The organism is Paenibacillus sp. P22, from assembly GCF_000469945.2.
GTDB classification, from domain to species: Bacteria; Bacillota; Bacilli; order Paenibacillales; family Paenibacillaceae; genus Paenibacillus_O; species Paenibacillus_O humicus.
The window spans coordinates 1-56,866 of sequence record NZ_CBRA020000078.1 but is presented as its reverse complement, the minus strand read 5'-3'; the positions used below and the strand labels follow the sequence as shown (position 1 = coordinate 56,866).

At 59.0% G+C, this 56,866-nt stretch carries 52 protein-coding genes, 5 tRNA genes and 6 pseudogenes (1 of these 63 cut by a window edge); 9 read left to right on the top strand and 54 right to left on the bottom strand.

The features are described from left to right. From cdaA to BN871_RS26855, 22 genes and pseudogenes are all read right to left on the bottom strand, one after another. Positions 1-420, bottom strand: partial view of a diadenylate cyclase CdaA gene (gene cdaA, locus BN871_RS12535; RefSeq protein WP_048746329.1) — the 5' portion only. The gene continues 423 nt to the left of window position 1, outside the view; only the first 420 of its 843 coding nucleotides appear in the window; it begins with the start codon at positions 418-420; its stop codon lies off the left edge, out of view. 164 nt (positions 421-584) lie between these two features. After that, positions 585-1,211: a zf-HC2 domain-containing protein gene (locus BN871_RS12530; RefSeq protein ID WP_048746328.1), complete on the bottom strand. Its 627-nt coding sequence runs from the start codon at positions 1,209-1,211 to the stop codon at positions 585-587. A gap of 144 nt (positions 1,212-1,355) precedes the next feature. Beyond that, positions 1,356-1,931 carry an RNA polymerase sigma factor SigW gene (gene sigW, locus BN871_RS12525; protein WP_021879271.1) on the bottom strand — a complete coding sequence of 192 codons (576 nt, stop codon included), beginning with the start codon at positions 1,929-1,931 and terminating at the stop codon, positions 1,356-1,358. Further along, positions 1,928-2,860 (bottom strand): DMT family transporter, encoded by a 933-nt coding sequence (locus BN871_RS12520; RefSeq protein WP_048746327.1) that lies wholly within the window; start codon positions 2,858-2,860, stop codon positions 1,928-1,930. The genes sigW and BN871_RS12520 overlap by 4 nt, the downstream gene beginning before the upstream one ends. A gap of 142 nt (positions 2,861-3,002) precedes the next feature. Further along, the gene (gene ppc / locus BN871_RS12515) at positions 3,003-5,798 is read right to left on the bottom strand and encodes a phosphoenolpyruvate carboxylase (RefSeq protein ID WP_021879272.1); all 2,796 of its coding nucleotides are present in this window, start codon (positions 5,796-5,798) and stop codon (positions 3,003-3,005) included. 389 nt (positions 5,799-6,187) lie between these two features. Continuing rightward, positions 6,188-6,961, bottom strand: a complete 774-nt coding sequence (locus BN871_RS12510) for a polysaccharide deacetylase family protein (protein WP_048746325.1) — start codon at positions 6,959-6,961, stop codon at positions 6,188-6,190. Between the two features lie 143 nt (positions 6,962-7,104). Next, positions 7,105-7,178, bottom strand: a tRNA-Gly gene (locus tag BN871_RS12505). Positions 7,179-7,186: 8 nt separating this feature from the next. Then, positions 7,187-7,263: transfer RNA gene (locus tag BN871_RS12500), tRNA-Pro, on the bottom strand. A gap of 9 nt (positions 7,264-7,272) precedes the next feature. Continuing rightward, positions 7,273-7,349, bottom strand: a tRNA-Arg gene (locus BN871_RS12495). A gap of 6 nt (positions 7,350-7,355) precedes the next feature. Continuing rightward, positions 7,356-7,430: transfer RNA gene (locus BN871_RS12490), tRNA-Gly, on the bottom strand. 94 nt (positions 7,431-7,524) lie between these two features. Next, positions 7,525-8,319, bottom strand: coding sequence for a (2Fe-2S)-binding protein (locus tag BN871_RS12485; RefSeq protein WP_021881594.1), 795 nt, complete (start codon positions 8,317-8,319; stop codon positions 7,525-7,527). A 38-nt stretch (positions 8,320-8,357) separates the two neighbouring features. After that, complete coding sequence (locus tag BN871_RS12480; RefSeq protein ID WP_048746324.1) at positions 8,358-9,221, bottom strand: ABC transporter ATP-binding protein; 864 nt, start codon at positions 9,219-9,221, stop codon at positions 8,358-8,360. 189 nt (positions 9,222-9,410) lie between these two features. Further along, positions 9,411-9,491, bottom strand: a tRNA-Leu gene (locus BN871_RS12475). 775 nt (positions 9,492-10,266) lie between these two features. Next, on the bottom strand, positions 10,267-10,734 hold the full coding sequence (locus BN871_RS12470) for a phBC6A51 family helix-turn-helix protein (RefSeq protein WP_021881596.1): 468 nt from the start codon (positions 10,732-10,734) through the stop codon (positions 10,267-10,269). A gap of 1 nt (position 10,735) precedes the next feature. Then, entirely contained in the window at positions 10,736-11,332 is a 597-nt protein-coding gene (locus BN871_RS12465) for a hypothetical protein (RefSeq protein ID WP_021881597.1), read from the bottom strand. Positions 11,333-11,348: 16 nt separating this feature from the next. Further along, complete coding sequence (locus tag BN871_RS12460) at positions 11,349-11,681, bottom strand: DUF2577 domain-containing protein (protein WP_021881598.1); 333 nt, start codon at positions 11,679-11,681, stop codon at positions 11,349-11,351. After that, a complete protein-coding gene (locus BN871_RS26210; protein ID WP_021881599.1) occupies positions 11,681-13,333 on the bottom strand; it encodes a tape measure protein in 1,653 nt (550 codons plus the stop codon). Before BN871_RS26210 ends, BN871_RS12460 begins: the two co-directional genes overlap by 1 nt. Beyond that, the gene (locus tag BN871_RS12450) at positions 13,320-13,676 is read right to left on the bottom strand and encodes a hypothetical protein (RefSeq protein ID WP_048746323.1); all 357 of its coding nucleotides are present in this window, start codon (positions 13,674-13,676) and stop codon (positions 13,320-13,322) included. The genes BN871_RS26210 and BN871_RS12450 overlap by 14 nt, the downstream gene beginning before the upstream one ends. Before the next feature lie 177 nt (positions 13,677-13,853). After that, a complete protein-coding gene (locus tag BN871_RS26860; RefSeq protein WP_232313000.1) occupies positions 13,854-14,099 on the bottom strand; it encodes a phage tail assembly chaperone in 246 nt (81 codons plus the stop codon). Positions 14,100-14,137: 38 nt separating this feature from the next. Continuing rightward, on the bottom strand, positions 14,138-14,311 hold the full coding sequence (locus tag BN871_RS29910) for an NAD(P)H-hydrate dehydratase (RefSeq protein WP_332310216.1): 174 nt from the start codon (positions 14,309-14,311) through the stop codon (positions 14,138-14,140). A gap of 31 nt (positions 14,312-14,342) precedes the next feature. Next, positions 14,343-15,713 (bottom strand): annotated as a pseudogene (locus tag BN871_RS12445) (NAD(P)H-hydrate epimerase); the annotation flags it as partial. A gap of 239 nt (positions 15,714-15,952) precedes the next feature. Next, the gene (locus tag BN871_RS26855) at positions 15,953-16,117 is read right to left on the bottom strand and encodes a DUF1328 domain-containing protein (RefSeq protein WP_048746322.1); all 165 of its coding nucleotides are present in this window, start codon (positions 16,115-16,117) and stop codon (positions 15,953-15,955) included. Positions 16,118-16,409: 292 nt separating this feature from the next. Between BN871_RS26855 and BN871_RS12435 the strand changes: the two genes are divergently transcribed. Further along, positions 16,410-17,486 carry an MFS transporter gene (locus tag BN871_RS12435; protein WP_053086977.1) on the top strand — a complete coding sequence of 359 codons (1,077 nt, stop codon included), beginning with the start codon at positions 16,410-16,412 and terminating at the stop codon, positions 17,484-17,486. Between the two features lie 677 nt (positions 17,487-18,163). Here BN871_RS12435 and BN871_RS12430 read toward each other — a convergent pair. Together BN871_RS12430 and BN871_RS12425 are read right to left on the bottom strand one after the other, a co-directional pair. Next, positions 18,164-19,078 carry an NAD(P)/FAD-dependent oxidoreductase gene (locus BN871_RS12430; RefSeq protein WP_021881330.1) on the bottom strand — a complete coding sequence of 305 codons (915 nt, stop codon included), beginning with the start codon at positions 19,076-19,078 and terminating at the stop codon, positions 18,164-18,166. Positions 19,079-19,241: 163 nt separating this feature from the next. Beyond that, the gene (locus BN871_RS12425) at positions 19,242-20,171 is read right to left on the bottom strand and encodes a M15 family metallopeptidase (protein WP_048746338.1); all 930 of its coding nucleotides are present in this window, start codon (positions 20,169-20,171) and stop codon (positions 19,242-19,244) included. Positions 20,172-20,442: 271 nt separating this feature from the next. On the opposite strand from BN871_RS12425, the gene BN871_RS12420 reads away from it, so the two are divergent. After that, a complete protein-coding gene (locus BN871_RS12420; RefSeq protein WP_048746320.1) occupies positions 20,443-21,279 on the top strand; it encodes a S9 family peptidase in 837 nt (278 codons plus the stop codon). Positions 21,280-21,401: 122 nt separating this feature from the next. Then, positions 21,402-22,712 (top strand): peptidylprolyl isomerase, encoded by a 1,311-nt coding sequence (locus BN871_RS12415; RefSeq protein ID WP_049868330.1) that lies wholly within the window; start codon positions 21,402-21,404, stop codon positions 22,710-22,712. A 188-nt stretch (positions 22,713-22,900) separates the two neighbouring features. On the opposite strand, the gene BN871_RS12410 is transcribed toward BN871_RS12415, so the two are convergent. The 10 genes from BN871_RS12410 to BN871_RS12370 all read right to left on the bottom strand — a co-directional run bounded on the left by BN871_RS12410 (position 22,901) and on the right by BN871_RS12370 (position 33,263). Further along, positions 22,901-24,187 carry a PDZ domain-containing protein gene (locus BN871_RS12410; protein ID WP_048746318.1) on the bottom strand — a complete coding sequence of 429 codons (1,287 nt, stop codon included), beginning with the start codon at positions 24,185-24,187 and terminating at the stop codon, positions 22,901-22,903. A 166-nt stretch (positions 24,188-24,353) separates the two neighbouring features. Beyond that, complete coding sequence (locus tag BN871_RS27680; protein WP_157060282.1) at positions 24,354-24,668, bottom strand: peptidoglycan-binding protein; 315 nt, start codon at positions 24,666-24,668, stop codon at positions 24,354-24,356. 20 nt (positions 24,669-24,688) lie between these two features. Further along, positions 24,689-25,831, bottom strand: coding sequence for a S41 family peptidase (locus tag BN871_RS12405; RefSeq protein WP_198158041.1), 1,143 nt, complete (start codon positions 25,829-25,831; stop codon positions 24,689-24,691). A 357-nt stretch (positions 25,832-26,188) separates the two neighbouring features. Next, positions 26,189-27,364 carry a murein hydrolase activator EnvC gene (locus tag BN871_RS12400; RefSeq protein WP_048746312.1) on the bottom strand — a complete coding sequence of 392 codons (1,176 nt, stop codon included), beginning with the start codon at positions 27,362-27,364 and terminating at the stop codon, positions 26,189-26,191. 16 nt (positions 27,365-27,380) lie between these two features. Continuing rightward, a complete protein-coding gene (gene ftsX, locus BN871_RS12395; protein WP_048746310.1) occupies positions 27,381-28,298 on the bottom strand; it encodes a permease-like cell division protein FtsX in 918 nt (305 codons plus the stop codon). After that, positions 28,288-28,974: a cell division ATP-binding protein FtsE gene (gene ftsE, locus BN871_RS12390; RefSeq protein ID WP_048746308.1), complete on the bottom strand. Its 687-nt coding sequence runs from the start codon at positions 28,972-28,974 to the stop codon at positions 28,288-28,290. The genes ftsX and ftsE overlap by 11 nt, the downstream gene beginning before the upstream one ends. Positions 28,975-29,291: 317 nt before the next feature. Next, positions 29,292-30,662 (bottom strand): DUF4179 domain-containing protein, encoded by a 1,371-nt coding sequence (locus BN871_RS12385; RefSeq protein WP_021881346.1) that lies wholly within the window; start codon positions 30,660-30,662, stop codon positions 29,292-29,294. Further along, on the bottom strand, positions 30,652-30,777 hold the full coding sequence (locus BN871_RS29025; protein ID WP_021881345.1) for an RNA polymerase sigma factor: 126 nt from the start codon (positions 30,775-30,777) through the stop codon (positions 30,652-30,654). Before BN871_RS29025 ends, BN871_RS12385 begins: the two co-directional genes overlap by 11 nt. A 9-nt stretch (positions 30,778-30,786) precedes the next feature. Continuing rightward, positions 30,787-31,233: a sigma-70 family RNA polymerase sigma factor gene (locus BN871_RS29020; RefSeq protein WP_021881344.1), complete on the bottom strand. Its 447-nt coding sequence runs from the start codon at positions 31,231-31,233 to the stop codon at positions 30,787-30,789. A gap of 467 nt (positions 31,234-31,700) precedes the next feature. Beyond that, positions 31,701-33,263 (bottom strand): FAD-dependent oxidoreductase, encoded by a 1,563-nt coding sequence (locus BN871_RS12370; protein ID WP_048746304.1) that lies wholly within the window; start codon positions 33,261-33,263, stop codon positions 31,701-31,703. A 101-nt stretch (positions 33,264-33,364) separates the two neighbouring features. Between BN871_RS12370 and BN871_RS12365 the strand changes: the two genes are divergently transcribed. Beyond that, a complete protein-coding gene (locus tag BN871_RS12365) occupies positions 33,365-34,165 on the top strand; it encodes an AraC family transcriptional regulator (protein WP_048746303.1) in 801 nt (266 codons plus the stop codon). Positions 34,166-34,255: 90 nt separating this feature from the next. Then, positions 34,256-35,218: a proline dehydrogenase family protein gene (locus BN871_RS12360; RefSeq protein ID WP_048746302.1), complete on the top strand. Its 963-nt coding sequence runs from the start codon at positions 34,256-34,258 to the stop codon at positions 35,216-35,218. A 135-nt stretch (positions 35,219-35,353) separates the two neighbouring features. Here BN871_RS12360 and BN871_RS12355 read toward each other — a convergent pair whose 3' ends face one another. The 8 genes and pseudogenes from BN871_RS12355 to BN871_RS12325 form a co-directional block, all read right to left on the bottom strand. After that, on the bottom strand, positions 35,354-36,502 hold the full coding sequence (locus BN871_RS12355) for an ABC transporter permease (RefSeq protein ID WP_021881508.1): 1,149 nt from the start codon (positions 36,500-36,502) through the stop codon (positions 35,354-35,356). A 1-nt stretch (position 36,503) separates the two neighbouring features. Next, positions 36,504-37,628, bottom strand: a complete 1,125-nt coding sequence (locus BN871_RS12350; RefSeq protein WP_021881507.1) for an ABC transporter permease — start codon at positions 37,626-37,628, stop codon at positions 36,504-36,506. 11 nt (positions 37,629-37,639) lie between these two features. Further along, positions 37,640-38,578 (bottom strand): ABC transporter ATP-binding protein, encoded by a 939-nt coding sequence (locus BN871_RS12345; protein ID WP_048746334.1) that lies wholly within the window; start codon positions 38,576-38,578, stop codon positions 37,640-37,642. Positions 38,579-38,739: 161 nt separating this feature from the next. Further along, positions 38,740-39,864 (bottom strand): sensor histidine kinase, encoded by a 1,125-nt coding sequence (locus BN871_RS12340; protein WP_048746301.1) that lies wholly within the window; start codon positions 39,862-39,864, stop codon positions 38,740-38,742. Between the two features lie 4 nt (positions 39,865-39,868). Continuing rightward, a pseudogene (locus BN871_RS26850) lies at positions 39,869-40,078 on the bottom strand (response regulator transcription factor); the annotation flags it as partial. A 201-nt stretch (positions 40,079-40,279) separates the two neighbouring features. Then, positions 40,280-40,738, bottom strand: a complete 459-nt coding sequence (locus tag BN871_RS12335) for a Fur family transcriptional regulator (protein ID WP_048746300.1) — start codon at positions 40,736-40,738, stop codon at positions 40,280-40,282. A 77-nt stretch (positions 40,739-40,815) separates the two neighbouring features. Continuing rightward, complete coding sequence (spoIIM, locus tag BN871_RS12330) at positions 40,816-41,298, bottom strand: stage II sporulation protein M (protein ID WP_048746298.1); 483 nt, start codon at positions 41,296-41,298, stop codon at positions 40,816-40,818. A 228-nt stretch (positions 41,299-41,526) separates the two neighbouring features. Beyond that, positions 41,527-42,115 (bottom strand): annotated as a pseudogene (locus BN871_RS12325) (NUDIX domain-containing protein). A gap of 110 nt (positions 42,116-42,225) precedes the next feature. Here BN871_RS12325 and mciZ point away from each other — a divergent pair. After that, the gene (mciZ, locus tag BN871_RS26845; RefSeq protein ID WP_021880391.1) at positions 42,226-42,366 is read left to right on the top strand and encodes a Z-ring formation inhibitor MciZ; all 141 of its coding nucleotides are present in this window, start codon (positions 42,226-42,228) and stop codon (positions 42,364-42,366) included. A gap of 142 nt (positions 42,367-42,508) precedes the next feature. Here the strand turns inward: mciZ and BN871_RS12320 are convergent, their stop codons facing one another. Then, positions 42,509-43,636 carry a M20/M25/M40 family metallo-hydrolase gene (locus BN871_RS12320; RefSeq protein WP_048746296.1) on the bottom strand — a complete coding sequence of 376 codons (1,128 nt, stop codon included), beginning with the start codon at positions 43,634-43,636 and terminating at the stop codon, positions 42,509-42,511. A 102-nt stretch (positions 43,637-43,738) separates the two neighbouring features. Between BN871_RS12320 and prli42 the strand changes: the two genes are divergently transcribed. Further along, complete coding sequence (gene prli42, locus BN871_RS27675; RefSeq protein WP_157053892.1) at positions 43,739-43,837, top strand: stressosome-associated protein Prli42; 99 nt, start codon at positions 43,739-43,741, stop codon at positions 43,835-43,837. Positions 43,838-43,876: 39 nt separating this feature from the next. Here the strand turns inward: prli42 and lipB are convergent. The 5 genes and pseudogenes from lipB to lpdA all read right to left on the bottom strand — a co-directional run bounded on the left by lipB (position 43,877) and on the right by lpdA (position 49,587). Next, positions 43,877-44,582 (bottom strand): annotated as a pseudogene (lipB, locus tag BN871_RS12315) (lipoyl(octanoyl) transferase LipB). A gap of 31 nt (positions 44,583-44,613) precedes the next feature. Continuing rightward, on the bottom strand, positions 44,614-45,960 hold the full coding sequence (locus tag BN871_RS12310; protein ID WP_048746294.1) for a dihydrolipoamide acetyltransferase family protein: 1,347 nt from the start codon (positions 45,958-45,960) through the stop codon (positions 44,614-44,616). A gap of 69 nt (positions 45,961-46,029) precedes the next feature. Continuing rightward, positions 46,030-47,014: pseudogene (locus BN871_RS12305) on the bottom strand (alpha-ketoacid dehydrogenase subunit beta). 3 nt (positions 47,015-47,017) lie between these two features. Next, entirely contained in the window at positions 47,018-48,043 is a 1,026-nt protein-coding gene (locus BN871_RS12300; protein ID WP_048746292.1) for a thiamine pyrophosphate-dependent dehydrogenase E1 component subunit alpha, read from the bottom strand. Between the two features lie 116 nt (positions 48,044-48,159). Beyond that, on the bottom strand, positions 48,160-49,587 hold the full coding sequence (gene lpdA / locus BN871_RS12295; protein WP_048746291.1) for a dihydrolipoyl dehydrogenase: 1,428 nt from the start codon (positions 49,585-49,587) through the stop codon (positions 48,160-48,162). 171 nt (positions 49,588-49,758) lie between these two features. On the opposite strand from lpdA, the gene BN871_RS12290 reads away from it, so the two are divergent. Then, complete coding sequence (locus BN871_RS12290) at positions 49,759-50,043, top strand: DUF2627 domain-containing protein (RefSeq protein ID WP_021880398.1); 285 nt, start codon at positions 49,759-49,761, stop codon at positions 50,041-50,043. Positions 50,044-50,122: 79 nt separating this feature from the next. Further along, entirely contained in the window at positions 50,123-50,425 is a 303-nt protein-coding gene (locus BN871_RS28360; RefSeq protein ID WP_021880399.1) for a hypothetical protein, read from the top strand. Positions 50,426-50,854: 429 nt separating this feature from the next. Here BN871_RS28360 and spo0A read toward each other — a convergent pair whose 3' ends face one another. The 6 genes and pseudogenes from spo0A to BN871_RS12255 form a co-directional block, all read right to left on the bottom strand. Next, positions 50,855-51,670, bottom strand: a complete 816-nt coding sequence (gene spo0A / locus BN871_RS12280) for a sporulation transcription factor Spo0A (RefSeq protein WP_048746286.1) — start codon at positions 51,668-51,670, stop codon at positions 50,855-50,857. Positions 51,671-51,868: 198 nt separating this feature from the next. Then, the gene (spoIVB, locus tag BN871_RS12275; RefSeq protein WP_048746284.1) at positions 51,869-53,197 is read right to left on the bottom strand and encodes a SpoIVB peptidase; all 1,329 of its coding nucleotides are present in this window, start codon (positions 53,195-53,197) and stop codon (positions 51,869-51,871) included. Between the two features lie 120 nt (positions 53,198-53,317). Beyond that, complete coding sequence (recN, locus tag BN871_RS12270) at positions 53,318-55,018, bottom strand: DNA repair protein RecN (protein WP_021882312.1); 1,701 nt, start codon at positions 55,016-55,018, stop codon at positions 53,318-53,320. Between the two features lie 33 nt (positions 55,019-55,051). Continuing rightward, positions 55,052-55,501 (bottom strand): transcriptional regulator AhrC/ArgR, encoded by a 450-nt coding sequence (gene ahrC, locus BN871_RS12265; protein WP_021882313.1) that lies wholly within the window; start codon positions 55,499-55,501, stop codon positions 55,052-55,054. A gap of 3 nt (positions 55,502-55,504) precedes the next feature. After that, entirely contained in the window at positions 55,505-55,978 is a 474-nt protein-coding gene (locus tag BN871_RS12260) for a hypothetical protein (RefSeq protein WP_232312998.1), read from the bottom strand. 154 nt (positions 55,979-56,132) lie between these two features. After that, positions 56,133-56,822: pseudogene (locus BN871_RS12255) on the bottom strand (TlyA family RNA methyltransferase); the annotation flags it as partial. Positions 56,823-56,866 lie beyond the last annotated feature (44 nt).

Sequence of the window (56,866 nt, the reverse complement as noted above, 5' to 3'; positions counted from 1 at the left end):
GCCGGTCATGCGCTCGAATACGATGAGCGCTCCGATCCGGCGCTTGGACATGAACTGTATCGCCTTGATCAGCTCGGTAATCCGCTCGTTGAGCTGATCCCGATCCGCCGACGAGGTGCGTGCGAACAGCTTGCCCCGGCCGAGCTGCTCCAGCGCCCGGCGCAGCTCCGGCTGGAAGATGACGAGCACCGTCACGACTCCGAAGGTGAACATTTGGTTCATGAGCCACTTCAAGGTGTACAGATCCAACCAGGTGCTGATGGCCCAAGTCGCCACAAGCATGAAGATCCCTTTGATCAGCTGCACGGCCCGGGTGCCACGTACCAGCAGAATTAGCTTGTATATGATATAACTGACGATGCCGATGTCGATCACGTTGCGGATCCAGCTCTGCCAAGTCATTTCCGTGAAAAATCTCATGTTTGATACCCCCGCCCGCTGCCTGCCGGATGTCTTTTTTTTCTGTTGTCCGCAGGCTGACCCTGAGTGTTGTGCTAACTCTATTCTTTTCTAGTTAGCTTACCACAAATCCTTGTCAAGCAAAAAAAAAAGCTCCCTTGCGCAGGGAGCGTGGCCTGTAGCCTTCACGGAGTGCTTCCGAAAGTCTGGGTCACCTTGTACCAAAGCCGGTCCAGCAGCTGGTCGATCTTGCGTGTCTGACCGGCGATGTGAGCCGTGGAGGCCGTCAGCAGAGAGCCGTCCACAACCGTGACGCTGCCCTGCACGTCTCCCCGCACGTCGGCGATGCCGTTCTCGACCGTCAGGCTGCCCTTCAGATGGGCGCCTTCGGGAACGATGACCGTATGACCGTCGATGACGACCTGTCTCAGATCGTCGCCGCGCACGATAAGCTCGGAACCGTTGTTGACGGCAGGCGTGAAGCTGGCCAGCATGACCAGCACGAAGACAGCCGCTGCCGTCAAGGCAGGATGTCTGCGAATCCATCCCGTCCAATCTCTATGACGAGCCGGAGGGGGAATTTGTTTTAGAATTCTTTCGGTCAGCGCCGCCGAAGCCGCAGGCGCAAGCATCGGCTCCCTCGGTTCCGTCATGGCGGAGGATAGCAGCGCCTCGGTCTTCTCGAGCTGCTCGAAGCGTGCCCGGCATCCCGGACAGGAAAGCAGATGCTCCTTCAGAACGACGGCGTCCTCGCGGGGCAGCTCGCCGTCTATATAGTCATGCATCCAAACGATGGCGACATTGCATTTCATGGCAGCCAGTCCTTTCTTCAGGGAACGGGTCGTTTCCCGATGACTTTTGAAAAACGCGCTGATCGGCGCTCTACTTCATAGCTTACGTTGCGAGATCGGGTTGTGTTTCGTTTTTTTTGAGCCTGTTATGTGAAGCCCTGCGGCTTATAATTTGTGCTCAAGCTTCTTGCGGAGGAATTCCCTTCCCCTATGGACGCGCGTCTTGATCGTCGTGACCGGCATATCGAGCACATCGCTGATCTCCTGCAGCGACAAGTCCTCCAAGTAACGCAGCACCATGACGGATTTGTACTTTGGAGGCAGCGTCTCGATCGCGGTGCGGATGATCCGCTGGGTCTCCGACAGCAGCACCTCGTCCTCCGGAGATGCATCCTCGCTGGCGAACATGGAATAACCGTCCAGCCCGTCATGCTCCGGCACCTCCGCATCCAGCGAGAAGCCCGGCTTGCGGCGGCGCAGCCGGTCGATGGCCAGATTGGTCGTAATCCGGTAGATCCAGGTCGAGAACTTCATCGACTCGTCATACCGCTCCATATTGCGGAACACCCTCAGGAACGTCTCCTGAACGGCATCCTCCGCTTCCTGGCGGTTGTACAGCATCCGGTAAGCCAAATGGTATAACTTGTCCTGATACATGCCAACCAAATCCGCAAACGCCCGCTGGTCTCCCTTGAGCGCGAGGCGGATGAGGTTGGCTTCGATGGATTTCACTGCATTCATTCCTCCAGACTTGCCGGACTTTCCTTGGCGGGAGCCTTCTGCGCCAGCGCGATGCCGGCCAGAATAGCCGCTATGCCTCCCAGCTGGAGGGCGCTGAGCGTCTCTCCTCCGATCAGCCAGGCTGCCGCTGCCGCTACCGGCAGCTCCATGGCCCCCAGCAGCGCGGCAAGGCTGCTCCCTATGCGCGGAATCCCGATCGTGAACAGCAGCGTGGGGATAACTTGCCCGAGCAGCGCAAGCATGACCGCCCACAAGACGAGCCGGGGTTCGGCGTCTCCTGCCCATGCGCCTCTGCCGAACAGCGCCAGGACCAATATAAATCCGAATGTGACCATTATAGCAGAAGCCGCGGAAGGATTGAGATCCGCCCGGAATCGTCCGGTTCCCGCCAGATACAGGCTGTAGGTGACCGCGGCGCCTAGTCCGCACAACAGCGGCATGGCCGCGGCGTGCGGCCAGGAGGCTCTGCCGATTCCGAGCGCGAGCACCGTGCCCGCCAGAATGACCGCCACGCATCCCAGCCTTCCCCAGCCGGGAAGACGGCGGCTCCAGATACTGTCTAGCGCAATCGTAATCCAGGTGAACTGAAAAAGCAAGACGATGGCAAAGGAGGCCTTGAGCCCTTGCAGGGCTTGATTGTACAGCACCGTCGTCATCGCGAGTCCTGCCGTGCCGATGAGAGCAAGCCCCGCCCATTGCCCCATGGATAGACGGGGCCGCAAGGAAGCCCCCCGCCGTTTCCCCGCCGCTGCAGCCACGATCCACAGCATCGCGGTCCCGGCAGCCAGCTGATGCACGACAACCTGGCTGAACGTATACCCGAATCCATACACATGCTTGATGAGCGGCGACATCAATCCGTAGCTGGATGCCCCGAGCAGCACGAGCAGCACGGATGTCCAATAGCCTTCTCTTGCCAGTCTCCCCATAGCCTCTGGGCGCCCCTTTCAGGCCGGGAAAGGCAGCAAGAAGGCCGCAGCGCTCATAGTTGAGCAGTGCGGCCGCTTGCTGCCTTTCCTTCGGATGAACCAGTCAACCTGGTGTAGATGCGGTGCTTTTCCGTTCAGGCTATCAGCCTGTATTGCGGAGGCCTGCGGCAATTCCGTTGATCGTGAGCAGCACTTCGCGCAGCAGATGGGCGTTGTCGCCCTCTTCCTGGCGCAGCTCCGTCAGCAGCTCCACTTGAAGATAGCTGAGCGGATCGACGTATGGATTGCGCAAGCGGATCGATTCCTGTATGACCGGAACGTTGTCCAGCAAGTCCTTTTGTCCCGTAATGTCGAGAATGAACTTCAACGTCAGAGCGTATTCCTCCTCGACGAGGCGGAAGATCCGGTCACGGACCCCATCGTTCTGAATCATGCCGGCATATTCTCTAGCGATGATCAGATCGGCTTTGGCCATGGCCATTTGCAGGTTGTCGACAAGCGAGCGGAAGAACGGGAAGTCCTTGTACATCTCCTGAAGGGTCTGGAGCCGCTTCTCATCCGCGCCGGCATAACTCCGGAACGCGGTTCCGGCGGCGTACCAGGCCGGAAGCAGGTAACGGCTCTGCGTCCAGGCGAATACCCAAGGAATCGCGCGCAGATCCTCGAAGCGGTCGCTGTTCTTGCGCTTGGACGGGCGCGACCCGATGTTGAGCTCGCCCACTTCGGACAGCGGAGTCGTTCCCTTGAAGAACTCCATGAAGTCCGGATCCCGGAAGATCAGATCCTGGTACTTCCGCTGAGCCGTCTCGGAGATCTCCTTGGCGATCTCATTCCATTCCGGATTTTCGGGAGCCATTTGCTCCGGATGCATCGCGAGCCGCGCCGCGGTCAGCAGCGCCCAAGTCGCCTGCTCCAGGCTGCGGTACGCGATTCCTTGCATCGAGTAGCGCGACGAGAGCACCTCGCCCTGCTCCGTGATCTTGATTCCGCCTCCGATCGTATGCGGAGGCTGAGCGAGAATGCTGCGGCCGAGCGGCATGCCGCCCCGGCCCAGCGCCCCGCCCCGGCCGTGGAAGAACTTGAGCTTGACGCCGTATTGCGCGCCCGTCTCCGTAATATCGTTGAGGGCCATGCGCAGCTCCCAGTTGGCCGTAACGACACCGCCGTCCTTGTTGCTGTCGGAGTAGCCCAGCATGATCTCATGCTGGTTGCCTCTTGCCTCAACGGCTTGGCGGTACAGCGGCAGCTCGAACAGCCTCTTCATGATCTCCGGCGCGGCATGCAGGTCGTCAATCGTCTCGAAGAGCGGCACCGACTGGAGCGTGCATCGCACCGAGCCGTCCGCTTCCTTGCGGAAGAGGCCCACTTCCTTGGCGAATACCATGACCTCCAGCATATCGCTGGCGCCTTGGGTCATGCTGATCAGGTAGCTGGAAATGCAGTCCGTGCCGAACTCCTGCTGGGCGCGGTAGACGGTCTGGTAGACGTCCAGGCATTCGCGGGTGCTCTCGGAATAATCCAGATGGCCCGACGTAAGCGGACGCGGATCGTCCAGCAGCTTGGCCAGCAGCGCGATCTTCTCTTCTTCGCCCATCGCCGCGTAGTCCTCGACGATATGCATCTTCGCCAGAACCTCCGCCATGGCGTTCTCATGCTCCTGGCTGTGCTGGCGGATGTCGAGCGCAGCCATATGGAAGCCGAACAGCTCCACCTGGCGGATCAGCTTGCGGACATGCGTATCGGCCGTATAATCCGCATAATGGGAACGCAGGCTGCGGTCGATGAGCAGCAGGTCCTCCTTGAATTCATCCGGACTGCCGTAGCGCGTGGACGAGCCGCGAAGGGAATCGTCTCCCGTGTTGACAAGCTTCTCAAGCATGTAGCTGAGCTTGATCTTGTACGGCTCCTTGACGTTGCGCCATCTGTCGACGCCTCGCAGCTCGACGCTCTGCTGATCCTTTGCGATGGAATCCATCAGCTCCGCCGGCACTTCCACGATATTCGTGCTGAAGCTGAGAATCTCCATCCATTGCTTCAGGACGGTCTCATACTTGCGGAGCGCGAGCTGCTTGTGCAGCGTCAGCGTCTCCCAGGTCACCTTGGCCTTGACGGAAGGGTTGCCGTCCCGGTCGCCGCCGATCCACGAGCCGAACTTCAGGTAAGTCGGCACATGCCACTGCTCTTCCGGATAATATTTGTGAAGGCAGCGCTCCAGTTCCTCGTAGACGTTGGGAAGAACTTCGAACAGCGTTTCGTCGAAATAATAAAGGCCGTTGCGCACCTCGTCGATGACCGTAGGCTTGCGGTCGCGCAGCTCATCGGTCTGCCAAAGGATGAGCACTTCATTGAGCAGCCCTTCGCGCAGCTTCTCCCGCTCCCGGTAGGTCAGGTTCGGATTGTCCAGCTCCATCATGCCGACAGCGATCCGCTTGTGGATGTCCTGCACGACGCGGCGGGTCGCCTCCGTCGGATGAGCCGTCATGACGAGCTCGAGGGAAATGTCGTTCAGCATGGATTTCACGTCGTCGATGGAGATATGGCGCTCCTGCAGCCCTTGGACAGCCGCTTCGATCGAGCCCGGCTGCACCGCTTCTCCAGCCGAGCGCTCATAGTCCCTCTTGCGCCGGATCCGATGGTTCTGTTCTGCAATATTGACCAGCTGGAAATAGATTGCAAATGCCCGGATAACCTGATGGCGGATATCTGGGTCCAGCGTCGTAATCGTCTGCTTGAACTCATCGTACAGCTCCGTCACGAACTCGGCGCGCAGCGCCTTGCTCATCTCGCGGATTCTCTCCACGACTTCCAGCAGCTCCTTGCCGCCCTGGTGAACGAGTACATCCCCTAGAATATTTCCCAAGAAACGGACGTCTCGGCGCAGCAGATTATTCGATTGCGGGCGATTCGCCGCTTGGGCGGTTACAGCCTGTTCCGACATTCTGTTCCTCCTCCAGGTTCCTTGCCCAAGGCGGGCGGAACCGCATCGTTAGCGTAGAGTGCATGAAATGGCTGATTTTGCAAACACGGTAAGCGCGGCTGCTCTCCTGCTAGCCCCGCTCCGGTTACCGGTACGCTGAATAACAAGGCGTCGTATCGAGGCGTACGGCATGTTCATGCCATTACCTCAAACCCTTGCTGCTCAAACGTCATGTACGGCCGGCCCTCTGGCCCGTCTTACCCGCTAACTGGTGCCTAAAAATCGCTTTAATCATCATACTACAAAACCTTTTGGGATAGAAGACTGTCGAAGCCAGTATTTTTTGGTGAGTCACAGCGGTAAAGCAGCGGCATCCATACGCGGCATACAAGAAAAAAGCCTTGAGTCGCTCAAGGCTTTTCGGCTTTGTTCCATATCGGCCGGCTGTCGTACCGGATCAGCTCACTGACCGTAACGAACCGGTATCCCTGTTTCTTCAGGCTGGGAAGAATCTGTTTCAGCGCTTCGATCGTCTGCATGCTGTGCTCCACCCGGTCATGGAAAAGAATGATATCGCCGCTCCGCACGTTCCGCATGACTTTATTCACGATGGCGCTTGTGCCCGGCCGAGCCCAATCGCGCGTGTCCTGATGCCATGACCAGAGGATCGTCATCATCCCTTCTTGTTTCATCGCTTGCAACATCCGCTCGTTGTAAATGCCTCCCGGCGGCCGGAACAGCACCGGCTTGATGCCGGTAATGCCGGTCAGCACCGCCTGGCTGCGCTTCACTTCACGGATCAGCTTGTCTACTTGAGGCGGCTGCCTCATCAGATGGGTATACGTATGGTTGGCTACTTCATGGCCTTCCTCCGCTTCCCTTCTTACGACATCCGGATATTTCTCCGCATTTTTACCGATGACGAAAAAAGTAGCCTTCGCTTCGTATTCCTTCAGTACGTCGAGGATGAGGGCGGTCTTTACCGGGTCAGGTCCGTCGTCGAAAGTCATCGCGATTACTTTTTGATCGGATCTCACTTCCCATAACGCCTGGCCCGTCGACTCGAAATAGTCTCTGCCCTTCTCCCCCTGAGGCGCCGCGTACCCGGTACCGATAATCGCTGCTATGCCGAGCAGCATCCAGCGCGGCTTTTTCGCCGCACCGACAAATCTCTTCGTAGGCATCTTGCAACCCCCTTGCATGGGCTAGGCAACCCGATTCTCATTCCGATTCAGGTTTCCCAAGGGGGCCGCATTCCATCCCAAAAACAACAATCCAAACAAAAAATCCCTGCCCGAGGGCAAGGATTAGAAAGGTTATGTAAATATGGAGCGGGTGATGGGAATCGAACCCACGCTATCAGCTTGGAAGGCTGAAGTTCTACCATTGAACTACACCCGCAAACTAAATGGTCGGGATGACACGATTTGAACATGCGACCCCCTGGTCCCAAACCAGGTGCTCTACCAAGCTGAGCTACATCCCGATATTTAAATGGCGTGCCCGGAGAGATTCGAACTCCCGACCTTTTGATTCGTAGTCAAATGCTCTATCCAGCTGAGCTACGGGCACACACTATGGAGCGGAAGACGGGAATCGAACCCGCGACCCTCGCCTTGGCAAGGCGATGCTCTACCGCTGAGCCACTTCCGCTTGTTGTCATCGCTTTTGTTCAGCGCGACAAGTAATAATATATCAGCTTGCCCAAAGGAATGCAAGTGTTTTTTTGAAATTGTTTTTTGTTCTTTTAAACCTTCTGCATCTCCCGGATTTCCTGTATCATTCTGTCGCGTTCGGAAGATTTGAGCCTTGGACAAGTATAGCAGTATTTCGCGAAGTCCGTCATGTAAGCCAGGCAGCATGAAGCCCGCATCATGCTCTGCTCCCCGGGCTTGTACGGATTGTCCACATATCTCATCGGAATGGCCAGCGGATTGCGATCCAACCCTACCTTCTCGCCTGGCATTTCAGTCAGCACATAACGAAAGTCCGATTCCAAGGACATGAATTCATTTTCTGCGGGGGAGTCTGCAAGCAGTGTCGCCTTGGTATAGTTCAGATTGGTCGCCATGAGCCGCCACAGGTCGTTCTGGCGAACGCCGGACACATCAGCGAAGGTGCGGAAAATAGGTGCGATCAGCTCTCCGTATAAACGGTCCATGACGGTCTGCGGGTCGATAGCCGAGCCGTCGCCCTCCACTGTGACAAGCGTGGCGGAGGAAGGCATGAAGCTGATGGAAGCGTACGCTCCCGGCTTGGCAAGCACGACGGTCCAATCCTGCGGAGCTACCGACAGGCAGCCGCCGCGGCTGGCCAGGAGCCAATGCACCGCGCTTGTAAGGCTTCTCGCCCAGGAACAGAAGTAAGTAGCCGAAGGCTGAATCGAAGTGGACGGAAGCAGGCCTGCATACAGCTCCAGGAACCGGGATGCCGTGTCTGGCCGCGCCAGCTCCTCTGCGGTAGCGGTCATATGAATTCCATCGGGAAGCTCCCAGAGCAGTCCATGCTTGTCTGAAAGCTTCTGCCTGATATCTGCGTTCATGCTTATCCCTCGATTCCTAAACTCCGTTACTAGACGTTCTAACGGCCCGAAACAGCCGCCTGCAATACCTGCTGCGGCTCCAATGCCGCTGCAGCCACCGTTTCCCTGCGCTTTTCTTTGGGCGCCAAAGCGTATGGAAGGCACAGAGGAACTCCTGTACGCGGATCCGATACGATATCGGCTTCGATGCCGAATACATCCCTCATTACGGCAGGCGTCATGACTTCAGCCGGCGCGCCCTCGGCCATAACTCGGCCTGATTTGATCGCGATCATATGGTGGGCGAAGCGCGAGGCATGGTTCAAGTCATGGACCACCATGACAATCGTCCTCTTCGCCTGCTCGTTCAGCTCTTCAAGAAGCTGCAGAACGTCGAGCTGATGAGCCATATCGAGAAATGTCGTCGGTTCGTCGAGGAAGAGGATATCCGTCTCCTGAGCCAGCGCCATGGCAATCCATCCCCGCTGCCGCTGTCCGCCCGACAGCTGGTCCACAGGACGATCCGCGAATTCCGTCATGCTCGTCGCCTGAAGCGCCCAGTCCACGATCTCGCGGTCTTCCTTGCGCATGGAGGCAAATCCCTTCTGATAAGGGAACCGGCCGTAGGAGACAAGCTCCTGCACCGTCAGGCCATCGGGAGCCGTCGGGTTCTGAGGCAGAATCGCCAATTCCTTGGCGACTTCCTTGGTGGCCTGCTTATGGATGGACTTGCCGTCAAGCAGCACCTGTCCGTTTTGAGGAGACATCAGGCGAGCCATCGTCTTCAGAATCGTCGACTTGCCGGAGCCGTTAGACCCTACCAGCGCCGTGATTTTCCCCTGAGGAATGCTCAGGTTGAGGTCACGGACGATCTGTCTCTTTTCATAGGCTATATCCAGCTGGCTGGTCGTCAATCGAACCATGGCTGCAAGCTCCTCTCTGCTTATGCGGATCGCTGCGACCCGATTATTTGATAACGATTATCATTATACAATGTATGATAACGGTTCTCAATTGAAATGTCAAAGATTTATGTGGTTAAGCCGCTCGCGACGATTCAGCCTTTTATTCGGAAAAACAAAAAAAACCTTGATTTCTCAAGGTTTTGTGGATGCGCGTAGAGGGACTTGAACCCCCACGCCGAAGGCGCCAGATCCTAAGTCTGGTGCGTCTGCCAATTCCGCCATACGCGCATGATGGTGCGGTTTAGCCCGTTTTTGCACCGCGTCTTTTTCGGCAGGCCGCGTAAGATTCAACGCTAGGCTACTCCGAAAGGCGATCCGCTATGCAACGGGGATAAATCCGACTGAACGCGCCGATTCAGAGAAAAGCGTGCCTCTCAACCGCGCAAAATTCATAATACACGAAGCCGGCCGACAAGTCAACGCGAAAAAACGCTTCCTATTATAAGGGCGAAAATGGACGCTTGACCCCCGTTTGAAAAATTGATATTTGCAGTGTATGAGCGGCAGCCGCACCCCTCCGACCGGCCGGCATGGGGGTTACGCTTCACCGCGATAAAGCGTCAGGTCGAATTCTGCTTCATCGCGACTCCCTCTTCGCAAGATCATGAATCTAGCGCGTACCTCCCCCGTTCGGTGTTCGTACGGGTATACCGCGCCATTACGCCATTTATTCGCTATTGATGCGAACAGATAGCGAAGCCGATCGCTGTCAATTTGTACTATTGCGCATATAAACGGGCGATCGTCTGGCGCTGCTGACCCGTGAGTTTGACGGAGGGCGTCCGCCGGGAGCGTCGTGCAGGCTATACGCGGTACCAGTCGCAGGGAATCGCCTATTTCGTCCGATACTGTCCGTAATCATTACGATATGTAATCGTCATATTCGCTCGTTTGCGCCGTTCTGACGCGATAATAACCGTTTGCCGTGCGTACGGCCAATCGGACACGCAACGAAAAAAGGGGCGCAACCGCACCCGTTATGGATACGATTACGCCCCGTTTGTTATTCCGTCTTCTCACCGTTAATCATCGCGTCAAGCTCGGCGATATCCTTGCGCACCTCTTCGTCCGTCTTCTGGCGCGTAAGAACGGTATCTCGCGTGTCCTCGACGATGGTCTTATCGGTCAGCAGCGCGAACCTCCGAAGATACAAATCAAGCGCCTTGACAGAAGGAATCCCGTTAGCCCCTCCGCGAATAAGTCGCATGATACCGACGTTCACCTCGCCGCGCATCGATTCGAGCTGTTTATCCGTTAGATAGTTCACGTAGTCGCTGAACGATTCATTCGCCTTCCACTCGTACAAGGTGGATCTAGCGATAGAGATTTCATCCGCGAGTTCCTGCATCGTCTTCTTACGGCCATCTTCTGTCAGCTCCGCCCATTCATTCGCGACCAGTAGTTCAGCCGCACGCTTCTGCTGGCCGGTAAGTTGCGCCTCTAAAATCCTACGCCGTTTGCTTCCGCTCATATTAGTCGTACTCCTCGTCTTTTATAGTTTGGTAATGCGCCCATGCTTCGTCAAAAGCTGCCTGGTACGCTTCCTCATCGCTACACATGCGGTTGGTTTCATCGAAACGTAGGATGTCGCGATTCTCCGCGTAATAAGCGTATCCGTCGTGGTCTCTAACACGAATGTCGTCAAAGATACGGAACATGATCGCGAGTTTACGCGCTTCGGCCAATAGATCGAAGTCTTCAAGTGAATCCTCATCGATAGCATTGTTGACCTTGTTCATAACGTTCTTAATATTACGGACAAATCCGCCCATCGTCGTACTCCAAAAGCCTTTCGAGAAGCATAGAAGCTCCGAAAGGCGTTCGTATTCAGCGAATTTATCCGTATCAACCCGGACCGCGCGACCGTCCGCGATAATCGCCGCATACTTCACCGCGATTTGTCTGAACGGTTTAAGACGTTCCACCATCGCGATAGACAGCGGCACATCCACGAACTTAGGTCGCGGAGGCGGGTCCGGATTCCTACCGCTCTCGATACGGTGCTGGCGCAGCCTCTCCTTCAGATCCGCGATATCTACGCGTATTTCTTCGGTTGTGTTACGGTACATTTGCGTCCTCCTTTCGTTACACCCTCGCCAAGATAAGATAGCGCTGATCATTGTTATATGACGCGACAACTACGCGATCGCCCAATTTAAGGCCGGCCTCGACCGTCACCTCTACGCGCTCGCCGTTAGGATAGCGGAGCGTAACGGTATGGTCGCGTAGGCATTCGGCAATATCGAAATCGCCGTCGTCGAGTTCGAACGGTACGTTATCGAGTTTGACGCGGATATCTGGCGCCGCTGTTACCGTGCCGAATTCGAAATCGACGTCCTTGTTATATCCTACATGCTTGATCGCGGCGCGCAATTGGGCGTATCCGGACCCTTCCGGCATTTCGAATGTGCCTGGCATTAGTAGGCCACCGCTACATGCTTCGCGATTTGCTTCGCGATACGGTCAATGTCGGCGTCGTTACGGACGGTTGAGCCGGTCATATCAACGCGAATATTATTCGTAACCGTTCGCGGCCCTAACGATTGAGTAACGGTTGTACCTCCGCCTCCGCCATTTAATCCAAAGTCCGGCATCGTAAGCTTAATGTCGCTAGGCGTTGACGGAGCGCTATTTCCTTTTAGACCGAGTTGATTACCGGACCAATTCCAAAAGTCATCCATGAATTGCGGGGTCATAAAATCGCGGACTTTAAAGAACCATCCGAGTGATTTCGACTGTTGCATCCCCGACCACATTCCCGCGGCGACACCTGAACCGAGTTTAGTTCCGATATCGATCATCTGTGGAAGCGAGTTCTCTAGCGTGGATAGAAGCGCCTTTGTGATACGACTTGAGCCTTCCTCAAACACCTGGCGGCCGGACGCGCTCCACCAATCGTTAAATACCTTCTGGATGTCATCGAACACGTACTTAATTTTACCTTGAATAGTCTGAATCGATTTAAACTCCGGACGCTTGAAGAGTTTATCAAGGTACTGTGTCGCGCTGCTTACCATGTTAGAAAAGAAAGAAGATCCGGAGGCCGCTATACTTCGAAGACGGGCGCCCCACTGATCTATTGCCCTGCCATTGCTATTAATCCACGTTAGCATCTTCGTAAGATTTGGCCGAATACCGTCCGCGATGCCCTGACCCCACTTCGTAAGGATCTTCGAACTAAACGTATCCTTAATTGTAGAGTACATGCCAGCGAGGGATTTCGATTGCTTATCCATCATTTTAGGAAAGCGTTCGTTTAACCCTTCGATTAGCGTCTTAATCGCGAAGTTAGCAGGAACGAGTCCTTTCGAAGATAATTCAATCATCTTGGAGGTTGTCGTCTTTACCTTCTTCGCGAGAATGTCCCATACCGGTATGCCCGCCTCTGTGAGTTGCATCGCCTCATCGCCCTGCAGTTTACCTTTCGCCTTGATTTGTCCGATGGCAAGGGACAGACGATCTATACCGTCCGCGCCAAGACCGAGACCAGCGGCTGCGTTTCCGAGTCCGGTCATCATCGGAATAATTTGCTTAGACGCGAATCCAAACGCGAGGAGTCGCTTAGATGCGTCTCGCAATTGCGGCATCTCGAACGGTGTTTTATTCGCAAATTCCGTAAGCTGCGCAAGGAACGTCTTCGCCTTTGCCGCGCTGCCTAACATCGTCGTAAACGCGATATTCGCCTGCTCCGCATCGGAAGCCAACTTAAGCCCCTTCACACTCGCGGATATACCGGCCGCCAGCGTAGCGCCGATACCGATCGCGCCTGCACCAATAGCGCCGAACGCGAGGCCGCCCGCCATCGATCTACCGAGCGATAGGAACGCGGTTCTAACGCCGAGCAGCGAGTTTCTTGACTCGTTCATCTCGCGCCTAAACTGTTGGCTAGGTGAGGTTACGCGCGATAATGAGCTACGCAGGCTGTCGGTAGCGCTGGCGTAACCAGTCGTTGCCGCTTTTGTCAACTCGGTAGCCCTGCGCATTTCGCCTACGTAACGCGTAGCTGTCCGCAGGCCTGGCGACATTTGATCGACTAACTTTATTCGCGCGATTAAATCAAATCCCGCCATTACCTAACACTCCCTTCATTACGGCGTGTATAGCTTTTTCCGCCGTTTTCTCGAACAATTCGCCTTGCTTACGTACCTCGCGGCTGTGCGCGCTCTTTTCGCGATGAATCCGGTCCGTCTCAAGGTACTCGCGCACGTATGATTGAAGGCAATAGCCCATATACGACACGCCGCGGTCAGGTAACACGCGTATAGAGCGTGCAATCTCCGTAATCTCACGGTATTCCTGCGGATATGCCGTTTCAAAATGCCATAGGCCCGCCGATTTGGTTTCGGTTAGCTCCGCCATGATTGCGAGTATTTTGCTAGCGCGCTCAAGCGTTGCGTATAACTCATCGTCCATTTTGTTTCATCATCCTCTCTGCTTCCTTCTGTGCTTTCTCCTCTTCGTCGAACACTACCGCCATCGATGCGTACATAAAAGCGCGGTGATGGCGGTCCATTGCATAAAGCTCGTGCGGCGGGATGTGATGGCGCTGGAATATCGCATGGATAAACCAGGCCTCACCGCCCGCCTTTATCAGTTTTTTGCTTCTTGGACCATTTCGTCTTCTTTGCCGAAGCCGGACGACTCCATAATGGCCGCGAGTACCTTAATGACCTCGCCAGGAAGCAGCGCCTTCCCTACGCAATCAATCGCGTCAGAGGCGCCGTAATGCGCCTGCAGCGCTTTATCGCTAAAGTCCGGATCGACGCAACCTTTCGCGATAATACCGGCATTGAGCGCCCGATCGTCGAGCGACTTCGTACCTTTCGGACCTGGAATCGTTGCCTGCGCGCTGATCGTCTCAATCTCGTCATTGGTCAGGCAATCAGGGAGGCCGGGAAGCGGCGGACGGCTGCGGCGCGGTCTCCCGCCGCTCCATGGCGCCAGACGCCGAGAGCGGCTGCGGCTGCCGGGCTCTTTCCTTGGGCGAGCAGACTGCCGATGATGCCTGCGAGCACGTCCCCCGGTGCCGCCGGTCGCCATGCCCGCATTGCCGGTCGGATTCACGAAGCAGGTGCCGTCCGGAGCCGCGATGACGGTGCGGACTCCCTTCAGAACAAGCGTGACCCCGTGACCGGAGGCGTAGCGCCGGGCTGCTTCGATGCGGTTCCGCTGCACTTCCGGCGTGGACCATCCGGTCAGTCTGGACATCTCGCCGGGATGCGGGGTGAGGACGACGCCGCCCTGGCGGCGGGGCCAGGAAGCGAAGTCCTTTTCTGCGGCGAGATGGTTCAGCGCATCGGCATCCAGCACGAGCGGCAGCGATTCCGGCAGAGCTTCCCACAGCCGTCGCAGCCAGCCGGGAGGAAGCTTGCCGAGGCCGGGGCCGAGGACGAGCGAGTCCATCTCCGCAGCCGCGGAGGCGAGCTCGACGGGATCGACTTCCTGCCAGCCGCCGCTGCCTCCATCGTTAAGCGCAGCCAGCATGAGCTCCGGGCGCAGGCCGATGACGGCTTCCGCCATGCGGTCCGGCAGCGCCCAGGTGACGAGACCGGCTCCTGAGCGCAGCGCGGCTGTCGCGCAGAGCAAGCCGGCTCCGCTCATGAGGCGGCTTCCCGCAGCCGTCAGCACATGGCCGTACGTCCCTTTGTTGCTGTCGGCCTGACGTCGGTCATCCGGCTCCTCCCCCAGCGCATTCCGCAGCACGCGTTCAGACAGCATATGGACGGCTGGCAAGCCCAGGGCCGCAGCATCGAGAGAGGCGCCGATCGGAGCGACGAGGACGTCGCCGGCCATTCCGACGCCTGGATATTGGGCCAGGCCGATCTTGGCGAGGCCGAAGGCGACGGTAGCCGAAGCCTGGATGCAGGGATCCGATACGGCGCCTGTATCCGGTTCGACGCCGCTCGGCAGATCGGCCGAGACGATCGGCAAGCCGCTGCCGTTCGCTTCGCGGATCAGCGAGGCGACGGGCTCGCGGAGCGGGCCGGAGACCGTACCGGTTCCGAGCAGGGCATCGACGATGCCTCCGAAGCCGTTCCAGTCGATTGCGCCCGGCTCGTAGACTTGTTCATCCGGCTGGAGCGCAGCCGGAAGCTTGTGCAGCAGCCGGCGCTGGCGGACGGCTTCCTCGTCCAGCTGCTCCGGAGGAGCGGAATAGACGATGCGCGCCGGCACGCCGAGCAGCGCGAGATGCCTGGCGGCCGCGAGGCCGTCCCCGCCGTTGCGGCCCTTGCCCGTCAGAATGGCCCATGGCCGTACCTCGCCGCTGTTGCTGATCGTATGGACGCCGGACCGGCAGCTGCGGACAGCGCCTGTGCCCGGACTTCCCGGCAAGCGCCGGGCATACGGGCCTTCAAGCTCATGGCCGAGGGCGAATCGGTATACCGCCTCGGCCAATGCGCGGCCGGCGTTCTCCATCAGAGTCGCCGCCGTCAGGAGACCGCCTTCCATCGCTTTCTCTTCCAGGCGGCGCCTTTGCTGTGCGGTTGCGAGATTCATAGTCATCTCCTCCTTCTCGAGGCTGCTGCTTCCCTACCTCTCTTACCCTGGTTCGGATTCCTTCAATAAAATCCTTGTTCCGGAACGCAAAAAAAGCTTCCGCTTCCCGAAGGAAGCGAAAGCTTTCCGGCGTAGGCCCGTCCGGGACCGGACGGGCTTCGGCCTGCTGCTTATCCGTTCGCGCTGCCCCGTTAAGGGGTTGTTCTCCGGCCCGTAATGAGCGAGATGACGAACAGGATCAGGAAGATGAAGAAGAGGACCTTGGCAATGCCTGCCGCTGCGCCGACGATGCCGCCGAAACCGAAGATTGCCGCCACGATGGCGATGATAAGGAAAATAACTGCCCATCTCAACATGGGATTCACCGTACCCTTCATAAGTTAGTTTACGGATTCGACAGCCGGGCAGGACTGGATGCCTGCCCTTCTGTCAAACCCGCCGGACGACTGTGCCGTCCGCTGTTGTAGCAGTATTAACCGAGCCCGCAGGGGCCGAAACAACAGAGGGCATGCCTAAATTTTCCTACATCTATGACAAGATATTGCGAGAGACAAGGGCATGACGAGATAGGGCGGGAGAAAGGGGCGGGAGGCGCGACATTGCCCAGGACGCAGGGATGGATATCTCCTGCTGGGATCCGTGGCGGGAGTGGCCGCAGACCGGCTCAACAAGCTGCAGCTGATGCGATGGTGCGATCTGCTTACCGCTGCGCTGACCGCCGCCCTGCTGCTCGTTCCGAACATGTTCTGGCTGCTGCCGGTGCTCGCGCTGCGTTCCGCCGTTTCCGCGCTCAATGTGCCGGCCCAGCAGTCCTTGACCCGCAGCCTCGTGCGGGAGGATCAGCTGCTGCAGGCAGCCTCGCTGAACGGCCTCGTGAACCAGAGCTCCAAAATCGCCGGCCCCTTGCTGGGCGGATTGGCCTTGACGGTCCTTTCCCCCGCATGGTGCATCGGATTCAATGTCTGCATGCGGCTTTTCTCTTATGCCATGCTTTTGTTCATCAAGATCAATGCCATTGACGGGAAAGCTGCGGCCGTCTGCGGCTCTGCCCGCAATGGCAGCGATTCTTCTGAAGGCTGCAAGCCGCTGCCGTTCCGCCAAATGTGGAAAGAAGGCTGGAGCTTCATCCTCCGGAACAGGCTGCTGCGCAATACGATGCTGTTCGGCCTGCTCGGCGCGTTGTCGATCCAGATCGTCGATTTCCAGTTCGCAAGCCTGTTCCTCGTGCTTGCGCCCGACAAGGAATACATGCTCGGCTGGCTGGTTGCGGCTGCTGGAGCTGGCGCGGTTGGAGCTATCGCTCTCCTGAACAAGATCGGGCGCAGCCTGGGCTACGGCTTGCGTCTGGGCGGAGGGTACGCGATGATCGGCGCGGCGGTCGGGGGACTCGGTCTCCTGCCTCCCGGCGCCGCTGCGCTGCCGGTCCTTTTGCTCGGCCTGCTCCTCGGAGCCGGCAACGGCATGTTCATCATCGCCTTCAATTATTGCCTTCAGAAGGAGACGCCTCCGGGCATGACCGGCCGGGTGTTCGGCATCCAGAGCATGGTCCTCAGCACGGTCATGATCGCCGCTCCGCTGCTCGGCGGATTCCTGGTCGAGCTGGCCGGCCCTCGGGAAATCTTCGGCCGGTTCGGAGTTGTCATCCTTCTGCTCGGCGCAGCCGGAATCCTGCTCAGCCGCTGGCTTTGGCCGGCCGAACAGAAACGCGTGGATGCGGAGGCCTGAAGCTTGAAATCCGAGCCCAGTTTCGCTTCGCAGCCCGGATGGCCCTGCGGGGTGAACCCAAATTCGCTTCGCTGCCGGACGGCCCTGCGGGGTGAACCCAAATTCGCTTCGCTGCCGGACGGCCCTGCGGGGTGAACCCAAATTCGCTTCGCTGCCGGACGGCCCTTCCGATCGCTGTTGCCGCCAGATTTCCTGATTAGATTAATCCCAAAGTGGAAATCCGGCGGCAAAGGCGAACATTGTCATTTCTACAGGGCCATTCCGGATGCTTCGCTCCCGGGATCAACACCAGGTACCATTCCGGATGCTTCGCTCCCGGGATCAACACCAGGTGCCATTCCGGTGGCTTCGCTCCTGGGATCAACACCAGATGCCATTCCGGATGCTTCGCTCCCGGGATCAACACCAGGTACCTATTCCGGAGGCTTCGCTCCCGGGATCAACACCAGGTGCCATTCCGGTGGCTCCGCTTCCGGGTTCCACCCCAGGCGCCTTGCCGGTGGCTTCGCTCCCGGGTTCAATCCGTCGTCCTTCCTGCACCAGCATCAGCTTGCGACCAGGCTTCTCTCCAAGCCGAAGAGCAAGCCAAAAAGATCCCTTCCCGGCAGGAAACGGCATGTTGCCGCCAATGTCCACCGATGAAGGGATCTTTCTTTTCGCACAAGAACGATGGCTGCTCATCCACCCATCCGGATAAAATCGATCTCGGCCAGGTCGCCGATGATGCCGACCGCGGCGCGGGTGCCGCTGGCCGCCGCGACGACGATCTGCGACGGCGAGAACCCCGCCGTATCCCCCGCGGCATAGACGCCGGGGACGCTTGTGCGGCCGGAGCCGTCGGCCGAAACGGAGCCGTACGCATCGTGCGCGCAGCCGAGCTGGCTACCGAGCGGCGTGCCGAGCATCCCGTCCGGCGAGGCGAAGCCGCCGCTGCGGGCTATCCGGCTGCCGTCCTCGAAGACGACCTCGCGCAGCTTGCCGCCGCTCCCTTCAAGAGCGGCGATCCGGAGAGAGCTGACCTTCACTCCCCGGCTCTCCAGCGCATGCCTCTGCTGCATGGTCAGATTGGATGCCCCGTGGCTGCATACGAGCAGATCGCGGCTCCAGCCGAGCAGAAGCCGCGCCTGCTGGAACAAGCCGCTTCCCGTCGACAGCACCAGCAGCGGCTGCCCGCGAAACTCCCAGCCGTCGCAGTAAGGGCAGCTGAACAGGCTTTTGCCGTACATTTCCCGCAGTCCGGGAATGTCCGGGAACCGCTCCTGCAGTCCTGCGGCAAGCAACACCGTGCGGGCGGCGGCGGAACCCCCGGCCGCGGTAAAGACACGGAAACCTCCATTGACCCTCTCCACCGAGACGACCCGGCTCTTGCTCAGCCGCACCGAAGGATATTGCGCCAGTTCATTGCGGGCGAGGGTGCGGAATTCCTCAGGCGCAATCCCGTCTCTCGTCAGATAGCCGTAGCTGGCCTCCGTCACGGAGTTGCGCGGCTGATGATCGTCGAGCAAAAGGACCGACCTTTGCGAGCGGCCCAGCATCAAGGCGGCGCTCAAGCCCGCAGGCCCGCCGCCAATGATTGCGCAGTCCCAATCCATCCCCCTAAGCCCCCTTCCTTGCTACTCTAACCTTATTAGGAAAACAGCAAGCCTAGAAGGGAACGGCCCGACAAAAAGGCGGAGACGAAAACGGGCTCCCCCGCCTTCATCCCCGCCTTGGCGGATCTGCTTTCTGACTCCGTGAATGCCTTCGTCCCGACGCTTACTTCCGTCCCGTAACCGGTACCGCGGCTCCGTAATACTCCTCCAGCGTGTCTCCGCTTTCAGCAAGCTTGGCGGCCAGTTCCTTGCCTACGAAGCGGATATGCCACGGCTCGTATTTATAACCCGTAATGGATTCCTTGCCTTCGGGATAACGGATGATGAAGCCGTATTCCGCCGCATGCGCCGCCAGCCACTCCGCTTCCGGCGTACCGCCGAAGCAGCTTTCCGCCGCGCATTTGCCGTCCGTTCCGGACATGTCGATCGCAAGTCCGGTCTGGTGCTCGCTATGCCCCGGCCGTGCGCTGTATTTGTCCGCAGCAGCGACTCCGTCTTTTTTGACATAGTTGTCATACAGCGTTTTTTGTCTCGTTTCCGAGCGGTAGCCCGACACCCCAGCCAGCGAGATTCCGTCTTTCTTCGCACCTGCCACCAGCTTCTCCAGCGCCCCGGCAGCCTCCTTGCGAAGCTTGCGCTTGTCGATCTTTTCGCTGAAGGTGAACGGAATGTCCGGGTAGACGAGGTCATCCGGCACGTAGCCCTTCGGCAGGCGGAACTCCTTGTTGATCAGGGCCGCCACCGTATCGGCCTGGGCCGCAACCTGTTCGGACGGCTGCCCGGAGACAGCGGTTCCTTGTCCATTCTTGTCCCCTGCCGGCTTGTCTGTGCCGCCCTTGGAGCCGGATGGATTCGCCGCTTCGCCTGCATTTGTGTCCTCTGCATTCGCTGCCGCTCCGCCTCCCGCAGCTTCGCTGCCGTCATTGGCTGCCGGATCCTGCGACGGCGACGGAGAGGCCGTCTGCACATTTCCAGCAGCCTCGTTGACTGCCGAACCCGTTCCCGGAGCGGAGCTGTCGGAGCAGGCTGCTGCCGCCCAGGCGGTAAGGGCAAGCAGAAGCGCTGCCGCAATTCGTTTGTTTCGGTTTTTCATCATCGTCGTTCCCCTTTGCTGTATGAGATCCGCCTCCCGGCGAGCCTGTCTTAAATGTCGAATGAATGGTTGTTAATCTTCTGAACGATCCCGAAGCAGGAAATGTTTCAGCCTCCATGCCCGTCCTCCATCGTACCAAACTGCAGCGGGGGATGGAACAGGGAGCCGCAGGCGCCGCTGCAGGAATATGCCGCAAGTTCCATTTGAACGAAACGGCTAGGAAGTTTATGCTTAGTTTTGGAAATGCTATAGCTTGAGAGGAGTATGTTTCATGTCCCATCTATTCGTGTCGCCCTTCGAAATCAGGCTTGGCGACGGCGGCATTATCCGCGGCGAAGTGCGTGCGGCCAAAAAGCCGGGAGATCGCCCGGCGCTGTTCCTGGCCCATGGCTTCAAGGGCTTCAAGGATTGGGCTTTCATGCCCTATGCGGCCGAGAAGCTGGCCGAAGCCGGCTTTGTCGCCATCACTTTCAATTTCTCCCGCAACGGAGTCGGCGAGCAGGATTTCGATGAGCTGTCCAAATTCGGCTACAACACCTACACCCGCGAGCAGGCCGACTTGGCGGAAGTCCTCAAAGCCGCGATCGGCGGCAATCTGCCCCACGCGGGCTTGATCCAGCGGGCTAAGCTCGGCATGATCGGCCACAGCAGAGGCGGAGGCAACGCCCTCATCTTCGCCGCCGAGCATCCGCTCATCCGGGCGGCCGCTACCTGGAACGGCATCGCCCGCGCCAACCTGTTCGACGACGCCTTCGAGGCCAAGGCCCGCGAGGAAGGCGTCGCCTACGTCACCAACTCACGGACTCGGCAGGAAATGCCTGTGCGGCGCGAGTTTTTCGAGGATCTGGACGCCAATAAAGACCGCTTCGACATTCCCGCCCGCCTCGCCGGACTCCGGATTCCGGTCTTGATGATTCAAGGAAGCGACGATGCTCCCCGTCTGGTCGAAGGCTTTCACCGCCTGCAGGAAGCGGCGCCCCATCAGCCCGCGATCGAGCTGGAAGGAACCGGCCATACGTTCGGCGCCGTTCATCCTTTTGCCGGCACGACGGAGGCGCTGGATCAGGCTCTGAATGCCACGATCGACTTTTTCAAAGCCAATTTGTAGAAATTTCATGTTCCGTTAAGGTAACCCGGCATGGATTTTGATATTATTCTCGCAGCAAGCAATATCCAGAATCCATTGCATTCACCACTCTTTGAAGGATACAGAAGGGAGTCAATCGTTTCATGGCAGATAAGGACAAGGATCCCAAGGATCATCTCGATCCGGTCGATCCAAAACAGGACGAGCATCTTACATTGGAAGATACGGCAACGAACGAGGGCGTCGAATTCGCTGGCCGCAGCGGCGACGAGCATCGCGAAGAAACGCTTCAAGCCGAGGATATCGTCGAGGAGGAGCGCGCCGAGGAATCCCTCCGGCAGGCCGAGAACGACGCCGAAATCCATACGGCGGATCCCGAGCGCGCATTCGGTTCGGTGCCGGTCACGGAAGGAAGCGCGGTCAACACCTCCGCTGGAGCGGCTGATCTGCCGCTGATGGACGGCGACGGATCGGGTCCTCGCCGCAGCGGAGCCGCTGCCGGTTGGATGATCGCTTCGCTCCTGCTGGCAGTGGCGCTCGTCATCGCGCTGGTCAGTCTCTTCAACGGCAGCGGCGGCGCCGCATCGGGCGGTACGGTTGCCACCGTCAACGGCGAGAAGATCTCGAAGGACGAGCTGTACGAGGCGATGGTTCCTTCCGCAGGCACGACGGCTCTGGACAGCCTCATCACGATGAAGCTCGTCGACCAGGAAGCCAGCAACAAGAAGATCGAGGTCACCGAAGATGAAATGGCCAAAGAGCTTGCAGACGTCAAGAAGAACTTCGGCAGCGAAAGCGCGTTTAAGGACGCATTGAAGCAGGCCGGCTTGTCGGAGGACGTTCTCAACAACCAGCTGCAGATGCAGGTGCAGCTTCGCAAGCTGCTCAAGGACAAAGTCAAAGTAACCGATGCGGACATCAAGAAGTATTACGATGAGAACAAAGCTTCCTTCGCAACCGAGGAACAGGTGAAAGCCTCCCATATTCTCGTCAAGACGAAGGAAGAAGCCGACGCCATCGAGAAGCAGCTCAAAAACGGCGGCGACTTCGCGGCGATTGCCAAGGAAAAATCGACCGATACCGGCAGCGCGGCGAATGGCGGCGACCTCGGTTACTTCGGCAAAGGCGCCATGGTTCCGGAATTCGAGAAGGCAGCCTTCGACCTTAAGGTCGGCGAAATCTCCGCACCGATCAAATCCGACTACGGCTACCATATCATCAAAGTCATCGACCACAAGCAAGCCTCGACGCCTACGCTGGAAGAGAAAAAAGCGGAGATTACGGAATCGCTTGAATATCAGCAGCTCGGCACCTTGTCCCAGACGCTCATCACCGACCTCCGCGGCAAGGCGACGATTACGAATTCGTTTGAAGAGAAAGAAAATGCGGCCGCCAACACTGGAGCAGCAGAAAACAGCGCCGGCGCCGAAAACGCGGCAGCGAACAACAGCTAGGCAGGCACGCTGGAAAGCAATAAAAAGGCTTCCGGAGCCATCCATGAGGATGGGCTTCGGAAGCCTTTTTTGATCGGTGCGAATGGTGACTCAAGGGGCGCCCGTCCGGCTTGAGCTCATCGGCACGGAAGCGGAAGCGAAACCGCCCCCGCTTAAGCCGAACCGCCAACCGTCCCGGCTTCCCGACGCTACATCGTCGTATCCTTGCGGACACGGCGCCGCGCAGCGCGGCTCCGCCTCAGCAGGCCCAGCACGGATACATGCGCCGGAGCAGCATAATAGCCCGCATCCTCATCGGGAGCCAGCAGCACTCCGAGCTGGTGATGTTCGCCCGCATACCTGGCCCGCTGCAGAAACTTGAGTTGTCCATCGGCATTGAACACTTCCATCCGGCAAAAGGCGGAGTTTATATGCAGTGCAGCATGCAGGTCTTCCTTGGTCCTTACCTTTTTCCCGTTCACCTTGTGGAGCACTTCGCCCGCTTCGAGGCCCATCTCCTCTGCCGGCGTTCCCGGCACGACTCCGAGAATGCACAAGCCCCGCTCGTCATGGACGAAGCGCGGCTGACGCTGACGCTCCCGCATCGATCCAAGCACGATGAGCGCTTCATGAAGCCCGAGGGAAAGCAGCGCTGCAACCGGCACGAGCGGCTGCGCATATGCGGCACCGAGCGCGGCCGCAGCCAGCACGGCACTGTAGGCGAGCAGCCGGCGCGACGTAAGGCGGGCCTGGAGCTTCGGCAGCTCCGAGCGCGTCAGGTCGGTGAAGCCGATGATGGCCGGAAGCGCGATGACCGTCCAGCCGCCCTCCCATGCGGAGCCGCCGAGCAGAGGCGTCCATGGCAGCGAGGCCGCCGCCGAAGCGGATGGCACCAGCAGAAGCAGCGGCACCGGCCAGTAGCCCTGCAAGGCGTAGCCGCCGATCAGCTTGCCGCGCTTGCCCTCGAGGAACAGCGGCGAGGAGAACCGGGCGCCATCCCGGCGGACGAGCAAAGCCTCGGCCGCATGCAGGCCGGCAACGAGCAGCAGCAGGCCGGGAATATCGAGGTTCTCCAGCGAGAGAGCGGCTCGTCCGAGCCAGCTGCCCGTCCCGTCCGGCAAGCCGAGCAGGCCGCTGAGCCATTGCAGCAGGCCGAGCACGCCGGCGCTATAAGCGAAACAGAGATAGCGGACGCGGACGAGCATGAGCAGGGCGGCCGTCCCCCACAGCCAGAGCGCGGCGGAAGGCGTCAGGCTCATGCCGATGAAGGCTGCGCCAGCCGAGAGGGCGGCTCCAGCGAGCAGGCCGCTCCAGACGGCTCGGCCGAGCAGCTTGGGCCAGGCATGCAGGCGCACATGGAAGAGCTTGCGTTCCGTTCGGGTCTGACGAATATAAGAGAGAATGATCAGCAGCAGCGCAAAATAATAAAACGGCTGGGACAACAGCCTGACGGCCGCTGTCCCGTAATGACGGAGAATCTCCAAGGCCGTGTCCACAGCAAGCACCTCATTTTCAAAAGAATGACTCCCAAAAGCGTACCATCCAGTCGTATTGTTTTCGACAACGAAAGGCCGAAATCCTCCCCGCGGAGAATTTCGGCCTTGATTTGCGCGGCGGCTTCGAGCCGGTGAAAAGGGGCTTCCTGATCCCTGCCGCAAGGGCTTATTGCTTCCGGGCTCCCTTGCTGGAGCGGAGCGCCTGCGCCGCAGCCTCCAGCTGGGTATCGTGGCTGCCGCTGCGCACCCAGTCGCGAACGGCCTTCTCCAGCTTTTCCTGCGTAGCCGAATCGGCCGAGCCGGTCTCCCGGAGACCGCATTGCCGCTGGAACGCCTTCACCGCGGCAGCCGTCCCCTCGCTGTAATAACCGTCTGTTCGTCCGGGCTTGTATCCGAGGCCGACGAGCATCGCCTGCAGCGTCTTCGTGTCCTCGCTGATGGCATCTCTCTGCGGCTCTCCCGACCTCGACAGTCGGGACACCGTATATAAAGCCGGAGGCTTCACCTGAATATCCGGGCGGATGCTTCATGATGGATCCAGACGCCGTTCGGCGTCAGCCATTTGGCGATCGTCATCTTGACGAGCCCGCCTTCCAGGTTGCGGTCATAGCTGACCTGGACCGTTCCCTTGCCGAAGGAGGTCTGGCCGACGAGCACGGCGTCCGCCGACTCCTTCAAGGCGCCGGCCAATATTTCCGATGCGCTGGCGCTTCCCTTGTTGATCAGCACAGCGACGGGATACGGCTTGCCTTTTCCATTGGAGAGGATCTTCTCGGCGCGCTGTCCGCGCTGCTGGACTTGCAGGATCGGCTTTCCTGCCGGGATGAACGGCTCGGATATCTTTTCCACCACCGGCAGAATGCCTCCCGGATTGTTGCGGACGTCGATCACGAGCCCTTTCAGCTTCCGCTTCTCGAGCTTGTTCAGCTCCTCTGCGAAGCGTTCGGCCGTGTTCAGCGAGAACTGCCGAATCTCGATCAAGCCGACGCTCCCCGGAAGCAGGCGGGCCTCCACGGTTTCCACGTCGATCTCTTCCCGCACGACGGTAACGGTCATCGGCTTGCCGCTGCCGGCGCGCTGGATGACGAGGACGGCCTTGGAGCCCTTTGGACCGCGCAGCTTGGCTACCGCCTCCGAGATCGGCAGGCCTCCCAGACTGATGCCGTTGACGGACAGGATGACATCCTTCGCCTGCACGCCTGCCCGCTCCGCCGGCGACCCCTTCATCGGCGAGACGACGGTCAGCCTGCCCTCTTCCAGGGACACCTCCGCTCCGACGCCTCCGAACGCCCCTTCCACCGTCTCCGAAAACTGCTTGGCTGCAGGAACGTCCATATAGGTGGAGTAAGGATCTCCAAGCGACTCCATCATCCCGCTGAGCGCCCCGCTCACGAGCTTGGCGCGGTCAACCGGTTCATAATACTGCTTCTGGATCAAATCGAGCACCGTATTGATTCTCTGCAGCTCTTCCTTGCTCAGGCCGCCGGACTGCGGCTCCGCGGCTTCCGCCGGCTTGGCCGGAGCATGGAGCGGCGCCGCCGCCGGGGCGGCTGCTCCGGCTGCTTGAGGCAGCGCCAGGACGATCGCCGCCGCCGCGCCCAATGCGGCTGTCCTTCGGACCATCCGCAGTGACAATGACTTCATACCGTTCTCCTCCTCGGTTGCTGTTTCGTTCCAGACCTGCATGAGAATTCTAGTATGCGACAACGGCCCGGGTTTTATTTGGCAGCAGCGGGAAAAGAACGGATCCTCCCCGGCCTCGCGGCTTCGGATTCGACCTAAACAGAACGTCTCGAGGAGCAGCAAGCCGCCTCGACGCCGAGCAGGAGCGACGGTTCTCGGGTCGAAAAGCAAGCCGCTGCCGGCGTCAAGCAAGGCGGGATGCGTCTGCGGCGGGAGCCGCTCGCATCGGACCGGGAACAAAAAAGCTCCCCGCAAAAGCGGGAAGCTTTCCGTCTTCGCAATCCGCTGCCGCGAGAGGAGATCGCAGGCGGCGGATGTTTATTTCAAATAAGGCAGCGGATTGACCGGCGTTCCGTCCTTGCGCACTTCGAAGTGGAGATGATTGCCGGTCGAATTGCCGGTCGAGCCGACTTCGGCGATGAGCTGGCCGCGCTTCACGGTCTCGCCCTTCTCCACCTTGATGCCGCCATTGCGGATATGGCCGTATATCGTCCACAGGCCGCCGCCATGATCGATGACGACGCAGTTGCCGTACCCGGTCCACCACTGCGCGACGAGCACGACGCCGGATTCGGCCGCGTAGATGTTCGTTCCTTCCGGAGCCGCCATGTCGGCGCCGGCATGGAGCTTGCGCTTGCCGGTGATGGGATGGATCCGATAGCCGAACGGCGAGCTGATGCGGTAGCTTGCCTTCAGCGGAACGCCAAGCTTGCCGCCGGTGTAATACGTCTTGAGCGCGTTTTTCTTTTTGATCAGCGCGGACTCCTTGGCCGCCAGGTCCAGCAGAAGCTGCTCCTGCTCCTCGCTGATCTCGCCAAGCTCCTCCAGCTTGTCGTCGTACGCGGCGATCAGCTGCTGCTTCTCCGATTCCTTGTCCGAGAGCACCTGCTGGTAATCGGCTATCTTCGCGTACAGCCCCTTGACCTCGGTGAGCTGGGACTCCACTTCCTGCTTCTTCTCCTCGACGAGCTCCTTGTCGTGCCGGCGCTCCTCCAGGATGACCTTGTCCTGGCTCATCATCGTATGAAGCGAGTCGAGGCGGCTGAGGAAATCCGCGAAGCTTGCCGCATTGAGCAGAACCTCCAGGTAGCTGACCCTGCCGTTCATGTATGTCATCCGGATCCGGGACTGCAGGCGGTCGTCCTGCTTGCCGATCCGCTTCTCGGCATCGTCGAGCTCCTTGGCCGTCCGCTGCAGATTTTCGGTCGTGTCGCGAACCTCGTTCTGAACCTGGCTGAGGCGGGTGCCGACGGTGTCGATCTCCGCCATGACGGTTTTGAGCGATTCCGCCGTCTGGACCTTCTGCACCTGCACGGTCTTGGCATCCTTCTCGGCCTGGTTGCGGTTATGGGAAGCGGCCTGCATCTGGTCGCGGACCTGCTTGATTTCCTTGTTGATCTTGTCCACCTGCGAGGCCGCCTCTCCGCCCGCCGGAAAGACGGTCAGGGCCAGGACAGCCGCAAGACAGGCGAGAATAACCCTGTTCTTCTTCATCTGCGCTTGCATCCTCCTACACTTTCAAATAACGGCGTACCGATAATACGCTGCCCCATACGCCAAGCAGCGTGCCGATGCCGATCGTAAGCAGCGCGATGATCGGAGCGGCCTCCTGAATCGTGACGAGCCTGATGCTCATGAGGCCCAGCTCGAACTCGGACTGCTGGAACAGCTCCCGGTAGCCAAGCAGGATGACGGCGGCCGTCAAGGCAGAGGAGAAAAATCCGATAAGCGCGCCCTCAACGAAAAAGGGCCAGCGGATAAACGCATTGGTCGCCCCTACCAGCTTCATGATTCCGATCTCCCGCTGGCGGTTGATGATCGTCGTCTTGATCGTCGTGGCAATGAGGAACATGGCTGTGACAGCCAGTCCAGCGACGAGGATCAGGCCGATGTTGCGCACGGCGTTGGTCACCTTGAACAGCGTCTCTACCTGTCCCTGGCCGTACTTGACCCGCAGGAACGGGGAAGGATCCTGCCCCGCGCCGAGCGCTTCGATCTGGCCGGCTGCGGATGCGATCGTCTGCGGATCGTACACTTCGATGACAAAGGAAGCGGGAAGCGGATTGTCTTCGCCTTGATAGTCCTGCAGCAGCTGCTTTCCGTCGCTGCCCATCATCCGGCTCATTTCCTCCAGATTCTGCTGCTTGGTCCGAAACTCGACGCTCTTGACCTCGGGGATATTGCGGATCCTGGTCTCCAGCGAATCGATCTGCTGCTGCGCCGTGTCCAGCTGCAGGAAGGCGCGGATCTCCACCGTGCTCTCCAGCTGGTCGGCCAGCTTGTTGACGTTGAGCGCGAGCAGGACGAAGACGCTGAGGATGAACAGGGAAATGAAGATCGAGCTGATGGAGGCGAAGCTCATCCAGCCGTTGCGGAAGATGTTCCGCACGCCTTCGCGCATGTGGCGCAGGAGGGTTCTAGCCTTCATAGCCGTAATCCCCTCTCAGCTGGTCGCGCGCGATGACGCCGTTCTCGATGGCGATGACGCGCTTGCGAAGAGAGTTCACGATCTCGCGGTTATGCGTCGCCATCACGATGGTCGTGCCCCTGAAGTTGATTTCCTCCAGCAGGTTCATGATGCCCCAGCTCGTCTCGGGATAGAGATTGCCTGTCGGCTCGTCGGCCACGATGACGCTGGGATTGTTGACGATCGCGCGGGCGATCGCCACGCGCTGCTGCTCGCCGCCGGAGAGCTGAGCCGGCAAATGGCCATGCTTGCCGCCTAGGCCGACAAGCTCCAGAACTTCCATCGTGCGCTTTTTCATCAGCTTGCGGGGAGCTTCGATGACCTCCATCGCGAACGAAACGTTCTCGTAGGCGGTGAGCTTCGGAAGGAGGCGGTAATCCTGGAAGATGACGCCGATGTTGCGCCGCACATAAGGAATCTTGCGCGGCTTGAGCTTGCCTATATTGAAGCCGTTCACGAAGAGCTGCCCCTTGGTCGGGTACTCTTCCCGGTAGATCAGCTTCATGAACGTGGACTTGCCGGCGCCCGAAGGCCCGACGATGTACACGAAGTCATTGCGGTCGATGACGACCGAGATCCCGCGCAGCGCATGCGCGCCGTTGGGGTAGGTCTTCCAGATGTCCATCATTTCAATCACGGGTGTTCTCACATCCTGTCTGTTTTCCGCTTATGAATGTTCGACAGAAAAGGCTTATTTCCTCTCCTGCAGGAAGGGATTTCCTTAATTTTCACAATTCTCATCTGCATGTCCGGTCCGCAGTACCGGATTCGACAACCATCCCTTTGCCGCCTTGTCGAACAAGGGAGAGAAACTCCCTCTCTTTACATCGGTAAAAGAGCAACGATTTGTAGATAAATGTCGAGAAAACCTTATATGTCCCGCCAAAAAAACAACAAAAGGCACGGCGCGCCGATCGGCGTTCCGTGCCCCGCAATTCCGCTGCTGCCTCGCAGTCAATCCTGATCCCAAACCCCGGACAATGAGATCGGGATCCGGTATGGTCGCTCGATATAATTCGGATAGCTGCCGATCGTGAACGTGAGCGGCTGCTTGTAGGCGCCCGCCTTGTACTTGAACGCCAGAGTCTGGTTCGTCTCGTCGGAATTCGCGCTTACCGAGGATCCCAGCTGCTTGTCTTCATGCCGGCTTCCGCTCCCGTCCACGAACGTTCCGTCCAGCAGATTGTAGCTCATGTTGTCGTCCTTGCGGCCCGTATCCAGATGGAACCGCAGCTGCAGCTCCCCGCCGCTCTCCGTCGATCCCAGCAAAGTCACCTTGTCGTCCGGAGCCTTGAGCAGCAAGCCCTTCTCCGTGTCGATGACGATCTCATTCTTGCCCTTATCCAGAGCCCGGAGCCAGGTTCCCGTCAAATACAGAGCCTGCGGCTTGCGGAAGTAGCTGCTCTGGAAGGTGAAAATGGTCCGGTCGGGATCGTTCGTCCCGGAGCTCATGGAGGGAACGGACCATTCCTTGCCGGCATCGTCCACCAGCTTCATGTCGCCTCCGCCGAAAATCTTCATCGTATTGCTCTTCGCAAAACGCGCTTCGATTTTGATCGTAAGGGGAGAGATGACGGCCCGCTCGAAGATGATCTTCTGTCCGGCGGCTTCCAGCGTATAGTCCATCGGGACGGAGCGGGAATGACCCCCGAACTTCGCGGTGTCTACCGCGAACGCCACCTTGTACTTCTGGCCGCGGAGCGTGAGCACGACGCCCAGCTTATCCGGCAGCGGCTCCTCCTTGCTGAACAGAATGGAGATGTTCTCCATATTCTCGGAACCGTCCGCTTGGCCCGTGACGTTCCCGGATGAGCCGTAGCCGACCTGCAGTTGCCGGTCCGTCCCGTCCGTCAGGCTCAAATCATGCAGCTCGACCTGTTCATCGGAGCGCAGGCCCTTGATGCTGTACAGCAGGTTCATCCGGAACTCGTCCGCGACGATGCCCTCCACGGTGAATTTGAGCCCGCCATGCTCATCCGACAGCCCTACCTTCTGCATGTAGTCGTTATCCACCGCGTCCAGAATGGATTGGTCGTTGGCATACTGTTGGCGGATCGCGTCCACCAGCGGGGCCATTCCCGGAATCTGCCTCACGGCAGACGCGAATGCCGGGGATACGCGGATCGTCACGAGACAGACGAGGAGCAGGAGGCAGGCGGCCGAAGCGGCATAAATTCTCCGGCGGACCGTCCTTCGCCTTCCCCGCTTCCTTTCCTTGCCGGCTGCAAGTCCCGCCCTAATCGCTGCGTCCGCCCGTCCTGCGAGAACAGGATCCATCCCCCTATCTTCGGCCAGAACGGAAAAGTCCGGCTGCTCATCCTTCATCCCGCGCCTCCCCCTCTCTCATCCATGCTCTCAGTTTCGCCAGCGCCCTGTTCAGCCAGGTCTTCACCGTGCCCTCCGGCTTCCCCAGCAGCCTGGCGATTTCCGTCAGCGTCATATCGTCGTATTATTTGAGAATGACGACCTGCCTGAGCTTCGGCTCCAGCTCGGCGATGGCCTCCTCCATCCGCAGCCTGTCCTCGATTCCAGGCATTCCGAATTCCGCAGCGGGAGCCTCGGGCAGCCATTCGGCCGGTCTCTGCCTGCGGCGCCGCTTCTGCTCGTCGATGCAGACGTTCATCAGAATCCGGATGAGCCAGGTTTGGAAATAAGCCGGTTCCTTGAGCTTGCCCAGCTTCATGTACGCCCGCAAGGTCGTCTCCTGAATGGCTTCCAGCGCCGCTTCCTCGCTGCGCAGATAGGCCAGGGCGATCCGCAGCAGCCGATCCCGCGAATTGCCCATCAGCTGCAGGAAGGCGCCTTCGTCGCCCGCGCGGGCTTGGGCGGCCAACGCCGCGGCGCTGTCCTTTGCTTTTGCTTCCGATAAAACCGGTGTCGTCGTTATGTCGTCCAAGCCCTTCCCTCCCTATCTCCGCATTAGACTTCGAGCGCCGTCAAACGGTTTTGACCGCAGCAAAAAAAAGCCGGCTTCGGGCTGGCTTGCCGTGGCGGCCTGCAGCATTCCCCTGAGACAGCGGCTTGCCGCGCTTTCTTCTCCGCGTCTCCTTCCACTGACGCGCTCCCTCATACGGACAGCATGTCAGCGGAGGAGGATAGAGCCTGTGCGGAGCCATATCCGTGAATTTCCTCGAAAATAAGGTCCGCAGGCCGAGGATGAGGCTGCCATTGAGCCTTATTTTCCAGCAATGCGCAAGCGAACGCAAATAGGGCCCGTTCGGAGCCCTATTGCTCTTCTATCAAACCAGGTGCGCTAAAAAAAAGAAGAAGCTTCCCCTGGGTCATGCTCGTGACCCAACGGACAGCCTCTTGAATTCTCTTCCGAGCCGTCCAGCCGGCAGAGGTCGGACGCTTGCCCGGCAATCAGCCCTGCTCGACCTCCAGCTGCTTCAGCGGCTGCGTCGCCGGTCCCTCCAGCACGGTGCCGTCATAGCCGAAGCGCGAGCCATGGCACGGGCAGTCCCACGAGCGGTCCCCGGAATTCCACCTGCACTCGCAGCCCATATGCGTACAGGTCGTATCCACGACATGCAGCGCTCCTTGCGAGTCGCGATAGGCGCCGGCGCGCTTGCCCTTGACCTTGACGACGGCGCCCTCGTCCGGCTCCAGCGAATCCGGCGTCCGGGACGGAGCGTCCAGCTTGCCGGAGATAAGCTCCCCGGCGACGTTGGCGTTCTGGGCCACGAACGTCTTGAGCGACGGATCGGCCTTGAAGCGCGAAGGCTTGAACAGCTCCAGATGCTTGCTCTGGCCGTTCGCGACGAGATCGTTCACGATCAGCGCGGCGAGCGTGCCGGTCGTCATTCCCCATTTGTTGTAGCCGGTGGCGATGAGCAGATTGGGATGCTTGCCCGTGATCGGCCCGATGTAGGGCACTTCGTCGAGGGTGACGAGATCCTGCGCGGACCATCGGTATGGAATGCTCTTGGCTCCGAGCAGAGAATCTCCGAATTGCTCCAGCGCCTCGAAATGCTGGATCATCGGAATGCCCTGGCCCGTCTTGTGGTTGTCTCCGCCGACAAGCACGACCCGCTTGTCTCCCAGCTGCGCCGAGCGCAGCGAGCGGACGGTGCTGCCCGCGCTGATGAACATGCCGCCCGGGAAAGGCTTCTCCGGCTCGACCGCGACGATGTAGGAGCGCATGGCATGCAGCCGGGAGAAGAAAAAGCCGCCGCCGTCCGTGAAAGGGAAATGCGAGGCCGAGACCGCCCAGCTGCAGGAAATGGTGCCGCCCGCTTCCGTCTCCACCTGCAGGCGCCCGTTGTCGTCCTCCTTCACCTTTCCGCTCGCGGTCGTATTTTCGTATACCTTGAGCCCGTGGCGCTGCGCTTCGGCCAGCAGCTTCTTCAAGTATTGCAGCGGATGGAACTGCGCCTGGCCCGGCAGCTTGATCGCGCCTTTCTCCGACAAGCCGTCCAGCGGAAGCTTGTCCGTCCATTCGCCCGGTATGCCGATGGTCTGATAGGCTTTCCACTCCGTATGCAGCTGCTTCAAATCCGCATCGTTATCGGCATAAATATAGGCGTCCTGAGTTTCCAGACCGCAGTCGATGCCGAGCTCCGCCACGATTTGCGTCATCCATTTCAACGCCTCGTCGTTGGCATCGAAATACTGCTTGGCCTGCTCCTTGCCGAAATGCTGCAGCAGCTTGTCGTAGATCATGCCGTGCTGGGCTGTGATTTTGGCGGTCGTATGTCCGGTCGTCCCATCCAGAAGCCGGCCCGCCTCCGCAAGCACGACCTTGAGCCCCTGCTTGCTGAGCAGGTAAGCCGCCGTTATCCCCGTGATGCCGCCTCCGATGACAGCCACATCGGCTTCCACGGTGCCGCGCAGAGATTCGAATTGCGGCAGCTCCTCCGTTGCCCTCCACATCGATTCCGGGTAGCGGGGAAGCTTACTGGATGAAGAAGGATTGCTGTTGTCCATGATTGAACCTCCCATAGGCTGGATTTCCTATTTCTTTTATTCCCACAACCCGACGGAATCAAAACCCGGCGTATAATAAGGAATAGAAAGAAGGTGCCGGAATGGGAATTTCCTTTTACCGAGAATCGGCCTTGCCCTTTCTGGAGGCCAAAGCCTGCTCGTCGTACGATTTCGGCTGCCGGAAGCATTTCCACGAGGAGCTGTCCGTCGGAATCGTGCGCAAAAGCTCCACCGCCGCCTGGTATGACGGCCGAACGGCCAAGCTGGAAGAAGGCGCCCTGATTTCCTTTCCGCCGCTGCTTCCCCATGCGTGCAGCCCGGAGGCCGGGAGCGGCTGGTCCTACGACATGCTGTTCATCTCCCCGGAATGGACGGACTCCTGGCTGGAAAACCCTCTGCCCCTGCGCCGGCCGCTGCTGGCGGATGGACAGGCGGCCGCAGCGTGCAGTTCATGGGTTTCCGCCGCCATGTCCGCCATGAGCGGAGGCGGCACGCCGCTGGAGATCGAGACTCCCGTCATCGGCCTGGTGAAGGCGCTGGACCGGCTCGCCGGCGCGCAAGAGGCGCCGCTGCTCCGCCGCGGCGCGGAGAAAGCCGCCCTGCGCCGAGCGAAGGACTTCATCCATGAGCATTTCCGGGAGAAGGTGACGCTGGACATGCTGGAGCGAGCGGCCGGCCTCAGCCGCTACCATTTGATCCGCTTGTTCAAGCTCGAATGCGGCCTGCCGCCTGCCGCCTACCAGAACATGCTGCGGCTCAACCTCGCCAAAAGCGAGCTGGCCCTCGGGGAAAAGCCGCTCGCGGAAATCGCCCTGGAGGCCGGCTATTACGACCAGAGCCACTTCAGCCGGTCGTTCCGGGCCCATGTCGGCGTTTCCCCGTCACGCTATGCTTCCTCTTGAGCAGCCAGCGGGCAGCAAGATCGTACAAGACGCCTCCGCCTGTTCGCCTTATCGTAGGGGAATATCCCTGCAGCAGGAGGAGACCGCCTCATGTCCATTTCAACAGCCGAACAAGATTTTGCCGCCGCCCTGAAGTCCATCGCAAGAAACCCTGACATCAAGTCCCGCTTGCTTCAATCGCCCGAGCTGCACCGCATCCTCAGCCGGGCTGCCCGCCGGTTCACGGCCGGTGACAGGCGCGAGCCCGCCGTCGGGACCGCTGCCGCCCTGGCCGGGCGCGGGTATGCCGTTTCCCTGGAACATATCGGCGAGAATACCGGCTCGGAGCCGGAATGCGAGCTGGCGGTGCAGGAATTCTCCAGGCTGATCGATGCTTGCGTGAAGCAAGGCCTGAACAGCCGGATCTCGCTCGATCTGTCCCACATCGGCCTGTCCCTGGACCGCGGGCTTGCGCTGCGCAATCTGACCGCTCTCGCAGAGAAAGCCTCAGCCGCCGGGCTCCAGCTGTTCGTCAGCATGGAGGAAGCCGCCAAAACCTCCTCGATTCTGGACGTCTACCGGGAAGCCGCCGAGCGTTCCGCGAATCTCGGCATCACTCTCCAGGCGCAGCTGCCGCGCTCGCTCGGCGACCTCACGCTGCTGAAGGACGCGCCCGGCGCCGTGAGAATTGTCAAGGGAGCCTACCAGGAGCCGGAAGGCGTCTCGATTCCCCGCTCCGGCCAGCTGGACGCCCGCTATCTGGAGCTGGTCGGCCTGGCTCTGGAGCAGGGCAAGCAGACATCCATCGCCACGCATGACCGGAATTTGATCCGGGAAGCGGACGCTCGCGGGTATGTCCGGCATCCGCTGGCCGAGCTCGAGATGCTGTACGGAATCGTCCCGGAGTCGGCGCGGGACTGGAAGGAATCCGGCGTCTCGACCCGGATCTATGTCACCTATGGGGAGGAATGGTACTTGTACCTGTGCCACCGGATCGCCGAGCATCCTCCCAACCTGTATGACGCCGTCACCGACATGATCCGGGGCGGGAGCAGCGTATTGGAAGCTTACTGAAAGCGAAAACAACCGGCGGGCATCCCGCCGGTTGTTTTCGTTCGGCTCTATGTGCACCGATGGCTCCATTGGCCCTGTCTGCACCGATGGCTCCATAGGCACTGACTGCCTGGTCAGGATGGGGCCGGGAGACGCCTACACGAACGTTTTCGTGTCGTTGTTGCGGCCGAACTTGTAGGCCGCGACGAGGAAGAACACCAGAGCGAAGGCTGCCAGCACGGCCAGGTTGATCGCGATCCGGCTCGTATCTCCGGTCTGCAGCTCGTCGATCGATTGGAGCACCCAGCGCTGCGGCATGAAGTCGCCGATCTTGCGGATCGTGTCCGGCATGATCGAGATCGGGAAGAAGCAGCCGGCCAGCAGGCAGCTCGGCGTAATGATGAGGTTCGACATCGCCCCGGATACCGCCGAGTTTTTGGAGAAGGCGACGATCACGAGCGAGAGGCTGACGGAGACGAGGGCGAACAGGATGAGCATGCCCCCGAGCTGGGCGATCGGAAGGCCCGGGTCGACGCCGAAGACGTAACGGAGAGCGACCAGAGCGACGGCCACTTGCACGACCATGACGGCGATGTTGACCAGGACGTTGGCGAGCACGTACGAGCGGGCGCTGATGGGGGAAGACAGAATGCGGTAATACGTCCGGTCTTCGCGGCTCTTCAGGATGATTTCCGACAGGTTGACGGCCGCGGTCATCATGAACAGGATCAGGAATCCGATGGACTGGACCGACATCGCCTTCGTCAGGGATGTATCGGCGACTTGCTGCGTCTCGAGCTTGAACCCTCCGCCGCGGTAATCGGCATACAGCTTGTCGAAGGCGGCCCGGTCCCCGCCGGCTGTGCGGCTGATGGCAGCCGTATTGTCCAGGTATGCGTTCAGCATGCCTTTGATATACGCCGTCACGGTCTGGCCTTTGACGGATTGAATGGCGATCCCTTCCGGCTTGCCGGCCGCCACGCTGTCGGAATAGCCCTTCTCCAGAATCAGGCCCGAGTCCAGGTCCGCCGAAGCCAGCTTCTTCTTCAGCTCCTCCCGACTCAACAGCGTCGTCTTCACATGCTGCAGGCTGCTGACGTAGGCCGCCGTATCGGCGGCGATGACGGCGCTGCCGTCCTCATTGGCGATGCCGACGCGCAGCACCTGCTGTCCCGCGCTGCCATAGAGCATGATGGAGCCGATCACTCCGATGATCGGCAGCCCCACGTAGACGAGCAGGCTGCTCTTTTTGCGGAAGGTGTTCTTCAAGGTATGGACGGCCACCCACCATATATCTCTCCACATGTTACAATCCCTCCCGCTTGCTCATCATATAGGCCGAGGCTGCCAGCAGCAGCGCGGCAAGGCCGGCGTTGAGGCCGATGGTCTGAAAGACCTGGGTGTTGTCGCCGAGGTAGATCATGTTGTTCAAGGCCATGTTCGCCCACCGGATCGGGGACAGGCTGGCGGCGATGCCAAGCAGGCTGTTCTTCTCCACGACTCCAAGCGGGAAGTACGCGCCGCCGAAGAAGGAGGCCAGCTGCACCGCCAAGGATATCAAGCCGCCCGATGCGCTCGACTTCAGAAGATAGCTGAGCGCAAGTCCCAGGCTGGTCGACAGCACGACGACGGAGAGCAGGACGAGCAGGACGAGAGGCAGATTGTCGCCCCAGTACGCATGGTAGACGACCTTGCTGAACGTAATGACGACGAGCACGCAGAGCATGTTGACCGCCAGATTGCCCAGCACCTTGCCGGCAAAAATCTCTCCCTTGCGCACGGGAGCGGCCACCAGGCGCGCTGCCGTGCCCTGCCTGATCTCGCTCTTGACGAGGCTGGCCGCCGACATCGCACCCCACAGGGCGATCATGACGGTCAGCGCGACCGCGTAGTAATCCATCGAGCCCGGCATGCGGTCCAGATCCAGCGACAGTTCCTTCACGTACCCGCCGGAAGGCGCCGGCTGGAACGCGGAGGCAGCCTTGGCCGGATCGGCCGCCGCGATGGCGGCTGCGGCATTGTAGCGGTCGGCATAGGCCGAGAGCATGCCCTGCGTCATGTTGCTCGCGACGGCGTTGCGGTCGCTGCCGTACAGCTTGATGCCGCTGTTTGCAACGATTGCATAGTCGTCATAGTTGTTTTTCTCCACTTCCGCCGCCCCGTCCATGCCTGGCTTCACGTCCGTGAAAACAAAGCCGGATTTCTCCATCTCCGCCCGGAATCCCGCAAATCCCTGCTGCGCGGCGCCGCTGCTCAGATCCTGGACCAGCACGCGGATCGTATCCATGGAAGCTGTCGTGCTGAACGCATTCGTAAGGGCCGTGCCGAGCACCAGCATCAGGACAAGCGGAAAGGCGAGCATGAAGAACAGCGTGCGCCGGTTCCGGAAGCTCAGAAGCATTTCCTTGAGCGCGATTTGGATCACATTCATCTCGACCCCTCCTATTGGTCCCGCAGGCTGCGGCCCGTCAGCGTCAGGAAGACCGTCTCGAGATTCGGTTCTTCTTCCTGCAATGCCTTCACTTCGGCGCCGCCGTCCATCAGCGACTTCAGAATCCGGTTCAGATTGTCCACGGCCGCGTCGCTCTGAATGCTCAGACGCCCCTCCTTCTCGTTCACCGCGCGCACGCCGGGAATCTCGCTGAGGCTCTGAAGGCTGTAAGCCGAGCCCGGCTTCAACTCGATCGACAGATCCTTGACATCGGTGATGATCGCCTTGAGCTGCTCCTTGGTGCCGTCCGCGATGATCTTGCCGTGATCGACGATGGCGACCCGGGAGCAGATTTCTTCGACTTCCTCCATGTAATGGCTCGTGTAGATGACCGTGCAGCCGGATTCGTTGAGCTTCTTCACCGACTCCAGAATGTAATTCCGGGACTGGGGATCGATGCCGACGGTCGGTTCGTCCATGATGATCAGACTCGGCTTGTGCGCGATGGCGCAGGCGATGTTCAGCCGGCGCTTCATGCCGCCGGAGAAGGTGGACGGGCGGCTCCGGGCGCGGTCGCCGAGGCCGACGAATTCGAGCGCTTCTTCGGTCCGCTCCTTCAGCAGCTTGCCCCGCAGGCCGTAGAGGCCGGCGAAGAAGGCCACGTTCTCGTAGGCGGTCATGTCGTCGTAGATGGCCAGGTCCTGCGGCACGATGCCCAGGTTCGTCTTGGCGTGGCGGCTATGCTTGCGGCTGTCCTTGCCGAGGATGCGGATCTCACCCGCGCTCGGCTGCAGCAGCGAGGAGATCATGTTGATCGTCGTGCTCTTGCCCGCTCCGTTGGAGCCGAGGAAGCCGAAGATTTCGCCTTCCTTCACGTTCAGAGTCATATTGTCCACCGCGACGAAATTCCCGAATTTTTTGGTCAGACCTTGAATTTCCAGCACGTTCATGATCCCCACTCCGTTTCCCTCATCCATTTGATGCTCTCAGTATAAGAAAAAAGGATGCCCCTATGTCAGTGCATAAGTTCACCCTTTGGCTATGAGAATTCTCATGTTCATGCGGAGGGCAGCCGTCCGGGGGACCATGAAATTCTTCATGCATCCCTCCATTATTGCGCAGGCTTGTCCCCGTACGGAAGCAGCGTCGTAACGCTGAAGCCGCGGCTGCCGTCCGCGACGACGGTGCCTCCGACCGAAGCGGCCCTCTCCTCCATGCCCTTGAGTCCAAGCCCCTTGACGATCTTGTCCTTGCCCCGCCCGTTGTCCGTCACGACCGCCTTGATGTAGCGCTTCAGCACGCTCACCTCGACATGGACGGCCGTCGCGCCGCTGTATTTGAGAACATTGGTGAGCGATTCCGTCACGTTGTCCTGGATGATCTTCCAATAAAGAGGTCCGATGGATTCCAAATCTCCGTTCCCGCTGACGCCGGCCTGCAGGCCGCTGCTCATCCCGAAGCTCTCGACCTTCTCCCGCAGCCGGCTCATCCCGAGCTGCTCCGTCGGCGGCTTGAGGCGATGCAGCGTCAGCCGGATTTCCTCGATAGCCCCCTTGGAGATGCCGATCGCATTGTCCAGCAGCTGCCCCGCCCGCTCCGGATCCCGCGCCAGAAGCCGTTTCGCCGCCTCCATCTGGATGAGGGCGCCGGTCATGGAGTGGCCGACGCCGTCATGGATTTCCTGCGACAGCCGGTTGCGCTCCTCCAGCTTGTGCGTGTACTCGGAGCTCCGCTGCAGCTCCTGCCCGTCGCTCAGGCGGCGGGCCAGCTTCTCCTGCTTCATGCGCAGCCGGTCCAGCTCCTCCTCGAAGCCGATAGCCTTCATGAGCTGCGCCGAGTACAGCAGATAGTGGAACCAGGCCGCAACGGCCACGAAGATATAGCCGGCAAGCAGCCCGTCCCGAAGAAAGAGCAGAGGCAGGAGCGATCCCGCCTGCAGCATGGCTCTCCGCCTTCCGTGGAGAAAGGCCAGCTCGCAGGCGCTGAAAGGCAGCAGCAGCACGAACAAGGGACTGCCGTATGCGCTCGCGGCGAGCAGGAACAGGATGACCGAGCCAATGGCGCCGGTTTTGGCTTTGATCGGGCCGAGCAGGCGGACCGCCATGCTGAGCGCGATATAGAGAAGCGCGAGCAGCATGAGCAGCGACGAATGCGCCGCGGTCACGTCCGCGAAATAGGCTGAAGCCATGATGAAGGCCAGCGCAAGCAGCTTGTTGCCCATCGTCCACAGCTGCATGGCGTCAGGAAAGCTTGCCCGTGAGGTAGTAGATCGCGATCTGCGTCCGATGCTCCAGGGCTGTCTTGTTCAGAATGGAAGTGATGTAGTTGGCGATCGTGCCCTCGGAGATGAACAGCTCGCGGGAAATTTCCTTGTTGGACAGCCCCTTCGCGATCCGGGCCATGACTTCGAGCTCCCGCTCCGTAAACAGGCTGCGGTCGATCGCCGGCTCCGGTGCTCAAGCGCTGGGCGCGCAGGCTGCCGGGCTACGGAAGCCGCTCCCAAGGAGCCGGCCTGCTCCGGCTCGGCAAAATCGGCTCCTTCTGTCTGCCGGCGGCATAGTCCCGCCCCGCCGCTGTCGGCTGAAAAGCAGAAACAGCTCTGCCATTCCATTCCCCTCCCCCGTCGGGGGCCGGAAACGAATGCAGAGCTGTCATGGCTTTTTTGCGTCGCTCAGGTCTCGGCAGCGCCTGCAGATCCCTTGAAAATCAAGCCGGTGGTCCAGAACGGAAAAACCGTACTCGGCTTCGAGACGCTCTTCCAGAGGTCCGAGCCAGTCGTCCTTGATCTCCTCCATGGAGCCGCATTGCACGCAAATCAGATGATGATGGTGATGCTTGCTGTTGTCCGTTCTGAGATCGTAACGGGCTACGCCGTCTCCGAAGTTCATCTTCTCCACGACGTGAAGCTCGCTGAGAAGCTCAAGCGTGCGATAGACGGTGGCAAGGCCGATCTCGGGAGCCTTATCCTTGACGAGCATGAACACATCCTCGGCGCTGAGATGATCCTCTTCATTCTCAAGCAGGACGCGAACGGTCGCTTCGCGCTGCGGGGTCAACTTGTAGCCCTGCGACTGGAGCTGCTGCTTAATGGCATCAATGCGGGATTCCATAATTCCCCCCTACTACAAGAAAGCCGGCTTGCCGCCGGCGCTTATGAATCTATTATAGTTGGAAAACTTCTAGGAAGTCAATGATTCAGGCTTGCCGCCGCCCAGTCCGCTGCCCATCTCATCAAGGACGGAGACAGCCAGGCGTCGACCGCCGAAGCGGCCGCCAGCACCAGGAACATCGCGGCAGCCGTGCCGGCAAGCGCCGCCGCGGGAGGCAGCAGGGAGCCCTTCCTGCGGATGAACCGGTTGCGGATGACATAGAGGGAGAACGCCAACGATGCGCTGCTGACGGCCAGGTAGGCCGGGACGCCGATCAGATTCGGAGGAACGACGGACAGCAGGGAGAAGGCGAAGCCTCTCCACGACAGCTGGCTGACAAGCGTTCCGATCGCGAATCCGACCAGAACGCCCTTGAAGAAATCGAGCGCCAGGATGAACGGCATCCCGACTACGGTCAAGCCGAGCAGCCAGATCGCGAGCAGCCAGCGGCCATGCAGCCACAGCGCGCTCCAGAAGGCAGCCGCGGGCTCCGGGCCCGAGCCGGAGGAGAGCGAGCCCATGAAGCGCTCAGCTCTTCGCCGAGGCTCTCCTGCTGCCCGGCGGGAAGCGAGCTTGCCAGTACGGTGCCGAATAAGACTCCTACAGCAAAAAGCACCGCGACGAACAAGAGCAGCATCCTGCTCTCCCTGTCCGGTGCCTTGAAGATGCCAAGCATTCGCCTACCTCCTTCCAGGCTTGTCCGCGTATGGACAATCTATGCCCGGTGAAGCCGGTTCATGCCAATGACGCTACTCCCCGCTCCGAAGCCCCATCACTCCGGTATGCAGATAGAGCTTCCACAAATACACGGCCATAAGGGTCTTCGCATCACCGATGACGCCCTCCCGGATGTAAGCCTCGGCCTGTTCCATCGTCAGCGCTTCGACATGCAGCTCTTCATCGTCGTCAGGCTGGCTCTCGCCTTGGCTGAGTCCTTCGGCGGCGTAGAGATACACCTTCTCGTCGGCGAACCCCGGCGAAGTGTAGAACGCATCCACCAGCTTCATCTCCGAGGCGGTTACCCCCGTCTCCTCGCGCAGCTCGCGCGCGGCGCATGCCGCAGGGTCCTCGCCGGGATCCAGCTTGGCCTGCGGGAATCTCGACCTGGTATTTGTCCATCGGCTTGCGGTATTGGCCGACCGTCAGCAGCTTGCCGTCCAGCAGGGCGATCACGGCCGCGGCGCCGGGATGGCGCACGATTTCCCTGGATGCCATCTTGCCGCCGGGAAGCTTGACCTGATCGACCTGCAGCGTGATGATGCGGCCTTCGAAGATCGTTTCGGATGAAACGGTCGTCTCCGCGCCGGGAAGCTTTTTAGGTCCGTCCGATTGGTTCATTTCCATCAGCCTCCTGTTCGTTTGGAGCCGGCCTGCAGACGCTCCGGAATAACTTGTCCCATCTCTTCATATGCTCAGGCATAACCTTTGCGATAAGGATGTGTGTATCCATGAAAATGTACGTTGGAGCCAAGGAGCTCAGGCTGGTCGGAAAAGCATGGGAGATCCGCCATACCCTCCGCAAGCTGAGCCGCGGCGCCGGCCGGCCGGATGATAAGAGCCTGGAAAAGTTCCTCGCCAGGCGTTCCTGACGGCAAGCCGCTTGTGATTCGCACTTGATGGAGAGCGGCTTAAACGCATGCGTTCCCGACAGCAAGCCGCATGGAAGGTTATCCTCTCCCCTTGCCCATCTCCATCCCGCTTCCTGGGAAAGCGAAGCGGAGGCACTCCCTGCTACGCTCGGGCGCTCAAGCGGATGATGGCCGTCACGAGCTCCGCCAGCTTCGCGATGTCGTCGGCTTTGATCTGCTCCTTGGTCGTATGGATATGCTCGTAGCCGACCGCGAGATTGGCCGTCGGCACGCCCAGTCCGTTGAAGATGTTGGCGTCGCTGCCTCCGCCGGAGCGGAAGGTCGACGGGGACAGGCCGATCGAACGGATCGCCGCTGCGGCAGCCTGCACGACGGCGGAATCATCGGCATGGAGATAGGACGGGTAGATCAAGCTGTCCTCGAGCGACGCTGTCGTCCCGTAATCGACAGCCGTCGCTTCGACCGCTTGCCTCATGGCGGCGATCTGCGCCTGCAGCTTGGCGCCGTCGATGCTGCGGGCTTCGGCCTCCAGGCGAACGTAGTCGCAGACGACATTCGTGGCGCTGCCGCCCTCGAACCGGCCGATATTGGCCGTCGTCTCATGGTCGATTCGTCCCAAAGGCATGCGCGAAATCGCCTTGGAGGCGACTTGGATGGCGCTGATGCCGTCTTCCGGATTGACGCCTGCATGCGCCGAGCGGCCGTTGACATGGATGAAGATTTTTGTCTGGGCCGGAGCCGCTACCGCGATGCCCCCGACCGGTCCGTTGGAATCGAGCGCATAGCCGTATTCGGCGCGCAGCTTGCTGCGGTCCAGCGCCCTGGCTCCGGCGAGGCCCGTTTCCTCTCCGATCGTAATGACGAACTGGACTTCTCCATGCGGAATTCCGTTCTCCTGCAGCAGCCGGATCGCCTCCAGCATCGCGGCCAGGCCCGCCTTGTCGTCGCTTCCGAGAATCGTCGTGCCGTCGCTGCGCAGATAGCCGTCGTCGTCCAGACGGGGCTTGATGCCGATGCCCGGCTTCACCGTATCCATATGGGAGGTGAAGAAGATGACAGGCGCCTCGACGCCTGGCGAAGCCTTCAGCGTAGCGAACAGATTGTTCGCGCCATAACCGGTGGCGGCGGCCGCATCGTCCTCCTCGATTTCAAGTCCAAGCGCGGAAAATCGGTTTTTCAGCTCCTGGCTGATCGCGCCTTCATTGCGGGATTCGCTGTCGATTTGGACAAGCTCCATGAACTCTTGTACAACCCTGTCTTTATGGACCATTTTCCGAACGCTTCCTTTCGATCTGCTTCCGAATCCGTTACAATAGCGGTATGGGTTGTCCCCCTCATGCGGAGGGCAGCCGCCCCGGAAGGAGAAGAGCTGATGAACAATCCCAACCGCATCATGAAGGTCATCGTCTACGTCGTGTTGATTACTCTGCTCGTCACGACCGTCCTGTCCAGCATCGGCTGGCTGCTTTGACGAAGCGGCCGGCCTGGCCGGCCGGCTCCCTTCATCCCCTCATTCCCCGGCTGCAGACGCCGGATCGAAGCCGAACCTGCCCATGAAGTGGGGCAGGATTTCCCTGGCCGCCCTCTCGAGACTCATCTCGATGCCGGTCAGATCCTCGAACGAGGTTACCCCGTACTCCTGAATGCCGCACGGAATGATTCCGCTGAACCCCTGCTCCGCAATGCCCGCCTTGATGTTCAGGGCGAATCCGTGACTGGTCACGAACCCTCTGCGTTTCCTTGCTTTGTTGAATTTAATGCCGATGGCGGCGATCTTCTCATCGCCGACCCATACTCCCGTATACTCGGGCTTGCGCCCGCCTTCGATGCCGTAATCGGCAAGCCAGTCGATGATGACCTGCTCCAATTCCCTTAGAAAGCCGTGCAGATCAAGTCCTCTTGCATCGAGATACATAAGCGGATAGCCGACAAGCTGACCCGGACCATGGTACGTAATATCGCCGCCGCGATCGATTTCGAACACGCCTATGCCTTGCTTGCGGAGCTCTTCCGGGCTCAGCAGCAGATGCTCCGGATGGCGGTCCGTACCTAGCGTATAGGTGGGCGGATGCTGAAGAAGGAGGAGCGTCTCCGCTCTCTCCCCCCCGGTCGATTTCCGCTACGTATTCCTTTTGCAGCTCCCATGCTTCTCCATATTCTATGAAGTCGATATACCGAGCCAGGAGCGGCCTGCCTGATGGCTGCCTGTTGTCCATGGGATCCTCCCCGTCGTGGAATTCGTTCGTTCTAGTACAAATGCGTCTCGGAGCTGAAGCTTTCCAGGTTCTCCTTGACCCGCTGCAGGAAGCGTCCGCAGATGACGCCGTCCAGAATCCGGTGGTCGAGCGACAGGCAGATGTTCGCCATGGAACGGACGGCGAGCATGTCGTTGATGACGACGGGCCGCTTGACGATGGATTCGAACGTGATGATGGCGGCTTGCGGATAGTTGATGATCGGCTGGGTCAGGATCGCCCCGAACGAGCCGGTGTTGTTGATCGTGAAGGTGCCTCCCTGGACGTCGTCGACACGCAGCTTTCCTTCGCGGGTTTTGCGCGCGAGGGTGTCGATCTCGTGGGCGAGGCCGGCGATGTTTTTCTGGTCGGCGTTCTTGATGACCGGCGTGATGACGGAATCCTCCGTGCCGACCGACATCGAGATGTTGATGTCGCGCTTGACGATGATCTTATCGACGGCCCATACCGAGTTGATGATCGGGAAATCCTTGATCGCATTGACGACCGCCTTGATGAAGAACGCCAGATAGGTCAGATTCGTCCCTTCGCGCTTGCGGAAGTCGTCCTTGATCTTGCTCCGCAGCACGACCAGATTCGTCACATCCACCTCGATCATCATCCAGCCATGCGGAATCTCCGTGACGCTTTGGCGCATCCGGGTCGCGATCGTATTGCGGATGGGAGTTACGTCGATGAAATATTCGCCGCGGCCCGGAATCGCATGGCCTTCGATTTCCACCGAAGGAATGCGGGGCGTCTCGCCGAGATGAAGACCGGAGGAACGCACGGGACCGCGCGATTCAACGATCCGGTCGCCAGGCTCAAGTGCAGGCGCGGAGGCGGATGTCGGCGCGGAGGCCGACGCCTGCCCCTTGGAGGATGCTTCGGCATGGGCCAGAATGTCCTTGCGGGTAACCCGTCCGCCCGTCCCCGTGCCTTGAACGTCGGCCGGGTCGATTCCATGCTCGGCGGACAGCTGGAGGACAGCCGGCGAATACCGGCCGCGCATCGCTCCGGCAGGGCGAGCCTGCTGCTGCCAAGGGGATGCCGCCGCGGCGGATCTCGCCTCTTCCGCTGGAGCAGCTGCGGCGGCAGTCGATTCTGCTTCGGCCTCGGTCTCGATCAGGCAGATCGGAGTTCCGACCTCGACGGTCTCTCCCGTTCCGACCAGAATCTTGACCAGCCTGCCTGCGATCGTGGACGGAATCTCCGCCCCGACTTTGTCCGTAATGATTTCGCATACCGGCTCGTACATGCCGATCTGCTCGCCCGGCTGCTTCAGCCAGCGCTCGATCGTGGCGCTTACGACCGATTCGGCCAGCTTGGGCATCACGATTTCTTGTACGGTCACTTTCATCATATCGCTCCTTGCCGGGCCCCTGCTTGGAACAGGGACCTCATGGCTCGTAATCGCAAAGCATCGGGATCAGTAAAGAGCAAGCTCTCTCATGGCCTCGAGCACTTTGTCCTTGTTCAGCATGAAGAACTTCTCTCCGGGAGGATTGATCGGCATCGCCGGCACGTCCGGACCGCACAGTCTGCGGATCGGGGCGTCGAGCTCGTAGAGCATCTCTTCGGCGATGATTGCGGACACCTCCGCGCCGATGCCGCCGGTTTTGTTGTCCTCGTGAATGATCAGCACTTTTCCCGTGCGGCGGGCCGCTTCGAGAATGCCTTCCTTGTCAAGCGGCTGAAGGCTGCGCAGATCCAGAATATGGGCGCTGATCCCTTCCGCGGCGAGCTCCTCGGCTGCCTGCAGGGCGAAATGAAGAGGCAGGCTGTAGCTGATGACCGTAATGTCGTCGCCTTCCCGCAGCACGTTGGACTTGCCGATCGGCACCGTATAGTCGCCTTCCGGCACGGAGCCGTTCACGAGCGTATAACATTTTTTTGTTCTCGAAGAATAAGACCGGATCAGGGTCGCGGATAGCGGCCGTCAGCAGGCCCTTGGCGTCCGCAGGCGTATAAGGGGCGACGATCTTGAGCCCCGGCGTTCCGAAGAAGACCGATTCCGGGCATTGCGAATGATAGAGGCCACCGAAGATGCCGCCGCCGATCGGCGCGCGGATGACGAGCGGGCAGGACCAGTCGTTGTTCGAGCGGTAACGGATTTTGGCCGCCTCGCTGATGATCTGGTTCGTCGCCGGGAACATGAAGTCCGAATACTGCATTTCCGCGATCGGCTTCATGCCGTACATGGCCGCTCCGATCGCGACTCCGGCGATCGCCGATTCCGACAGCGGAGTGTCCATGACGCGGGTCTCGCCGAACTGCTGCTGAAGGCCTTTGGTCGTCGTGAAAACGCCGCCCTTGACGCCTACATCCTCACCGAGCACGAATACATCCGGATCGCGCTCCATTTCTTCTTTCATGGCAAGCCGGATCGCCTCTATATAGTCGAGTACTGGCATCGGTTACTTTCCTCCTTCGCTTCCGTCCGCGTACACATGGAGCAGCGTGCTCTCCGCTTCCGGGAAAGGCGCTTCATCGGCATATTTCGTCGCCTCGTCGAGCTCCCGGCGGATCGCTGCCGTCAGCTCCTCGTCCTTTTCCACGCTCCAGGCGCCGGCATCGATCAGATACTGGCGGAAGCAGAGCACGCCGTCTTTGGCGCGGTTCTCATCCACTTCCTCCTTGGTCCGGTAAGCAAGATCGTTGTCCGAAGTGGAGTGGGGCGACAGCCGGTACATCATCGCCTCGACGAGGGTCGGCCCTTCGCCGGCAAGCGCGCGGCGATGCGCTTCCTTGACGACGCCGTAGACTGCAAGCGGATCGTTGCCGTCTACACGCAGGCCGGTGAAGCCGTAGCCGATGGCGCGGTCCGCCACCTTGCCGCCCAGCTGCTTATGGACCGGCACCGAGATGGCATACTGGTTGTTCTCGCACATGAGAATGACGGGCAGCTTGTGGACGCCCGCAAAGTTGCAGCCTTCATGGAAATCGCCCTGGTTGCTCGAGCCTTCCCCGAACGTCACAAAGCTGACTCTCTGCTCGCCTTTCATCTTGGCGGCCAGAGCGATGCCGACCGCATGGGGAACCTGAGTCGTCACGGGTGAAGAACCGGTGACGATCCGCAGCCGCTTGTGCCCGAAGTGGCCCGGCATCTGCCGGCCGCCGCTCGTCGGATCCTCGGCTTTGGCGAAAACGGACAGCATCAGCTCGCGCAGCGTCATGCCGACCGAGAGGACGAAGCCGTAATCGCGATAATAAGGAAGAAAATAGTCCCGGTCCCGGTCAAGAGCCCAGGCTGCGGCTACTTGAGCGGCTTCCTGGCCGATTCCGGATACGTGGAAATTGATTTTGCCGGCACGCTGCAGCAAGAGGACTCTCTCGTCGAACATTCGGGCCGTGCGCATTTTCGCATACATTTGAACAGCATCTTCATCCGACAATCCGAGCTCGCGGTGACGGGACAAGCTGCCTACAGGTGGTTGGTTCATGGGATGAACCTCCTTCTGCTCCTAGTTTTAATACCAGGTACTAATACTTGATCATACTCATTATAACTCGGTCTCGGGCAAAAGAAAACTCCAGCCGCTCAAAAGCGGCTGGAAGGTCAGAAGGAGAACGATTTGCCGTCCACGGCCAGCATGGCTTCCCCTAACGCTTCCGATAGGGAAGGATGAGGATGGATGCTCGCTCCGACTTCCCACGGCACGGCGTCAACGAGCTGCGCGAGCGCCGCTTCGGCAATGAGCTCCGTCGCATGAGCGCCGATGATATGAACCCCTAGCAAGTCTCCTGTCGTCGAATCCGCGACGACCTTGACAAAGCCCTGCGTATCTCCCTGCACGATCGCTTTGGCGACCGCTGCGAATGGAAGGCGTGCGGTCTTGGGCTCATGCCCCAATGCTCGAGCCTGCTCCTCCGTATATCCGATCGAGGCTGTTTCCGGATGGCTGTATACGCAGCGAGGAATCCGATGCGAAGCCGGCGGAGCCGTCTTTTCGCCGAGAATATGCTCCACGGCAGCGATTCCTTCGTGAGCGGCGGCATGAGCCAGCTGCACCCCTCCGGTTACGTCTCCTATGGCGTAAATATGAGGCTCCGATGTTTGCAGGCTGCCGTTCACTTTGACCCAGCCGCCGCTGACCTGGATATCGGTATTCTCAAGGCCGATGCCCTCGACGTTGGCTACTCGGCCGACCGACACCAGAAGCTTCTCGGCTTCGAGCTTGACGGTCGCGGAGCCGATCCGCGCATCGACGGCAATTCCCGCCGAATGCCGATCCAGCGTCTCAGGCATGACGACGGCGTCGGTATGGATGACGGCACCTCTAGACTTTAACGCTTTGGCTAAAGCTCCCGAGACGTCGGCATCTTCTCCGGGCAAAATGCGGGAGGCTGTCTCGACTAGCGTCACCTTGACGCCGAAATCAGTCAGCATCGAAGCCCATTCCACCCCGATCACGCCTCCTCCGACAATAATCATCGAGGCTGGCAGCGACTCCAGACGAAGCGCATCGTCGCTGTTCAAGACATTCCCGCCGTCCGGCTCCAGACCCGGCAATATCCGCGGACGCGAGCCCGTCGCGATGATCAGCTGTTTGGACACGACGGATTCCGTCTCCCCGTCCGCCAATTCGACGGCCAACGTGCCGCTCTTGGGCGAGAAGATGGACGGGCCGACAATACGCCCGCTGCCATGTACGATCTGGATGCCGTGTTTCTTCATCAGCTGCTGGAGTCCGCGGTACAACTGGTCCACGGCGGCTTCCTTGCGGCTCTGAACGGCTCCGAAATCTAAGCTTATGCCGCTCTTGTCGACCTTGACTCCATATGTATCCGCATGCAGGAGCGACTGGTACACCTCCGCGCTTCGAAGCAGGGCTTTGCTTGGAATGCAGCCTCGATGCAAGCATGTGCCGCCGACTCGGTCCCTCTCCACGATCGCTACGGATTTCCCTTCCTGCGCCGCTCGAATTGCAGCCGTGTATCCGCCTGGTCCCCCGCCAAGCACGGCAATATCTACTTGAATCGTCATCGTATCGTTCCCCTTCAATCAAAGTGCAATGACTCCATTGTACCTTTTTTAAAACGCGAATAACACTGCATGGACAAGCATGCGGTTTAACGGTATCATTAAAAAAGGCTTATTTTAGGCAACTTTGTCAGGAATATAGCCGAGTTTGGGCCTGATTAAGGAGAGAACACCATGAGAATGGTCATATCCAGGTTTATTGCTATTCTTATTCTTGTCATTCCCGGAATCATAGCCTGTTACGGTTTTCTGAAGATGAAAAGCTCCACGTTCGAATATTTTGCCGATCTCGGCAATGATTCCATCATTCCGCATTTCAAATGGCTGCCCTTCATCGGCGGGTTCATCATGTTTGCTCTCGGAATCGGTTTCATCGGGGGCTGGATCTTCTTCCGCGACCGCAAGCATAATTATGTCGCTCCGAGATTCAAGAAGAAGCGGCCAAGACCCAACGTTTGACCCGCAAGGCGATGGCACAAGCAATTCCTTTTCCTGACTCGTACTATACAAGTATCCAGCCAGGAAAGGAGTTGCAAGCATGTCCTGTCATCCGAATCGTCCATATTGCCCTGAAGAGACCGTTGTCGATCCTACTCAAACGGTATACCGCGATGTCTATCATCCGCAGCTCGTCAGAGTCGTCCACAACATCGATATCGTTACTCGTCATCACTGCGTGCCCGTCCGTTGCGACGTCTACCGCTACAATTGCCGCGATGAACATGTAGGCTCTGCCAACAACGAGAATCATGAACATCACGAGAATTGCGGCTGCAATCGATCCAGCATCTCCCGGGCCAAAGTCAAGAAATCCTCCAAGCCCCGTTCCAAAAAGAAATAGTTCCCGCCGAAAATGACTGCACGCGGAACCGCGTCTTCATTCGTGCCGGTAAAAGAAGACCGTTGCGGCTTAATGCCCAACGGCCTTCTTTGTTTTATCAAGGTATGATGAGCTCTGGTGCTGCATGATGAGCTTTGAGCTTTAATCTTACCAATGAATGATGAGCTTTGGTTTTTTTAAGGGATGAAGAGCTTTGGGTTTTCAAGAGATGAAGAGCTTTTAGGTGTTGCCAAGAGTATGATGAACTTTTATTTCAAGAAAATTACGGAAACCTTTGATGCACGAGCCAAAAGATTTCATGAAAAGCCATTCCATTCTTCCCTGCGCTCGCTTGCTGAACAACTTCTTTTAAAGCTCAGCTGTCCATGCACAAGCTGCCTAGCAGCAAGGAGCGTTTATGCCATCCGGTCTCATCCTGCAGCGGATGGCTTAGCTGACCTTATGCTCGATCCGCAGCTTGTCCGCCACCATCGCGATGAACTCGGAGTTCGTCGGCTTCGACTTGCTGATGTTGATTGTGTAGCCGAACAAGTGGCTGATGCTGTCGATGTTGCCGCGTGTCCAGGCGACTTCGATCGCATGGCGAATAGCGCGCTCGACGCGGGAAGGAGTCGTTTTGAACTTTTCCGCAATGGCAGGATACAGCGTTTTGGTGATGGCGCCGAGAATTTCGATGTTGTTGTACACCATCGTGATGGCCTCGCGCAAATACTGATATCCTTTAATATGTGCAGGAACGCCGATTTCATGAATGATGCTGGTGATATTGGCGTCCAGATTTTTCCCTTTTGCAATCGGCACTACGTTGGACTTGATGACCGAAGATGCGGAGAACGAAGAGCCGGATGATGCCATGACCGCAGAATTGCCTACAAGCTGACGTACGCGGTTGGCCAGCATCTCCATGTCAAACGGTTTGAGGATATAATAGGATGCTCCCAGCTGTACGGCCTTTTGCGTGATGTTCTCTTGGCCGAAAGCTGTCAGCATGATAATTTTAGGCATCGGTTGAATTCCGGCCTCGCGCAGACGTTCCAATACGCCGAGACCATCAAGATGAGGCATGATGATGTCGAGAATAAGCACATCCGGAATACGTTCCATTTCGCTGAGCAAACGCAATACTTCTTCGCCATTGTAAGCGATGCCGGACACTTCCATATCATCCTGCTCCGATATGTACTCCGAAAGCAGGTTCGTAAATTCCCTATTGTCATCCGCTAACAAAACTTCAATTTTAGCCAAGATTGGTCCTCCTCCAAATTGAACTGAGATGGTCGGCTGCTCATTTTGCTCTTATAACGTTTCGACAGTTTTGATAGAATTCCTTCTGTCGAATATTATTTTTCTTTATTTTTCCTAACGATAAATGTATAATAATTATTTTACTACATTTAGCGACCCCGTTCCTTATCATTCGACAAAAACAGAGACCTCAAGGCATCAAGCTGCCTTAAGGTCTCTGTTCGAGGTTTGAAGAAGAACACCTGCGTCTTGAAGCATCCACTCGATAAAACATCCGTATCCGGAAGAAGGATCATTTACGAATACATGCGTCACCGCTCCGATCAGCTTGCCGTTCTGCATGATCGGACTTCCCGACATGCCTTGAACGATGCCGCCCGTCAAATCCAGTAGCCTTTTGTCTGTAACCTTGATGACCATGCCCTTAGTCGCCGGACTTTTCTGCCTGCTCACATGCGAAATCTCGACCTTGAACCGCTCGACCTTCTGTCCGCTCAGCACGGTCAGAATTTCGGCCGGCCCTTCGGCCACTTCTTCCGAAAAAGCGACTGGAACCGCTTCGGATTGATAGCTATGGCCCGGCATTTCTTTCATCTTGCCGAAGATGCCGAAAGGCGTATTGCGCTCGATGTTGCCAAGAATCTGGCTTTCGTTCACGAAATGGGCTCTTTTCTCCCCCGGTTCGCCGCTCAAGCTTTTGTTGATGGAAGTCACATTGGACTGTAGGATCTGGCCGTCCCCGACTTCAATGGCCGTGCCGGTATCCAGATCGGTAATGACATGTCCCAGAGCGCCATACACGCCTTGATCCGGCGCGTAGAACGTCAGCGTCCCTACGCCTGCAGCGGAATCGCGGATATATAGCCCGATTCGCCAGGAGCGGTCATCCGCGTCGTAAGCCGGCTTAAGCTCGATGTCCATCATTTTTCCAGCCCTTTTGACTTTCAGTTTCATCGGTTCCTTGCTGACTCCGGCTGTCTCGGTAAATTCCGCGACCTGCTTGACTTCACGTACGCGCTTGCCGTTGATTTCCATGATCAAATCGCCCAAACGAATGCCTGCAAGCTCTCCAGGAGAAACTTTGGATTGCGGACTTTCCTTAACGAGATGATGGCCGACAACAAGAATGCCTGAGGATTTTACTTTGACTCCGATCGTCTGTCCTCCTGGAATGACCTTCAGATCGGGAACGACATCGACATGAACCGTCTTGAAGGGAATAGCGCCGAACAGCTTCAACGACATCGTGGCTTTGCCGGTTTCTTTGGAAGCGGCAATGGATATAGGCCGATTCAAATCAAGCGATTGCCTTCCTTCGGATTTTCCGTTCACATGAATGAGGTTGGAGTCCACGGTCATGTCCGCACGAACGGGCATGTTGTAATCCAGTCGTTTCATCTGCCCGGAGAATAATCGCAGCTCATTCGGGAATGAGGCATAATTCAGGAACGGACTGGAGATGCCGATCATGCAAACGAAGAATACAAGAACTAACCCGAACCACCGCTTCCGCTGGTTGGCGCTCAATGATCTCACGCTCCCTGTAGTTCCATCGCTTGACGAGAAAGGTAATCGCCAATTGCGTACCTATAAGGTACCCCGCCCCCCCTGATTTATGTCCGATAAAACATTCCCTGAATACCTTGATCAGGCCCCTTTTTGACGATCTGCCAGCACCAGCATTTCCTGTGCATGATGACGGGTTTTGTCCGTCACCTCTACGCCTCCGAGCATGCGGGCGAGCTCTTCGATTCGCTCGCGGTCGCTCAGCTCCTTGACGGATGTGACCGTCCTGTCGCGCACGACATCCTTGCTGATCTCATAATGGTAATCCGCCATGCAGGCGACTTGCGGCAGATGGGTGATTGAGAACACCTGGCATTTGCCGGATAATTGCGACATCTTTTCCGCTATTGCTTGCGCTGCCCTGCCGCTTACGCCGGTATCCACCTCATCGAAGATAAGTACGGGCACTTGATCGATCTCCGCGAAGATGCTTTTGAGCGCCAGCATGATTCTGGACATCTCGCCTCCGGAAGCGATTTTGCTGAGCGGCTTGAGCGGCTCTCCCGGGTTGGGAGCCAACAGGAAATCGGCTTCGTCGATGCCGTTGAGGCCGAGACGGTAGCCGTCGCCCTGCGGCTGTCTTTGCAGGGAAGCGCGGAAAACGGTTCGGCTCATGCCGAGATCTTTCAATTGAAGCTCGACCGATGCCGACAGCAGCTCAGCGGCGGCAAAGCGCTGCTGCGAGAGGCTTTCTCCAAGCGCCGACGCTTCCGCATGCGCGCTTTGGAGCGACGCCTCCAGCTGCCGGATATGCTCATCCCTGTTCTCAATCAGATCCGCTTCATGTTTAATTTTCTTGTAATAAGCCAGAATATCGGCAACGGTGTCGCCGTACTTACGGCGCAGGCCGCCGATGACCGTAAGCCTGTCCTCGATGACGTCAAGCCGCTCCGGATCGCTCTGGACGGAATCGCGATAGCCTCGAAGCTGATGCGCAGCGTCTTCGGCTTGGTAGAACGCTCCCTTCAGCTGTTCCAGCAGCGGCTCCAGCACAGCCGAATCGTAAGCCTTGATGTCTTCAAGCTTGGCGATTGCCGAGCTGATGCCCTCAAGCGACCCGCCATCGAACAGCAGCCCGTATGCAGCCGATGCATGGGACATCAGCTTTTCCGAATGCGAAAGCTTCTCCTTCTCTTCCTGCAGCTGATCCCATTCATCCTTCTTGAGTCCGGCGGAACGGATCTCCTGGAGCTGGAACTTGTAGAGGTCGAGCATCTGCATGTTGTGGCGGCTTGTATCCTGGGCGTTCTTGAGCGCCTGCCGGACTTCGCCGTAGCGGGAGAAGGCGGCCTGGTACTCGCGCTTCAAGCCGGCCACCTTCTCGCCTGCGAACAGGTCGAGCCATTCGAGATGATGCTCGCTCTTCAAAAGGGATTGATGCTCATGCTGGCCATGAACGTTGACCAGGCACTCTCCGACCTCGCGCAGCATCGTCAGATTCGCTATGCTGCCGTTGATCCGGCAAGAGCTCTTTCCTTGAGCGGAGAGCTCTCTGCGGATGATGAGCAGGTCCTCCGAGCTGCCCTGGAGCCCAAGCCGCTCGATCGCCCTCCATACCGGATGGCCGGCCGGAAGATCGAATGTCGCCTCCATCTCCGCCTTGTCGCATCCGTAACGGACCATATCCGACGATCCTCTGCCGCCGATCAAAAGAATGAGCGCATCGATCAAAATGGACTTCCCGGCCCCCGTCTCGCCGGTCAATACATGGAAACCATCATGGAAACCGACCGTGACTTCTTCAATAACGGCTAAATTGCGGATGGACAATTCGCGAAGCATAAAGACACACTCCTCGTTCCGTAAAAGTTGGTATTAGTTCATCATGCCGAGCAGCAGATCGACGATCTTGCTGCCGCCTTCTTTCTTGCGGCATATGATCAAAATCGTATCGTCGCCGGAAATCGTTCCCATGATCTCCGGCCATTCCATGCCGTCCAGCAGGGAAGCGATTCCGTTGGCTGTTCCGGGCAAGCACTTCATGACGACCAGATTGTCAGCCTGATCCACCCCGAGGAAGTTGTCCAGCATGGAACGCTTGAGCTTGTTGACGGGTACGAAGCGCTGCTCCTGCGGCAATGAATACTTGTACCTGCCGTCCTCGGCAGGCACCTTGATGAGCTGCAGCTCCTTGATATCCCTCGACACGGTTGCCTGGGTCACCTGCAGCCCGGTCGCACGCAGGGCTTCCACCAGCTCGTCCTGGGTTTCGATGACGCTCCTGCCGATGATCTCCCTGATCTTGACATGACGAAGACCTTTCATCCCTTATGCCTCCCTTGTTCTTGGCCTCTTGGTATCTTCTAAATCGAACTTGACCGTTCTTATCGAGCGCTCCGCCGGATCCACGACCAGAATGCCTTCCAGCTCCGGCATCAGCAGGCTGAAAACCAGCAGCCGATCGCGCAGGCCGCTGCCCGTCCAATCCATAGGCTGGCGCTCGCGGCTGATCTTAACCGCGTACATAAGTCCATCACATTCCGCCACATAATCGATGTAGAGGCGGCTGTACAATTCCTGACCGTCCAATTCCACGGCGATAGGAACCTTGTGCTTGCCGGACAACACTTCATATCCCCGTGATTCCAGAAAGAGCACATGGGCATCGTCAGGTTCAAGCAGTTCTCCTCTTCCCAGGACAAGCCGCTTCATTCCTCGCGGCTGATGGAGCCAATTGTAGAAGGCGCGGTACCCCCAATAGACGATTAGCAGAGCTGCCGCAACCATGACGAACAGATCCACGATCTTCCCTCCTCCCGCAAGCGGCGGTGAGGGATGAATTCGATTTTTCTGCCGCATTTCCTTCATGGAGAGTGAGAATTATCCCCGAACATTTGTTTGTTGTTTCCAGAATACCAGAACATGCGTTTGTCTGTAAAGTGGGGCTGGAAGAAATTTATTTGCCCGTGCCGAATCTCTCCCCGGCTTCCTGGACGACTTGGGCGATCTGCTCGCTCGACCATCCGGCCGCTCCTTCAACGTCCATTTCCCCGCCGCCGGCCCGCTTCCAGCGCGCCAGAAACTCAATGTTGCCCTCTCCGCCGGTTATCGGCGAATACGTCAGGCCGACGAGAGCGAAGCCGGATGCGTCCGCAGCTTCCAGCACCGAATGCAGCACTTCCCTGTGCACGGAAGGCTCCCGGACGATGCCCGCTTTGCCGACCTTCTCGCGGCCGGCTTCGAACTGAGGCTTGATCAGCGCCACGACATCGGCTCCGGCAGCCAGCAGCTGCGACAGCGGAGGCAGGATGAGCTTGAGGGAAATGAAGGATACATCGATGGAAGCGAAATCCGGCCGGGCTCCCTGGATGTCCTCGGGAGTCATGAAACGGAAATTGACCCTTTCCATCACGGTCACTCTCGAGTCCTGGCGAAGCGACCAATCGAGCTGATTGTACCCGACGTCGATCGCATAGACGTGCCCGGCTCCATGCTGAAGCGCGCAGTCCGTGAACCCTCCTGTCGAAGCCCCGATATCGAGCATCGTGCGGCCGGCGAGATCAAGCCCGAATTCACGGATCGCCTTCTCCAGCTTCAGACCTCCGCGGCTGACGTAAGGATGGACGCTTCCCTTGACTTTGATATCGAGCTTCCCATGATTTCGTCATCCAGCAAATGGCCGACTACATG

Excerpts from the sequence above, each read along its gene's own strand:
- BN871_RS12470 (WP_021881596.1), bottom strand. The coding sequence starts at position 10,734 with ATGAGCGGAAGCAAACGGCGTAGGATTTTAGAGGCGCAACTTACCGGC.
- BN871_RS12340 (WP_048746301.1), bottom strand. The coding sequence starts at position 39,864 with ATGCAGCTGTGGACGATGGGCAACAAGCTGCTTGCGCTGGCCTTCATC.
- BN871_RS12355 (WP_021881508.1), bottom strand. The coding sequence starts at position 36,502 with ATGTGGAGAGATATATGGTGGGTGGCCGTCCATACCTTGAAGAACACC.
- BN871_RS26210 (WP_021881599.1), bottom strand. The coding sequence starts at position 13,333 with ATGGCGGGATTTGATTTAATCGCGCGAATAAAGTTAGTCGATCAAATG.
- BN871_RS12300 (WP_048746292.1), bottom strand. The coding sequence starts at position 48,043 with ATGAACCAACCACCTGTAGGCAGCTTGTCCCGTCACCGCGAGCTCGGA.
- BN871_RS12465 (WP_021881597.1), bottom strand. The coding sequence starts at position 11,332 with ATGTACCGTAACACAACCGAAGAAATACGCGTAGATATCGCGGATCTG.
- BN871_RS12360 (WP_048746302.1), top strand. The coding sequence starts at position 34,256 with ATGTCCATTTCAACAGCCGAACAAGATTTTGCCGCCGCCCTGAAGTCC.
- BN871_RS12290 (WP_021880398.1), top strand. The coding sequence starts at position 49,759 with ATGAGAATGGTCATATCCAGGTTTATTGCTATTCTTATTCTTGTCATT.
- BN871_RS12420 (WP_048746320.1), top strand. The coding sequence starts at position 20,443 with ATGTCCCATCTATTCGTGTCGCCCTTCGAAATCAGGCTTGGCGACGGC.
- BN871_RS12530 (WP_048746328.1), bottom strand. The coding sequence starts at position 1,211 with ATGAAATGCAATGTCGCCATCGTTTGGATGCATGACTATATAGACGGC.
- BN871_RS28360 (WP_021880399.1), top strand. The coding sequence starts at position 50,123 with ATGTCCTGTCATCCGAATCGTCCATATTGCCCTGAAGAGACCGTTGTC.
- BN871_RS12460 (WP_021881598.1), bottom strand. The coding sequence starts at position 11,681 with ATGCCAGGCACATTCGAAATGCCGGAAGGGTCCGGATACGCCCAATTG.
- BN871_RS12450 (WP_048746323.1), bottom strand. The coding sequence starts at position 13,676 with ATGGACGATGAGTTATACGCAACGCTTGAGCGCGCTAGCAAAATACTC.
- mciZ (WP_021880391.1), top strand. The coding sequence starts at position 42,226 with ATGAAAATGTACGTTGGAGCCAAGGAGCTCAGGCTGGTCGGAAAAGCA.
- BN871_RS26855 (WP_048746322.1), bottom strand. The coding sequence starts at position 16,117 with ATGTTGAGATGGGCAGTTATTTTCCTTATCATCGCCATCGTGGCGGCA.
- prli42 (WP_157053892.1), top strand. The coding sequence starts at position 43,739 with ATGAACAATCCCAACCGCATCATGAAGGTCATCGTCTACGTCGTGTTG.
- BN871_RS12370 (WP_048746304.1), bottom strand. The coding sequence starts at position 33,263 with ATGGACAACAGCAATCCTTCTTCATCCAGTAAGCTTCCCCGCTACCCG.
- spoIIM (WP_048746298.1), bottom strand. The coding sequence starts at position 41,298 with ATGGGCTCGCTCTCCTCCGGCTCGGGCCCGGAGCCCGCGGCTGCCTTC.
- BN871_RS12520 (WP_048746327.1), bottom strand. The coding sequence starts at position 2,860 with ATGGGGAGACTGGCAAGAGAAGGCTATTGGACATCCGTGCTGCTCGTG.
- BN871_RS12405 (WP_198158041.1), bottom strand. The coding sequence starts at position 25,831 with ATGAAGTCATTGTCACTGCGGATGGTCCGAAGGACAGCCGCATTGGGC.
- BN871_RS12425 (WP_048746338.1), bottom strand. The coding sequence starts at position 20,171 with ATGAAAAACCGAAACAAACGAATTGCGGCAGCGCTTCTGCTTGCCCTT.
- BN871_RS12365 (WP_048746303.1), top strand. The coding sequence starts at position 33,365 with ATGGGAATTTCCTTTTACCGAGAATCGGCCTTGCCCTTTCTGGAGGCC.
- lpdA (WP_048746291.1), bottom strand. The coding sequence starts at position 49,587 with ATGACGATTCAAGTAGATATTGCCGTGCTTGGCGGGGGACCAGGCGGA.
- BN871_RS12485 (WP_021881594.1), bottom strand. The coding sequence starts at position 8,319 with ATGAACGCAGATATCAGGCAGAAGCTTTCAGACAAGCATGGACTGCTC.
- BN871_RS29910 (WP_332310216.1), bottom strand. The coding sequence starts at position 14,311 with ATGCGGGCATGGCGACCGGCGGCACCGGGGGACGTGCTCGCAGGCATC.
- recN (WP_021882312.1), bottom strand. The coding sequence starts at position 55,018 with ATGCTTCGCGAATTGTCCATCCGCAATTTAGCCGTTATTGAAGAAGTC.
- BN871_RS12415 (WP_049868330.1), top strand. The coding sequence starts at position 21,402 with ATGGCAGATAAGGACAAGGATCCCAAGGATCATCTCGATCCGGTCGAT.
- BN871_RS12430 (WP_021881330.1), bottom strand. The coding sequence starts at position 19,078 with ATGGATTGGGACTGCGCAATCATTGGCGGCGGGCCTGCGGGCTTGAGC.
- BN871_RS12345 (WP_048746334.1), bottom strand. The coding sequence starts at position 38,578 with ATGAACGTGCTGGAAATTCAAGGTCTGACCAAAAAATTCGGGAATTTC.
- BN871_RS12385 (WP_021881346.1), bottom strand. The coding sequence starts at position 30,662 with ATGAAGGATGAGCAGCCGGACTTTTCCGTTCTGGCCGAAGATAGGGGG.
- BN871_RS12350 (WP_021881507.1), bottom strand. The coding sequence starts at position 37,628 with ATGAATGTGATCCAAATCGCGCTCAAGGAAATGCTTCTGAGCTTCCGG.
- BN871_RS29025 (WP_021881345.1), bottom strand. The coding sequence starts at position 30,777 with ATGACGCTGACGGAAATCGCCAGGCTGCTGGGGAAGCCGGAGGGCACG.
- BN871_RS12310 (WP_048746294.1), bottom strand. The coding sequence starts at position 45,960 with ATGAAAGTGACCGTACAAGAAATCGTGATGCCCAAGCTGGCCGAATCG.
- sigW (WP_021879271.1), bottom strand. The coding sequence starts at position 1,931 with ATGAATGCAGTGAAATCCATCGAAGCCAACCTCATCCGCCTCGCGCTC.
- ftsX (WP_048746310.1), bottom strand. The coding sequence starts at position 28,298 with ATGAAGGCTAGAACCCTCCTGCGCCACATGCGCGAAGGCGTGCGGAAC.
- BN871_RS12400 (WP_048746312.1), bottom strand. The coding sequence starts at position 27,364 with ATGAAGAAGAACAGGGTTATTCTCGCCTGTCTTGCGGCTGTCCTGGCC.
- BN871_RS12510 (WP_048746325.1), bottom strand. The coding sequence starts at position 6,961 with ATGCCTACGAAGAGATTTGTCGGTGCGGCGAAAAAGCCGCGCTGGATG.
- BN871_RS12335 (WP_048746300.1), bottom strand. The coding sequence starts at position 40,738 with ATGGAATCCCGCATTGATGCCATTAAGCAGCAGCTCCAGTCGCAGGGC.
- ahrC (WP_021882313.1), bottom strand. The coding sequence starts at position 55,501 with ATGAAAGGTCTTCGTCATGTCAAGATCAGGGAGATCATCGGCAGGAGC.
- BN871_RS12480 (WP_048746324.1), bottom strand. The coding sequence starts at position 9,221 with ATGGTTCGATTGACGACCAGCCAGCTGGATATAGCCTATGAAAAGAGA.
- ppc (WP_021879272.1), bottom strand. The coding sequence starts at position 5,798 with ATGTCGGAACAGGCTGTAACCGCCCAAGCGGCGAATCGCCCGCAATCG.
- BN871_RS12320 (WP_048746296.1), bottom strand. The coding sequence starts at position 43,636 with ATGGTCCATAAAGACAGGGTTGTACAAGAGTTCATGGAGCTTGTCCAA.